50 protein-coding genes and 1 riboswitch (2 of these 51 only partly in view) are annotated in these 56500 nt (G+C 64.5%); of the genes, 31 read left to right on the top strand and 19 right to left on the bottom strand.

The window, feature by feature from the left end; all coding sequences use genetic code 11:
* The 4 genes from ruvX to gshB form a co-directional block, all read right to left on the bottom strand.
* A protein-coding gene (gene ruvX, locus VF716_RS07665; RefSeq protein WP_011914962.1) for a Holliday junction resolvase RuvX crosses the window boundary here: on the bottom strand, window positions 1–393 show its 5' portion. The gene continues 36 nt to the left of window position 1, outside the view; 393 of the gene's 429 nt are visible here — the first part of the coding sequence; the start codon lies at window positions 391–393; its stop codon lies beyond the left edge, outside the window.
* A complete protein-coding gene (locus tag VF716_RS07660; RefSeq protein ID WP_011914961.1) occupies window positions 390–959 on the bottom strand; it encodes a YqgE/AlgH family protein in 570 nt (189 codons plus the stop codon). The genes ruvX and VF716_RS07660 overlap by 4 nt, the downstream gene beginning before the upstream one ends.
* A gap of 65 nt (window positions 960–1024) precedes the next feature.
* Window positions 1025–1918, bottom strand: a complete 894-nt coding sequence (locus VF716_RS07655; protein ID WP_019405529.1) for an energy transducer TonB — start codon at window positions 1916–1918, stop codon at window positions 1025–1027.
* Window positions 1919–2005: 87 nt separating this feature from the next.
* Entirely contained in the window at window positions 2006–2956 is a 951-nt protein-coding gene (gshB, locus tag VF716_RS07650) for a glutathione synthase (RefSeq protein WP_125460073.1), read from the bottom strand.
* A gap of 236 nt (window positions 2957–3192) precedes the next feature.
* Between gshB and pilG the strand changes: the two genes are divergently transcribed.
* The 8 genes from pilG to VF716_RS07610 all read left to right on the top strand — a co-directional run bounded on the left by pilG (window position 3193) and on the right by VF716_RS07610 (window position 16455).
* Window positions 3193–3600, top strand: a complete 408-nt coding sequence (pilG, locus tag VF716_RS07645; protein WP_003282729.1) for a twitching motility response regulator PilG — start codon at window positions 3193–3195, stop codon at window positions 3598–3600.
* Window positions 3601–3644: 44 nt separating this feature from the next.
* The gene (gene pilH / locus VF716_RS07640) at window positions 3645–4010 is read left to right on the top strand and encodes a twitching motility response regulator PilH (RefSeq protein ID WP_003297216.1); all 366 of its coding nucleotides are present in this window, start codon (window positions 3645–3647) and stop codon (window positions 4008–4010) included.
* A gap of 41 nt (window positions 4011–4051) precedes the next feature.
* Window positions 4052–4588 carry a chemotaxis protein CheW gene (locus tag VF716_RS07635; RefSeq protein ID WP_013984316.1) on the top strand — a complete coding sequence of 179 codons (537 nt, stop codon included), beginning with the start codon at window positions 4052–4054 and terminating at the stop codon, window positions 4586–4588.
* Window positions 4589–4666: 78 nt separating this feature from the next.
* A complete protein-coding gene (locus VF716_RS07630) occupies window positions 4667–6715 on the top strand; it encodes a methyl-accepting chemotaxis protein (protein ID WP_011914956.1) in 2049 nt (682 codons plus the stop codon).
* A gap of 60 nt (window positions 6716–6775) precedes the next feature.
* On the top strand, window positions 6776–7642 hold the full coding sequence (locus tag VF716_RS07625) for a CheR family methyltransferase (protein ID WP_440552668.1): 867 nt from the start codon (window positions 6776–6778) through the stop codon (window positions 7640–7642).
* Between the two features lie 11 nt (window positions 7643–7653).
* Window positions 7654–14943 carry an Hpt domain-containing protein gene (locus tag VF716_RS07620; RefSeq protein WP_440552667.1) on the top strand — a complete coding sequence of 2430 codons (7290 nt, stop codon included), beginning with the start codon at window positions 7654–7656 and terminating at the stop codon, window positions 14941–14943.
* Complete coding sequence (locus VF716_RS07615) at window positions 14936–15988, top strand: chemotaxis protein CheB (RefSeq protein ID WP_014597991.1); 1053 nt, start codon at window positions 14936–14938, stop codon at window positions 15986–15988. Before VF716_RS07620 ends, VF716_RS07615 begins: the two co-directional genes overlap by 8 nt.
* Window positions 15985–16455 carry a chemotaxis protein CheW gene (locus VF716_RS07610; protein WP_011914952.1) on the top strand — a complete coding sequence of 157 codons (471 nt, stop codon included), beginning with the start codon at window positions 15985–15987 and terminating at the stop codon, window positions 16453–16455. The genes VF716_RS07615 and VF716_RS07610 overlap by 4 nt, the downstream gene beginning before the upstream one ends.
* Before the next feature lie 13 nt (window positions 16456–16468).
* Here the strand turns inward: VF716_RS07610 and VF716_RS07605 are convergent, their stop codons facing one another.
* Complete coding sequence (locus VF716_RS07605) at window positions 16469–17185, bottom strand: 16S rRNA (uracil(1498)-N(3))-methyltransferase (RefSeq protein ID WP_106442481.1); 717 nt, start codon at window positions 17183–17185, stop codon at window positions 16469–16471.
* Window positions 17186–17271: 86 nt separating this feature from the next.
* Window positions 17272–18678, bottom strand: coding sequence for an adenosylmethionine--8-amino-7-oxononanoate transaminase (locus tag VF716_RS07600; RefSeq protein WP_125865992.1), 1407 nt, complete (start codon window positions 18676–18678; stop codon window positions 17272–17274).
* A 162-nt stretch (window positions 18679–18840) separates the two neighbouring features.
* Here VF716_RS07600 and VF716_RS07595 point away from each other — a divergent pair, with 162 nt between their 5' ends.
* The 5 genes from VF716_RS07595 (at window position 18841) to VF716_RS07575 (ending at window position 25968) form a co-directional block, all read left to right on the top strand.
* Complete coding sequence (locus VF716_RS07595) at window positions 18841–19395, top strand: cytochrome b (RefSeq protein WP_049340292.1); 555 nt, start codon at window positions 18841–18843, stop codon at window positions 19393–19395.
* 23 nt (window positions 19396–19418) lie between these two features.
* Window positions 19419–19994, top strand: a complete 576-nt coding sequence (locus VF716_RS07590; RefSeq protein ID WP_049340294.1) for a YceI family protein — start codon at window positions 19419–19421, stop codon at window positions 19992–19994.
* Window positions 19995–20259: 265 nt separating this feature from the next.
* Window positions 20260–21399, top strand: a complete 1140-nt coding sequence (locus tag VF716_RS07585) for an efflux RND transporter periplasmic adaptor subunit (RefSeq protein WP_049340295.1) — start codon at window positions 20260–20262, stop codon at window positions 21397–21399.
* Between the two features lie 13 nt (window positions 21400–21412).
* Window positions 21413–24550, top strand: coding sequence for an efflux RND transporter permease subunit (locus VF716_RS07580; RefSeq protein ID WP_049340296.1), 3138 nt, complete (start codon window positions 21413–21415; stop codon window positions 24548–24550).
* The gene (locus VF716_RS07575; RefSeq protein WP_440552410.1) at window positions 24547–25968 is read left to right on the top strand and encodes an AdeC/AdeK/OprM family multidrug efflux complex outer membrane factor; all 1422 of its coding nucleotides are present in this window, start codon (window positions 24547–24549) and stop codon (window positions 25966–25968) included. The genes VF716_RS07580 and VF716_RS07575 overlap by 4 nt, the downstream gene beginning before the upstream one ends.
* 91 nt (window positions 25969–26059) lie before the next feature.
* On the opposite strand, the gene VF716_RS07570 is transcribed toward VF716_RS07575, so the two are convergent.
* The 3 genes from VF716_RS07570 to ahcY all read right to left on the bottom strand — a co-directional run bounded on the left by VF716_RS07570 (window position 26060) and on the right by ahcY (window position 30444).
* The gene (locus VF716_RS07570) at window positions 26060–27880 is read right to left on the bottom strand and encodes a DEAD/DEAH box helicase (RefSeq protein WP_256044036.1); all 1821 of its coding nucleotides are present in this window, start codon (window positions 27878–27880) and stop codon (window positions 26060–26062) included.
* 232 nt (window positions 27881–28112) lie between these two features.
* Window positions 28113–28964 (bottom strand): methylenetetrahydrofolate reductase [NAD(P)H], encoded by an 852-nt coding sequence (gene metF, locus VF716_RS07565; RefSeq protein WP_014597984.1) that lies wholly within the window; start codon window positions 28962–28964, stop codon window positions 28113–28115.
* A gap of 73 nt (window positions 28965–29037) precedes the next feature.
* Window positions 29038–30444, bottom strand: coding sequence for an adenosylhomocysteinase (ahcY, locus tag VF716_RS07560; RefSeq protein WP_011914942.1), 1407 nt, complete (start codon window positions 30442–30444; stop codon window positions 29038–29040).
* A 24-nt stretch (window positions 30445–30468) separates the two neighbouring features.
* Window positions 30469–30555: riboswitch (S-adenosyl-L-homocysteine riboswitch) on the bottom strand.
* 166 nt (window positions 30556–30721) lie between these two features.
* On the opposite strand from ahcY, the gene VF716_RS07555 reads away from it, so the two are divergent.
* Both VF716_RS07555 and VF716_RS07550 read left to right on the top strand, forming a co-directional pair.
* Window positions 30722–31159: a hypothetical protein gene (locus tag VF716_RS07555; protein ID WP_013984305.1), complete on the top strand. Its 438-nt coding sequence runs from the start codon at window positions 30722–30724 to the stop codon at window positions 31157–31159.
* Between the two features lie 104 nt (window positions 31160–31263).
* Window positions 31264–31710, top strand: coding sequence for a c-type cytochrome (locus VF716_RS07550; protein ID WP_053527144.1), 447 nt, complete (start codon window positions 31264–31266; stop codon window positions 31708–31710).
* 6 nt (window positions 31711–31716) lie between these two features.
* On the opposite strand, the gene VF716_RS07545 is transcribed toward VF716_RS07550, so the two are convergent.
* From VF716_RS07545 to VF716_RS07535, 3 genes are all read right to left on the bottom strand, one after another.
* Window positions 31717–32097, bottom strand: a complete 381-nt coding sequence (locus VF716_RS07545) for a DUF1090 domain-containing protein (RefSeq protein WP_011914939.1) — start codon at window positions 32095–32097, stop codon at window positions 31717–31719.
* 60 nt (window positions 32098–32157) lie between these two features.
* Window positions 32158–33819, bottom strand: coding sequence for an NAD-dependent DNA ligase LigB (gene ligB, locus VF716_RS07540; RefSeq protein WP_440552406.1), 1662 nt, complete (start codon window positions 33817–33819; stop codon window positions 32158–32160).
* Window positions 33820–33914: 95 nt separating this feature from the next.
* Window positions 33915–35246: a ferredoxin reductase family protein gene (locus tag VF716_RS07535; protein WP_264886777.1), complete on the bottom strand. Its 1332-nt coding sequence runs from the start codon at window positions 35244–35246 to the stop codon at window positions 33915–33917.
* Between the two features lie 175 nt (window positions 35247–35421).
* On the opposite strand from VF716_RS07535, the gene VF716_RS07530 reads away from it, so the two are divergent.
* Window positions 35422–36345, top strand: coding sequence for an ABC transporter ATP-binding protein (locus tag VF716_RS07530; RefSeq protein ID WP_017245410.1), 924 nt, complete (start codon window positions 35422–35424; stop codon window positions 36343–36345).
* A 12-nt stretch (window positions 36346–36357) separates the two neighbouring features.
* Complete coding sequence (locus tag VF716_RS07525; protein ID WP_011914935.1) at window positions 36358–37119, top strand: ABC transporter permease; 762 nt, start codon at window positions 36358–36360, stop codon at window positions 37117–37119.
* A gap of 55 nt (window positions 37120–37174) precedes the next feature.
* Here VF716_RS07525 and VF716_RS07520 read toward each other — a convergent pair whose 3' ends face one another.
* From VF716_RS07520 to VF716_RS07500, 5 genes are all read right to left on the bottom strand, one after another.
* Window positions 37175–37510: a hypothetical protein gene (locus VF716_RS07520; protein WP_011914934.1), complete on the bottom strand. Its 336-nt coding sequence runs from the start codon at window positions 37508–37510 to the stop codon at window positions 37175–37177.
* A 216-nt stretch (window positions 37511–37726) separates the two neighbouring features.
* Window positions 37727–38917, bottom strand: coding sequence for a methionine adenosyltransferase (gene metK / locus VF716_RS07515; RefSeq protein WP_011914933.1), 1191 nt, complete (start codon window positions 38915–38917; stop codon window positions 37727–37729).
* Between the two features lie 14 nt (window positions 38918–38931).
* Complete coding sequence (locus tag VF716_RS07510) at window positions 38932–39933, bottom strand: ArsR/SmtB family transcription factor (protein WP_200632598.1); 1002 nt, start codon at window positions 39931–39933, stop codon at window positions 38932–38934.
* Between the two features lie 82 nt (window positions 39934–40015).
* A complete protein-coding gene (locus VF716_RS07505; RefSeq protein WP_013984298.1) occupies window positions 40016–40618 on the bottom strand; it encodes a LysE family translocator in 603 nt (200 codons plus the stop codon).
* Window positions 40615–41511 carry a TauD/TfdA family dioxygenase gene (locus tag VF716_RS07500; RefSeq protein WP_151320883.1) on the bottom strand — a complete coding sequence of 299 codons (897 nt, stop codon included), beginning with the start codon at window positions 41509–41511 and terminating at the stop codon, window positions 40615–40617. Before VF716_RS07500 ends, VF716_RS07505 begins: the two co-directional genes overlap by 4 nt.
* A 157-nt stretch (window positions 41512–41668) precedes the next feature.
* On the opposite strand from VF716_RS07500, the gene VF716_RS07495 reads away from it, so the two are divergent.
* The 7 genes from VF716_RS07495 to fba all read left to right on the top strand — a co-directional run bounded on the left by VF716_RS07495 (window position 41669) and on the right by fba (window position 48957).
* Window positions 41669–42592 (top strand): LysR substrate-binding domain-containing protein, encoded by a 924-nt coding sequence (locus VF716_RS07495; RefSeq protein ID WP_020305689.1) that lies wholly within the window; start codon window positions 41669–41671, stop codon window positions 42590–42592.
* 96 nt (window positions 42593–42688) lie between these two features.
* Window positions 42689–44686 carry a transketolase gene (gene tkt / locus VF716_RS07490; RefSeq protein ID WP_320893104.1) on the top strand — a complete coding sequence of 666 codons (1998 nt, stop codon included), beginning with the start codon at window positions 42689–42691 and terminating at the stop codon, window positions 44684–44686.
* Between the two features lie 105 nt (window positions 44687–44791).
* Window positions 44792–45838 carry an erythrose-4-phosphate dehydrogenase gene (gene epd / locus VF716_RS07485; protein WP_011914926.1) on the top strand — a complete coding sequence of 349 codons (1047 nt, stop codon included), beginning with the start codon at window positions 44792–44794 and terminating at the stop codon, window positions 45836–45838.
* A 49-nt stretch (window positions 45839–45887) separates the two neighbouring features.
* Window positions 45888–47048: a phosphoglycerate kinase gene (locus tag VF716_RS07480; protein ID WP_125852440.1), complete on the top strand. Its 1161-nt coding sequence runs from the start codon at window positions 45888–45890 to the stop codon at window positions 47046–47048.
* 116 nt (window positions 47049–47164) lie between these two features.
* The gene (locus VF716_RS07475; protein WP_125849541.1) at window positions 47165–47359 is read left to right on the top strand and encodes a hypothetical protein; all 195 of its coding nucleotides are present in this window, start codon (window positions 47165–47167) and stop codon (window positions 47357–47359) included.
* 16 nt (window positions 47360–47375) lie between these two features.
* Window positions 47376–47711, top strand: a complete 336-nt coding sequence (locus VF716_RS07470) for an MliC family protein (RefSeq protein WP_125849543.1) — start codon at window positions 47376–47378, stop codon at window positions 47709–47711.
* A gap of 181 nt (window positions 47712–47892) precedes the next feature.
* Window positions 47893–48957 (top strand): class II fructose-bisphosphate aldolase, encoded by a 1065-nt coding sequence (fba, locus tag VF716_RS07465; protein ID WP_013984291.1) that lies wholly within the window; start codon window positions 47893–47895, stop codon window positions 48955–48957.
* Between the two features lie 61 nt (window positions 48958–49018).
* Here fba and VF716_RS07460 read toward each other — a convergent pair whose 3' ends face one another.
* Window positions 49019–49399, bottom strand: a complete 381-nt coding sequence (locus VF716_RS07460) for a response regulator (RefSeq protein WP_011914922.1) — start codon at window positions 49397–49399, stop codon at window positions 49019–49021.
* Between the two features lie 188 nt (window positions 49400–49587).
* Here VF716_RS07460 and VF716_RS07455 point away from each other — a divergent pair, with 188 nt between their 5' ends.
* The 6 genes from VF716_RS07455 (at window position 49588) to VF716_RS07430 (ending at window position 54467) form a co-directional block, all read left to right on the top strand.
* A complete protein-coding gene (locus VF716_RS07455; protein WP_017245402.1) occupies window positions 49588–50295 on the top strand; it encodes a class I SAM-dependent methyltransferase in 708 nt (235 codons plus the stop codon).
* 171 nt (window positions 50296–50466) lie between these two features.
* Window positions 50467–50745, top strand: coding sequence for a DUF3509 domain-containing protein (locus VF716_RS07450; RefSeq protein WP_013984288.1), 279 nt, complete (start codon window positions 50467–50469; stop codon window positions 50743–50745).
* Between the two features lie 90 nt (window positions 50746–50835).
* Complete coding sequence (locus VF716_RS07445; protein ID WP_011914919.1) at window positions 50836–51309, top strand: hemerythrin domain-containing protein; 474 nt, start codon at window positions 50836–50838, stop codon at window positions 51307–51309.
* Between the two features lie 202 nt (window positions 51310–51511).
* Window positions 51512–53767 carry a putative bifunctional diguanylate cyclase/phosphodiesterase gene (locus VF716_RS07440; protein WP_125865984.1) on the top strand — a complete coding sequence of 752 codons (2256 nt, stop codon included), beginning with the start codon at window positions 51512–51514 and terminating at the stop codon, window positions 53765–53767.
* A 131-nt stretch (window positions 53768–53898) separates the two neighbouring features.
* On the top strand, window positions 53899–54228 hold the full coding sequence (locus VF716_RS07435) for a hypothetical protein (protein WP_011914917.1): 330 nt from the start codon (window positions 53899–53901) through the stop codon (window positions 54226–54228).
* Between the two features lie 56 nt (window positions 54229–54284).
* On the top strand, window positions 54285–54467 hold the full coding sequence (locus VF716_RS07430; RefSeq protein WP_011914916.1) for a hypothetical protein: 183 nt from the start codon (window positions 54285–54287) through the stop codon (window positions 54465–54467).
* Window positions 54468–54487: 20 nt separating this feature from the next.
* On the opposite strand, the gene VF716_RS07425 is transcribed toward VF716_RS07430, so the two are convergent.
* Window positions 54488–55672 (bottom strand): NAD(P)/FAD-dependent oxidoreductase, encoded by a 1185-nt coding sequence (locus VF716_RS07425; RefSeq protein WP_041755825.1) that lies wholly within the window; start codon window positions 55670–55672, stop codon window positions 54488–54490.
* A 134-nt stretch (window positions 55673–55806) separates the two neighbouring features.
* Between VF716_RS07425 and VF716_RS07420 the strand changes: the two genes are divergently transcribed.
* Window positions 55807–56500 carry the 5' portion of a substrate-binding periplasmic protein gene (locus tag VF716_RS07420; protein WP_049341398.1) on the top strand. The gene runs 71 nt beyond the window's last position, so only the first 694 of its 765 coding nucleotides appear in the window; it begins with the start codon at window positions 55807–55809; its stop codon lies off the right edge, out of view.

The following is a 56500-nucleotide window of genomic DNA, read 5'->3' as shown; positions in this document are numbered from 1 at the left end:
TAACAGGGCGGCGGCCAGGGCATCGACCGGCCGTTCGCGATAGCCTCCGTGCTGGCCCTGGCGCAGCCGCTCGCCTTTGGCCTCGAAGGTGGTCAGGCGTTCGTCGTGGGTGTGCACCGGCAGGTTGAAGCGGCCGTTGAGGCGGCGCGCGAATTTCTCTGCGCGAGCGCTCATCTCGCTCGGACTGCCGTCCATGTTCAGCGGCAGGCCGACCACCAGCGCGTCGGGCTGCCATTCGCGCAACAGCGCCTCGATCTGCTGCCAATCGGGTACGCCGTTCTGCGCCTTGAGCACGCACAGCTCGCGGGCCTGGCCGGTCACGACCTGGCCGACGGCGACGCCGATCTGCTTGGTGCCATAGTCGAAGCCGAGCAGCAGCCGCGGCGTGCTCATGCGTGGCCGACCTGGGTGCTGAGCAGGCGCAGGTCGACGCCCAGCGAGGCGGCGGCTGCCTGCAGGCGCTGATCGTGGGGGAGGTCAAATAGGATCTGTGGGTCGGCCGGACAGCTCAGCCAGGTATTGTCGGCCAGCTCCGCTTCCAGCTGGCCGGCTTCCCAGCCGGCGTAGCCCAGCGCCACGAAATGCCGCTGCGGGCCTTGACCGTCGGCAATGGCGAACAGCACATCCTGGGACGTGCTCATGCCGAGCGGGCCGAGCATCAAGGTCGCCTGAAACTGCTGCTCGGCCGAATGCAGGACGAAGCCGCGGTCGGTCTGCACCGGGCCGCCTGCGAAGATAGGCAGGCTCTGACAAAGTGCCGGAATCGGTTCGTCCGGGCGCAGCTGCTCGAGCACATCGGCCAGGCTCAGGCCACTTGGACGGTTGACGATAAGCCCCATGGCGCCTTCCGGGCCGTGCTCGATCAGGTAGATCAGCGTCTGGGCAAAGTTCGGATCGGCCATCTGCGGCATGGCGATCAGAAAGTGATGCTTGAGGTAGCTGGGCGCGGTGCTTTTCATGCGCGTTAGCTTAAGCGTTGCACCGCATTCCGGCTACAGCTGCGACCGTTGGTCCCGCGTGCGTCTCAGCGGCTGGACAGCCGGTCACCGCGTTCGAAGCGCCAGGTGCGGATGATCTCGACCTGATCGTACTTCTGCGCCAGTTCGCCGGTGAAGGGGGCGAACGGCGCGGCCAGGCGAACGATGCGGAGTGCGGCATCATCGAGCACCGGCTGGCCGGACGACTCGATCACGCGCAGTTCCTGCACGGTGCCGTCGCGGTTGATGGTGACGAGCATGCGCAGGCTGCCGTAGATCTGCTGGCGGCGGGCTTCGTCGGGGTAGTTGAGGTTGCCGATGCGCTCGACTTTCTTGCGCCATTCGTCGCGATACCAGGCGCTGATGTCACGCATCGTGGCCGCGCTGTTCTGTCGGCTGACCCGCGGTCGTTTGGCGTAGCGCTCGACGTCCTTCGCCAGTTCGGCCTCAAGGCTGGCGATCTCGGCGCTCAGCTGCGAACTGTCGAATGCCGGGGCGGACTGCGGCTCGGGCTGTGGTTGCGTCTGCTGCTTGACCTCTGCCTTCTGCTGCTGCGGGCTGCGCGTGGTGACGACCGTCTTGGCCGGCTCAGGCCGGGTGCTGGGCGGGGGTGCGGCGGGCGGAGTGACTTTGCGGACTTCGGTGTCCTGAAAGGGTGCCTGCTCGGTGGTCTTCGGCGACGCCTTGTGCTCCAGCGTACCGCTGCCCTGCTGGTTGTCCTGAGCAAGGAAATCCGCGTCCTTGGGCTTTTCCTCGCTCTTGAACGTCGAGAGGGTGATTTCCAGCGTCTTGCTGATCTGCTTCGGTTCGGACAGCGTGAAGCCCAGGCCGAGGATCAGGGCCAGGTGCAGTGCGGCAGCCAGGAAAAGCGTGAAGCCGAGCCGGTCCGCGGGGCGGACTCGGGTCGTTTCAGGCGCAGGATGGCGGATAGCGGCGTTCATCGCGTGTCGGGTCGGCTCGAAGTGCCGCGCAGTCTGCCGGCTTTGAGCTCGCCGTCGCAAGCTCCGAACTCAAAGCTGTTAGCTGGTTCAAGCTTGCAGCTTGGCCGCGATCGCGTCCATGAGGCGTTCGCCGATACGGGTATCGAAGGCATTGTCGATTTCGCGGATGCAGGTCGGGCTGGTGATGTTGATCTCGGTGAGGTAATCGCCGATGACATCCAGGCCGACGAACAGCAGGCCACGTTCACGCAGCTGCGGCCCAACGATAGCCGCGATCTCGCGGTCGCGATCGGACAGCGGTTGCGCCACGCCGCGGCCGCCGGCGGCCAGGTTGCCGCGTGTCTCGCCAGCCGCGGGAATCCGCGCCAGGCAGTAGGGGATCGGCTCGCCATCGATCATCAGGATGCGCTTGTCGCCATCCTTGATCGCCGGAATGTAGCGCTGCGCCATGATCTGCCGGCTGCCATGCTCGGTCAGCATTTCGAGGATCACGGACAGGTTGGGGTCGCCCTCGCGATGACGGAAGATCGAGGCGCCGCCCATTTCGTCCAGGGGTTTGAGAATGATGTCACGGTGCTCGTTGGCAAACTCGCGGAGAATGTCGGAGCGTCGGCTGACCAAGGTCGGCGGTGTGCACTGCGGAAACTGAGTGGCGAAGAACTTCTCGTTGCAGTCGCGCAGGCTCTGTGGACGGTTGACCACTAGCGTTCCCGCCTTTTCCGCCAGTTCCAGCAGATAGGTTGCGTAGACGTACTCGCTGTTGAATGGCGGATCCTTGCGCATGAGGATCACATCGAGGTCGGCAAGGGCCATGTCGACCTCCTCGCCTGTCTCGAACCAGTGCTGCGGGTCGTCGAAGACCTGCAGCGAGCGCATGCGTGCGCGGGCCTGGTTGCCGAGCTGATAAAGGTCTCGCTGCTCCATATAGAAGAGTGTCCAGCTTCGCGCCTGGGCGGCCAGCAGCATGGCAAGCGAGCTGTCCTTCTTGAAGGCGATCTGCGCGATAGGGTCCATGATGATCCCGACGCGAACGGTCATGAGAGTTTCTCCAGCTATGGGCGGCAACGTGCCGCCGGTGGCGCAAAAGGTCGCTGCAGATTGGCCGTGGTTGTGCACTGGGTCAAGGAAAATCCGGATGCTTTTCCGGTTGATAGCGTGGCCAGGAGGAGTGTGCTAAAAAGGTCCGGCGATTGGGTGCAGCCCATCGGTGGCAGGGCCTCCGGCGCACTGACATAACGATAAACTACGACTCACCGAGGCGATGGTAGGGCGAAATGGAACAGCACTCCGAGGGCTTGAAGGTCATGGTGATCGACGATTCGAAAACGATTCGTCGCACTGCTGAAACCCTGCTGAAGAAAGTAGGTTGCGATGTCATCACCGCAGTGGACGGTTTCGATGCCCTCGCCAAGATTGCGGATACTCATCCCCGCATCATCTTTGTCGATATTATGATGCCCAGGCTGGACGGTTATCAGACCTGCGCGTTGATCAAGAACAACAGTTCCTTCAAGTCGACGCCAGTGATCATGCTGTCTTCCAAAGACGGCCTGTTCGACAAGGCGAAGGGGCGCATTGTCGGCTCCGATCAATACCTCACCAAACCGTTCAGCAAAGAAGAGCTGCTCGGTGCAATCAAGGCTCATGTCCCTGATTTCGCGCCGGTGGAGCAAGCGTCCTGAAGTTCGGCATTGTTTGCCGCTGAAGCCTTCCTAATGGAGAAATCATGGCTCGCGTTCTGATTGTTGATGATTCGCCGACCGAAATGTACAAGCTCACCGCCATGCTGGAGAAGCATGGTCATGTGGTGCTCAAGGCCGAGAATGGGGCCGACGGCGTAGCGTTGGCTCGCCAGGAAAAACCGGACGCCGTGCTGATGGATATCGTCATGCCTGGCTTGAACGGCTTCCAGGCTACGCGCCAGCTCACCAAAGATTCTGAAACCAGTCACATTCCAGTGATCATCGTTACCACCAAGGATCAGGAAACCGATAAGGTCTGGGGCAAGCGCCAGGGGGCCAAGGATTACCTGACCAAGCCGGTGGACGAAGCGACACTGCTGAAAACCCTGAATGCCGTTCTGGCAGGCTGATGCCGGGGTAGCCAACACTCGGACAAAGGGACGTGGCCAGCATGCCTGACATGCAAACGCCGTTTCAGCAGTTGCTGGAGCTAGATAAACGATGCCGCAGCTATGCGGCCGGTCTGCCTTCGCAGCAGGAAGCCGTACAAACCTGGGGAGGGATCGGTTTCCGGATGGGCGGGCGACTGTTCGTCGCTCCGATGGGAGAGGTCGGTGAAATCCTGCATGAGCCTCGATATACGTTGCTGCCCGGCGTCAAGAGCTGGGTCAAGGGCGTAGCGAACGTCCGTGGCAGATTGCTGCCGGTAATGGACCTTTGTGGGTATTTCGGACTTGAGCTCTCGCCATTGCGAAAGCAGCGCAGGGTACTGGTCGTTGATCATCAGGAAGTGTTTGCCGGATTGACCGTCGACGAAGTCTTCGGCATGCAGCACTTCCCGGTGGAGACCTTTTCCGAGGAGCTGCCTCCGATCGAGGCATCGATTCAACCGTTCATTCATGGTGTGTTCCAGCGCGAGCAGCCCTGGCTGGTCTTCAGCCCGCACGCTCTGGCAACACATCAGGCGTTTCTAGACGTCGCTTATTGAGTTGTAGGTGGGGTCGACCGAGGTCGGCCTTTTGGTTCTTGGATGGAAGCGCACGGAGGTCCAGGCGGGGGCCGGATAATGATCAAAATGAATGCTAATGCTTTGTTGAGCGGGGTGCGCAGCAATACGCTGATCACCGGTTTGTTTATCGTGCTGATCGTTTCGATCGTATTGCTGTTCGCGAACTTCGCGTACGTGAATACGCAAGCGGATCACGATAACGAGTACATCGCTCACGCTGGAGAGCTGCGCGTACTGTCCCAGCAGATCGCCAAGGACGCCGTGGAAGCGGCAACGGGAACACAGGAGGCTTTTGCTTCCCTGAAACAGGCTCGTAACGACTTCAACCAGCGCTGGGGTTATCTGTCTCAGGGCAACGACAGCATTGGCCTGCCCGCCGTGCCCGAGTCGCTGCGCGCGGAGGTCAATGCCGTAGAGCAGGACTGGAACACGCTGCGTCGCGACACCGACGCCATCCTCTCCAGTGAACAAACCGTTCTCTCGCTGCATCAGGTTGCCAGCACCCTGGCAGAAACCATTCCCCAGCTTCAGGTCGAATACGAGGAAGTCGTCGACATCCTGCTGGAGAGCGGTGCGCCTGCGGCTCAGGTATCGGTAGCGCAGCGTCAGTCGTTGCTGGCGGAGCGTATCCTCGGTTCGGTGAACAAGGTGCTTTCCGGTGACCAGGATTCGGTCCAGGCGGCGGACATGTTCGGTCGTGATGCCAGTCTGTTCGGGCGGGTTCTGAACGCCATGATCGAAGGCAACGTCGCCATGGGCATCACCGCGGTTGCCGACGAAGAGGCACGCGATCGCCTTTCCGAAATTTCCGAGCTGTTCCAGTTCGTATCCGGCTCGGTGGACGAGATTCTCGAGACGTCGCCGGAACTGTTCCAGGTGCGCGAATCGGCGAACAGCATCTTCGAAGTTTCCCAGACCCTGCTGGACAAGACCTCTGCGCTGTCGCAAGGCCTGCAGAATCGCGCCGATGCGCGTTACATCAACACCATCATCGGCTACGTGCTGGGTGCGCTTGCACTGGCAGCGATCATTCTCATCGGCCTGGTGATGGTTCAGGAGGCACGTCGCCGCCTGAGCGAAACCGCCGAGAAGAACGAACGTAACCAGGCAGCGATTCTGCGACTGCTGGACGAGATCGGCGACCTCGCTGACGGTGACCTGACGGTAGCCGCCACCGTAACCGAGGATTTCACCGGTGCGATCGCCGACTCGATCAACTACTCCATCGACCAGCTGCGTGAACTGGTAGCCACCATCAACCAGACTGCCGTGCAGGTATCGGGCGCGGCCCAGGAAACCCAGGCGACGGCCATGCACCTCGCCGAGGCTTCCGAGCATCAGGCGCAGGAGATCGCCGGTGCGTCGGCGGCAATCAACGAGATGGCGGTGTCGATTGACCAGGTATCGGCCAACGCCGCGGAGTCGTCGGCGGTAGCGGAGCGCTCGGTAGCCATCGCCAACAAGGGCAACGAGGTGGTGCACAACACCATCACCGGCATGGACAACATTCGCGAGCAGATCCAGGACACGTCGAAGCGGATCAAGCGTCTCGGCGAATCGTCCCAGGAGATCGGTGACATCGTCAGCCTGATTAACGACATTGCCGACCAGACCAACATCCTCGCGCTCAACGCGGCGATCCAGGCCTCCATGGCGGGTGACGCAGGCCGGGGCTTCGCGGTGGTAGCGGACGAAGTACAGCGTCTGGCGGAGCGTTCGTCGGCGGCGACCAAGCAGATCGAGGCGCTGGTTAAGACCATTCAGACCGACACCAACGAGGCGGTCATCTCGATGGAACAGACCACCGCCGAGGTGGTGCGCGGAGCCCGTCTGGCGCAGGACGCCGGGGTGGCACTGGAAGAGATCGAGAAGGTATCCAAGACCCTGGCGGCGCTGATCCAGAACATTTCCAACGCGGCACGCCAGCAGGCTTCCTCGGCTGGTCACATCTCCAACACCATGAACGTGATCCAGGAGATCACCTCGCAAACGTCGTCGGGTACCACCGCTACTGCCAAGAGCATTGGTAACCTGGCGAAGATGGCCAACGAGATGCGCCATTCCGTTTCCGGTTTTACCCTGCCGGATGCTCAGGATCAGGCCTGACTTGATGGGTGCGGCAGTCATTGATGGCTGCCGCCGATGATCACGAGCGAGGGGCAGGGCATGCAGCCGAGGTTGGACTGGGCATTGGAGCCCCTGGCCGATATGTCGCCGGCGGAATTCCATGATTGGCAGACGCTTCTCGAAGAGCGTTCCGGCATGGTCGTCAGCGAGCAGCGGCGCAGCTTCCTGCAGGCCAACCTGAGTGCACGGATGCGCGAAGTCGGGGCTCCCGACTATGCCACCTACTATCGTCAGGTCACGTCCGGTCCGCGAGGTGCGGTCGAATGGTCGACGCTCATGGATCGGTTGACGGTCCAGGAGACGCGCTTCTTTCGCCATCCCGCTTCCTTCGAGCCGCTGAAGGCTCATCTGGACCAGTGTCTGGAGCAAAGGGCGGGTGATCGGCCACTGACGTTATGGAGCGTGGGTTGTGCAAGTGGCGAGGAAACCTACTCGCTGGCGATGACCGCTGCCGAGGCACAGGCGCATAGCTCGGTCAAGGTGGGTTTCGGGGTTACCGGCACCGACATCAGCCTCAGCGCCCTGGCCAAGTGTCGCGCGGCGGTCTACAGCGCCCGTCGGCTGGAGCAGGTCGAGCCGGCATGGCGTGAGCGCTACTTCCTGTCGTTACCCGATGATCGTTTTCAAGTCGTCCCTGATCTCGCTGCACGCGTTTGCTTTGCAAGGCTCAATGTGCTGGAGCTGGCGAATTCGCCGATCTCCGGCATGGATGTCATTTTTTGCCAGAACCTGTTGATCTACTTCCGCCGCTGGCGTCGTCGCGACATCCTCAATCGCCTGGCCGAGTGCCTGGCCCCAGGGGGGCTGCTGGTGATAGGCGTAGGCGAGGTGGTCGGCTGGCAACATCCGGATCTGCTTCCGGTTGCCAATGATCAGGTTCTGGCTTTTACCCGGAAAAGTTTATGAGCGGAGTCGCTATGGGTGATCGGCACGATTATGTCGCCCTGGAGTGGGTGAAAGGCGAGATTGCCGAAACGCTTAAGCAGGCGCGTCAGGCGCTGGAGGCGTTCGTCGAGAATCCACAGGACTCGACTCGGATGAGCTTTTGCCTGACCTATGTGCATCAGGTACATGGCACTCTGCAGATGGTCGAGTTCTTCGGCGCGGCACTGCTCGCCGAGGAAATGGAGCAGCTCGCGCGTGCGCTGCTCGAAGGCCGCGTGGCCAACCAGGGCGAAGCGCTCGAGGTGATGATGCAGGCCATCCTGCAGCTTCCCGTCTATCTGGATCGCATCCAGAGCGCCCGTCGCGACCTGCCGATGGTCGTCCTGCCGTTGCTCAATGATCTGCGTGCCGCCCGTGGCGAAAAGCTGCTCTCGGAAACCAGCCTTTTCTCGCCCGATCTCTCCGGGCGCACCCCGGCGCTTTCTCGCGAGTCCGTCGAGCGCCTGCGCACCGAGGAGCTGCCGGCATTGCTGCGCAAGCTGCGCCAGATGCTGCAAGTCGCACTGGTGGGCGTGATCCGCAACCAGGATCTTCCGACCAATCTGGGCTATATGGCTCGGGTATTTGCCCGCTTGGAACAGCTTTGCAAGGATGCGCCGCTGGCTGCGCTCTGGCAGATCGCGTCGGGGCTGGTCGAAGGGCTGGCCAGTGGTGGTGTAAGCAACGGTACATCGGTTCGCACCCTGCTGCGGCAGGTGGACAAGCAGCTCAAGCGGCTGGTCGAGGAGGGCGCAGATGGTATCAACCAGGCTGCGCCTGATGAGTTGATCAAGAATCTGCTCTTCTATGTCGCCAAGGCGCCCGGGCAGACGCCGCGCATCCAGACGCTCAAGCAGCACTATCGCCTCGATGAAGCGCTGCCGGACAGCACCGTGGTTGATCAGGAACGCGCCCAGCTGGCTGGCCCGGACCGAGGCGCGATGCGCTCGGTGGTCACGGCACTGTGCGAGGAACTGGTCCGCGTGAAGGACAGTCTTGACCTGTTCGTGCGCAGCGATCGCAAGGTCATTTCCGAGCTTGCGAGCCTCGAAGTGCCGCTCAAGCAGATCGCCGATACCCTGGCGGTGCTCGGCTTCGCGCAGCCGCGCAAGATCATTCTCGACCAGATCGCCCTGGTCCAGTCCGTTGCGCAGGGACGGCAGGCGCCCGACGACGCCGTGCTGATGGATATCGCCGGAGCATTGCTCTATGTCGAGGCCACGCTCGCCGGCATGGTCGGAGGCCCTGCGGAGGAGCGCAGCGAAGCGAATCATCTGCCGACCACCGATGTGGCTCAGATTCACCAGCTGGTTATTCGCGAAGCGCGCAACGGGCTGGAGCAGGCGAAGGATGCGATCATCGAGTTCATCGCCTCGCAATGGAATCACGAGCACCTGGCGCGCGTTCCCGATCTGCTGACCCAGGTCCGTGGCGGCCTGGCCATGATTCCGTTGGAGCGTGCTGCAGCGCTGCTGCAGGCTTGTAACAGCTACATTCAGGACCAGCTGTTGGCCCGCCAGGCTGTGCCTGACTGGCAGAGCCTGGACACCTTGGCGGATGCGATCACCAGCGTCGAGTACTACCTGGAGCGACTGTCGGAAGACTGCGGGACGCAAGGCGACCTGATTCTCGATGTGGCCGAGGAGAGTCTGCAGAACCTGGGTTATTCGCTGGGACAAGAGAAGCCGCAACCGGTAGAGCAGATCGCCGAATCCGAGATGCTGGATCCACTGGACGAGATCGAAGTGCTTCCGGAAGAGCTGGAGGTGAGTCCCGACACGTTTGCCTTTGCCGAGCCCTCTGAAGAACAACAACCGGACGCATCGGAGCCGGCGTTCGTCAGCGAGTCGCAATTGCTGCTCGACGCCGCGGAAGCCGAACCCGAAATCGAGGCGGTGGAATTCGAGCCCGAGTGGACACTAGGGGATTCAACCTCCACGGACGATGAGATCGTCTTCAGTCTGCCGGATGATGAGTCGTCGGCTGCTCCGGCCCTTGCCGAGACGGCGGACGAGGAGCCGAGCCTGGAGGACTGGAGCGTGGCGCAGGTTGCCGAGCTCGACCTTCCCGAAGTGACCCTGCCTGACTTCACGCAGCCCGAAGCAGCTCCCGTTGTCGAACCCGAGCCGGCAATCAGCCTGGAGCAGGTGATGGCCGCGCCGGTTACCGCCATCAATCCGCCGGCGCAGGATGTTCCGCCAAGCCTCCTGCCTCCGCCTGCCGACGAGGAGCCGGTCGATGAAGACCTGCTTGAAGTCTTCATCGAAGAGGCCGCTGAAGTCTTGGAAACCATCGGCGAATACCTGCCGCGCTGGTTCTCCGACGGTGATGACAAGGATGCACTGGGTGAAGTCCGCCGTGCATTCCACACCCTCAAGGGCAGCGGACGGATGGTGCGGGCGCTGATCATCGGCGAACTCGCATGGTCCATCGAGAACCTGCTCAATCGCGTCCTGGATCGCACCATCGTCGCCGGCGATTCGGTCAGGCAGGTGGTGCGTGACGTCGTCGAGCTGATGCCGGCGCTGGTCGAGGAGTTCGCCGCCAAGGCGCAGCGCCAGCGTGACGATGTCGATCGATTGGCCGCCACCGCACATGCGCTGGCCAAGGGGCAGCCGGTAGCGCTGCCTCAGCCCGTCGCTGAGGTTGTCGAGGCCTTTGTGCCTGACGTGGACCCACAGCCCGCACCGATCGCCGAAGCGCCTCAGGCGGTTCTGCCTGAAAACGATGACGATGCGCTGGACCCGCAGTTGCTGGAAATCTTTCGCAACGAGGCAGAGTCGCACCTGACCACGCTCGTCAGCTTTCTCGCAGATTGCGCGCAACGCCTACCCCAACCGGTGACCGATGCATTGCAGCGCGCGCTGCACACCCTCAAGGGCAGTGCGCACATGGCCGGCATCCTGCCCGTTGCGGAAATCGCGACGCCGTTGGAAAAGATGGTCAAGGAATTCAAGACCAACCTGATCCAGATGGACCTGGCGGAAGCCGAGTTGCTGCACGAGGCCGAGTCGCTGCTGCGGCAGGGGCTGGTCAATCTCGACCATGAACCGCTGGCACCGATCGAAGGGGCCCCCGCGTTCCTGGCCAAGGTGCATGCGTTGCATCAGGCGCGACTGGTCGAGGCGGGTGCCCGCCAGCAGAACGATGCAGGCGAGGCGCGCGATCCGAGCATGATTGCGCTGTTTCTCTCCGAAGGCATGGATATTCTGCTGGACGCAGAAGACTTGTTGCGTAGCTGGCGTGAGCATCCGGCCGAGCGCCAGGAGCTGTCCGCCCTGCTGCAGGAGCTGACCACGCTCGGGCAGGGCGCCAAGATGGCCGATCTGCCGCAGATGGAGGCCCTGTGTCAGGTCCTGCTGCGCCTGTATGCCGTCGTCGAAGAGGGCCGGCTCGCCGTCAGCGAGCGCTTCTTCGATGATGTCGAGCGCGGTCATGAAGCGCTGGTCGGGATGATGGACCAGGTGGCGGCAGCGCTGCAGGTCAGCGAGCAGTCTGAACTGCTGGCGCGTCTGGAGGCGTTGCTGGCCGAGGCGATAGACCCGCTGGATCTTGCGCAGTCATTTGCCGAGCCGCAGGTTGCAGCGGCCGAGCCCGCGCCCGTTACACAATTGCAAGCCGAAGCCGAAGCCGAAGCCGAAGCCGAAGCCGAAGCCGAAGCCGAAGCCGAAGCCGAAGCCGAAGCCGAAGCGTGGCCGGCCGATCCTGTGGTGGACGAAGCGCAGGATGACCTCGATCATGAAATGGTCGAGATATTTCTCGATGAAGCGGTCGATCTCATGGAGAGCGCAGGCCAGGCGCTGGATCGCTGGCTTGCCGATCCCGCCAATCAGATGGCCCTCTCGGCGCTGTTGCGCGACCTGCATACCCTCAAGGGTGGCGCCCGAATGGCCTCCATTCGCCCGATCGGTGACCTGGCGCACGAGCTTGAATCGCTCTATGAGGGTCTCTCCGACGGCCGTTACGTCCACTCCGTCGAGTTGGCGACGCTGTTGCAGCGCAGCCACGATCACCTGGCCCTGCAGCTCGAGCAACTGCAACGCCAGCTGCCGATGAGCTGCGCCGATGCTCTGATCGAGTCGATGCGCGCCTTTCGTCAGGGCGCTTTTCCTGCGTTCGAATCCGAGGACGTAGTTGCCGAGGCGCAGCCGGATCAGGGTAATGAATCCCATACGTTCGAGGAGCCACTCGAGGGCGAGGACGCTTTTGACGCTGTGCCGGACCAGCCGGTCATGGAGGTCATCGATCTGCCACTGGCTGACATCGATGAGTCATTCATCAGCGAAGAGGGTGAAGCAGTCAGTCCCCTGGAGGACGTCGAAGCCACCGAGGCCTCGTTCAGCGAAGCGCAGGACGAGATCGAGCTCGAATTGCCTGAAATCGAAGACGCGCCCGCGTCGTTCGAGGTGGCCGCGGATGCCCCGCGAGCCGAAGCGGTCGATCGTCAGCCAGAGCTGGTAGATCGCGACCCCGAGCTGGTGGAGATCTTCCTGGAGGAGGGCTTCGACCTTATCGAAAGCGCGGCCGGCGGGTTGCAGCGCTGGATGGCGGACGTCGACAACAGCTTCGAGCTTGAAGCACTGCAGCGGGATCTGCACACCCTCAAGGGTGGCGCACGGATGGCGGATATCCGCGAGATCGGTGATCTCGCCCATGAACTCGAGTTTCTCTATGAGGGGCTGTGCGCTGGCAGCTACCGAGCCAGTTCCGAGCTGTTCGGCCTCCTGCAGGCCTGCCAGGACCGTCTGGCGGAGATGCTCGAAGCGGTGCGGGCGCACAATCCGATCCCTAGCGGTGATGCGCTGATCGAGACGATTCGCCGATTTCGCAACAACCCCGAGGAACAGCTGAGCATCCCCAGCAGCGTATCGCTGAAGGCTGCTCAGGAGGATGCGCAGCAGTCGGCCGAGGCCGAGATCCTCGATATCTTCGTCGAGGAAGCGGATGACCTGCTGGGAGAGATGGAGTCGGCCCTGGGCCGCTGGGATGCTGGCCGCGAGGACGCGGCTCCCCTGGCTGACATGCTTCGCGTGTTGCACACCCTCAAGGGCGGGGCACGCCTGGCGGGGCAGACTGCCCTGGGCAACATGGCCCATGATTTGGAGCAGCGCCTGAGCGAGGCGCAGCAACAGGGCGCCCCTTGGCCGGACAGCCTGTTCCTCGATGTACAACAGGGTTATGACGCGCTGCTCAAGGACGTCGAGCAGTTGCGCGACAGCCTTGCCAGCGATAGCGCCGAGCCGCTGCATTCGGAGCCACAGCATGCGGAGCTGCAGGAGACCGAGTCGCCGTTGCCGAGCGAGCCGCTGACACTGCCGCAGCCGATCATTGCGGCGAGCAGCCAGCCGGCGCCAAGTGCTGCGCCGGCAAAGGTCCTGCCGTTTATTCGGCGCGCCCAGCAGGCCGCTCAGGAAGCCGCTGCGCGTCGAGCACCACAGGAACTGGTCAAGGTGCCGGCGGAACTGCTGGAAGGGCTTGTCAACCTGGCTGGTGAAACCTCGATCTTCCGGGGTCGAGTGGAGCAGCAAGTCAGCGACGTCGGGTTCACGCTCGGCGAAATGGAAGCGACCATCGAGCGCGTGCGCGATCAGCTGCGCCGGCTGGATACCGAAACCCAGGCGCAGATTCTCAGCCGTTATCAGGCCGAGGCCGAGCGGGCCGGCTATGACGATTTCGATCCGCTGGAGATGGACCGCCATTCGCAGCTGCAGCAGCTGTCCCGTGCGCTGTTCGAGTCGGCCTCCGACTTGCTCGACCTGAAGGAAACCCTCGCTGCGCGTAACCGCGATGCCGAAACCCTGCTGCTGCAGCAAGCACGCGTCAATACCGAGCTTCAGGAAGGCCTCATGCGTACGCGCATGGTGCCCTTCGAGCGGCTGGTGCCGCGTCTGCGTCGTATCGTCCGGCAGGTGGCCGGTGAACTCGGCAAGCAGGTCGAGTTCCTGGTCGGCAACGCCACCGGCGAGATGGACCGCAGCGTGCTCGAGCGAATCGTCGCGCCGCTGGAGCATATGCTGCGCAATGCCGTGGACCACGGTATCGAGTCGGTCGAACGGCGCCGTGCCGCCGGCAAATCCGAGCTGGGCACGATCCGCCTGGATCTGGCGCGTGAAGGCGGCGATATCGTCCTGACGCTGACGGACGACGGTGGCGGCATCAACCTCGAGGCGGTGCGGCGCAAGGCGATCGAACGCGGCCTGATGTCCGCCGACAGCGGTCTGTCCGAACACGAGATCCTGCAATTCATCCTCGAGGCCGGTTTCTCCACCGCCGAGCGCGTCACGCAGATCTCCGGCCGTGGTGTCGGCATGGACGTGGTGCATTCGGAGGTCAAGCAGCTCGGTGGCTCCATGAGCATCGAATCGACGCTGGGCCAGGGCACGCGTTTCCTGATTCGCCTGCCGTTCACGGTGTCGGTCAACCGGGCGCTGATGGTCTACTCGGGCGAGGACCTCTATGCGATTCCGCTGAACACCATCGAAGGTATCGTGCGGGTTTCGCCGTACGAGCTGGAGGCTTACTACCAGCCGGATGCGCCGCGCTTCGAATATGCCGGTCAGGCCTACGAGCTGCGATACCTCGGCGATCTGCTGAACAATGGGCAGAAGCCGAAGCTGGTCGGACAGAGTCTGCCGCTGCCGGTGATTCTGGTGCGCTCCAAGGAGCACAGTGTCGCGGTGCAGGTCGACAGCCTGGCCGGCTCGCGCGAGATCGTGGTGAAGAGCCTCGGCCCGCAGTTCGCCGGCGTCCATGGCATCTCCGGTGCGACCATCCTCGGCGACGGTCGCGTGGTGGTGATTCTCGATCTGCTGGCCACTATTCGTGTCCTGCATGCGCATCAGATCATTCAGCAGCAACAGCCGAGGCTGATCGATCAGCTGCCCGAATCCGTCGAGGTGGAAAGCGAGCGGCCGACGCTGGTCATGGTGGTCGACGACTCGGTCACTGTGCGCAAGGTCACCAGCCGCCTGCTGGAGCGCAACGGCATGAACGTGCTGACCGCCAAGGATGGGGTGGATGCGATCACCCAGCTGCAGGAGCGCAAGCCGGACATCATGCTGCTGGATATCGAGATGCCTCGCATGGACGGCTTCGAGGTCGCCACACTGGTGCGCCATGACGAGCGCCTCAAGGACCTGCCGATCGTCATGATCACTTCGCGTACCGGCGAGAAGCACCGGGATCGCGCGTTGAGCATCGGTGTCAACGAATACCTGGGCAAGCCGTACCAGGAGTCCGTCCTACTCGAGGCCATCCAGCGCCTGGTCCACGCCGATGTCTGAAGTGCTCTCCACCCGTATTGCGGTACTCGCCGATACCTCGCTGCAGCGTCACGTGCTCCAGCAGGCGTTGACCGGAAGTGGCTATCAGGTGGTGCTGAACAACGACCCGGCGCGTCTTGAGCCTGCCGATCTGGATAGCACCGAAGCGGACCTGTGGCTGGTGGATCTGGCTCAGACCGAAGACTCCCCGCTGGTGGATGCCTTGCTGGAACGCGACACCACGCGGGTGCTGTTCGGCGAAGGGCATGCGCCGGAACGCCATTCGGAGTTCTACCCACGCTGGGAGCGCAGCCTGTTCAGCAAGCTCAAGCGCCTGGTGGGCGATCCGTCGCGTGCCGTCGGGCCACGGCTGGACGTGTTGCAGGGCGAAGGGCAGCGTCCGGAGCGACTGACGCTGCCTGCAGTGCTGGCCGATTCCGCGCTGCGTGCCGGAGAACCGGCACATCAGGTCTGGCTGCTGGCAGCCTCGCTGGGCGGGCCGGAGGCGGTGAAGGCCTTTCTGGATGCCTTGCCCGGCGGGTTGCCGGTGGGCTTCGTCTACGCCCAGCATATCGAGGCGAGCTTCGAGTCGGCGCTGTCCCAGGCCGTGGGGCGCCATAGCCAGTGGCAGGTGCGGCAGGTCCGCCCGGGCGAGCCGGTTCGCTGCGGCGAGGTGGTAATCGCCCCGATCAGTGAGGAGCTGGCGTTCGAGGACGATGGTAGCGCGCGCCTGACCGGCCGCTGCTGGCCAGAGCCGTACAGCCCCTCGATCGACCAGATGATGCTGAACCTGGCCCAGCAGTTCGGCGGCCGTTGCGGTGTCATCGCCTTCAGCGGCATGGGTAGCGACGGCAGTGCCGCGGCGGCGTACGTGCTGCGTCAGGGCGGCAAGGTATGGACGCAGCGCGCCGATTCCTGCGCCTGCTCGAGCATGCCGGACAACCTTCGCGAGGGCGGTTACAGCTCCTACAGCGGTGATCCACGAGAACTGGCGCAGGCGCTAGTCAATCATCTGGTGAACCAGGCCGGGGCGCCCACCACGTCTTTTCAACGGGATAATTCATGAGTCAGACGGTCATTTCTCAGGACGCGGAAAGCCTTACCGGGCTGCTGATGCCGCTTGCCGATCGCATGCTGCTGGTACCCAACGTGGCGGTAGCCGAGCTGATTCCCTACCGTGCGCCACAGGCGGTACAGGGCATGCCGGCCTGGTTTCTCGGCCAGGTGCAGTGGCGCGACCTGAGCCTGCCATTGCTGTCATTCGAGGCCGCCTCCAGCGGCGAGCCGCAGCCGGTGGGCAGCGCCGCGCGGGTGGCCGTGCTCAACGCTGTCGGCGGGCGCGATCACGTCAAGTTCATTGCCCTGCTGGTGCAGGGCATTCCGCATTCGATCAAGGTCGATGCGAGCCTGGCGCGGGCGGACGTAGAACTTGCACCGCTGGAGCTGGATGCGGTCAACCTCGGTGATATGCAGGCACGTATTCCCGACCTGGTCGGCCTGGAGCAGAAGCTGGCGGACGCCGGCCTGATCTGACTGCGGTCCGCGGCTAGAAGTCGCCCCACAGCTGCTGCGCCACGCTCAACGCCACAACCGGTGCGGTCTCGGTGCGCAGTACTCGCGGGCCGAGCCGGGCCGGCAGAAACCCCTGGCCGCTGGCCAGCTCGACTTCGCTATCGCTCAGGCCGCCCTCCGGGCCGATCAGAAATGCCAGGCTCTGCGGCTTGGCATGGCTCGCCAGCGGCTCGGCCACCGGGTGCAGCACGAGCTTGAGGTCGGCCTCGACGTCCAGCCAGTCGCGCAGCGTGACCGGCGCATGGATGATCGGCAGTACCGAGCGGCCGCACTGCTCGCAGGCGCTGATGGCGATCTGTCGCCAATGGGCCAGGCGCTTGTCGGCGCGCTCATCGTTGAGGCGGACCTCGCATCGCTCGCTGATCAGCGGGGTGATCTCGCTGACACCCAGCTCGGTAGCCTTCTGGATCGCCCAGTCCATGCGCTCGCCACGGGACAGGCCCTGACCGAGGTGGATTCGCAGCGGTGATTCCGGCATTCCCGTCAGGCGTTCGTGCAGTTCCACGCTGACGCTCTTCTTGCCCACCTCCAGCAGTTCGCCGCGGTACTCGGCACCGCTGCCGTCGAACAATTGCACCGCGCTGCCGGCCGACAGGCGCAGGACTCGCCCGATGTAATGAGCCGATGCCTCGGGTAACGCATGCTGGCCGAGGGAAAGAGGGGCGTCGATGAAGAAGCGGGATAGGCGCATAGGGCAACGGCAGGGCGTGGTGGATGGAACGGCAAGTCTAAAGCATCGGCAGCCCGCTCAGCAGGCCGCCGCACGCTGCGTGGTGTTCAGCCCGGATCGCGGAAGCCCGGATAGAGGCCGCTCGGCATCGCCACCTGGACGGTGTCGCGGGTGGCGATATCGATCCCTTCGCTGGCAACCGCGGCGAGGAAGTCGATCTGCTCTTCGGTGATGCAGTACGGCGGCAGGAAGTACACCACGCTGCCCAGCGGGCGCAGCAGGGCGCCGCGCTCCAGCGCATGCTGGTAGACCTTCAGCCCGCGCCGTTCCTGCCAGGGGTAGGCGGTACGGCTGGGTTTGTCCTGAACCATCTCGATGGCCAGCGCCATGCCGGTCTGGCGCACCTCGGCCACATGTGGATGCTCGGCCAGGTGCGCGGTGGCGCTGGCCATGCGTGCGGCCAGCGCCTTGTTCGCCTCGATGACGTTGTCCGCGGCGAAGATGTCCAGCGTCGCCAGTGCGGCGGCACAGGCCAGCGGATTGCCGGTGTAGGTGTGCGAATGAAGAAAGGCGCGCAGGGTCGAGTAGTCGTCGTAGAACGCCTGATACAGGCGGTCGGTGGTGAGCACCGCGGCCATCGGCAGATAGCCGCCGGTAAGGGCCTTGGACAGGCAGAGGAAGTCCGGCGTGATGCCGGCCTGCTCGCAGGCGAACATGGTGCCGGTGCGCCCGAAGCCGACGGCGATCTCGTCGTGGATGAGGTGCACCTCGTAGCGGTCGCAGGCCTCGCGCAGCAGCTTGAGGTAGATCGGGTGGTACATGCGCATGCCGCCAGCACCCTGGATCAGCGGCTCGACGATGACCGCGGCGATGTCCTGGTGATGTTCGGCCAGGGTCTGCTCCATGTGCGCGAACATCTGCCGCGAGTGTTCTTCCCAGCTGACGCCCTCGGGCCGCAGGTAGCAGTCCGGGCTCGGCACCTTGAACGTGTCCAGCAACAGTGGCTTGTAGGTGTCGGTGAACAGTGCCACGTCGCCCACCGACATGGCGGCCACGGTTTCGCCGTGATAACTGTTGGTCAGCGTGACGAAGCGCTGCTTGCGCTCGCGGCCGCTGTTACGCCAGTAGTGGAAGCTCATCTTCAACGCCACCTCGATGCCGGTGGAGCCGTTGTCGGTGTAGAACACGCGCTCCAGGCCGGCCGGCGTCAAGGCGACCAGGCGCTCCGACAGCTCCACCACCGGCTGATGGCTGAAGCCGGCGAGCATCACGTGCTCGAGCTGGTCGAGCTGGTCCTTGATGCGCTGATTGATGCGCGGATTGGCATGGCCGAACACATTGACCCACCAGGAACTGACCGCGTCCAGGTAGCGCTTGCCGTCGAAGTCCTCCAGCCACACGCCTTCACCGCGGCGGATGGGAATCAGCGGTAGCTGTTCGTGGTCCTTCATCTGGGTGCAGGGGTGCCAGAGTACGGCGAGGTCGCGTTGCATCCAGCTGTCGTTCAGGCTCATGGTGACTCCTTGCGCGGTGAGTTGCGCAGCCTAGCAGAACTGGCGGTTGCGTCTCGATGGGGATACTCATCGGTTTGCTCGATGTTTCAAAACAAAAAATGCGCTCCATTCCGATAGGTAACCGGCTAGGCTTCTAGTCCTCGAAATTGAAGGATGGATTCGATGCGCTGGCGCGACTCTTCCACGCACTACGGGCTGACCAGTATCGCGTTGCACTGGCTGGTGGCCGTGGCGGTATTCGGTCTGTTCGCCCTGGGTTTCTGGATGGTCGGGCTGAACTACTACAGCAGCTGGTACCGCACCGCACCGGACCTGCACAAGAGTATCGGCATCCTGTTGCTGCTGGTCATGCTGCTGCGGGTGCTCTGGCGCTTCGTCAGCCCGGCACCGGCACCGCTGGCCAGCCAGGGCCGCCTGACCCGAACGGCCGCCAGGCTCGGCCATGGATTGCTCTATCTCGGGCTGTTCGTGGTGATGGTCTCGGGTTATCTGCTTTCCACGGCCGACGGCCGGCCGATCGGTGTGTTCGGCCTGTTCGACGTGCCGGCGCTTATCACCTCCATTGCGGACCAGGCCGATCGCGCCGGGCTGGTTCACGAGTATGCCGCCTGGGCATTGGTGATCCTCGCCGTCGTGCATGCCCTCGCCGCGCTCAAGCACCATTTCATCGATCGCGACGCGACGCTGATGCGCATGCTCGGTCGCAGCACCGATTAATCACCCCGATAGGAGAGTCACTGATGCTCAAGAAAACGCTCGCAGCGCTGGTCCTCGGCTCGGCCCTGGTCGGCGGCCAGGCATTCGCCGCCGATTACGCCATCGACAAGCAAGGCCAGCACGCCTTCGTCAACTTCAAGATCAGCCACCTCGGTTACAGCTGGCTGTGGGGCACGTTCAAGGATTTCGATGGCAGCTTCAGCTTCGATGCGGCCAAGCCGGCAGAGAGCAAGGTCAATGTCACGCTGAAGACTGCCAGCGTCGATACCAACCACGCCGAGCGCGACAAGCACCTGCGCAGCGATGACTTCCTCAACGTCGGCAAGCACCCGGTAGCGACCTTCGAGTCGACTTCGGTGAAGTCCACCGGCGACGGCACTGCTGACATCACCGGCAACCTGACGCTCAACGGCGTGACCAAACCGGTGGTGATCGCTGCCAAGTTCATCGGCGAAGGTGATGATCCCTGGGGTGGCTACCGTGCCGGTTTCGAAGGCAGTACGACGCTGACGCTGAAGGACTTCGACATCAAGATGGACCTCGGGCCGGCGTCGCAAACGGTCGATCTGATCATCTCGGTCGAAGGTGTGCGCAAGTAAACGCTCCCCGTGGAACCCGAACGCCGGCATCTTGCCGGCGTTCTGCGTTTGCCTGGATTATGTATCGGCGCGGATTGCGCAGCGGACAAAGCTGTGGCGAACGGGCCTATGAACACACCTTTTGCAATATTTGCAGCAGGTCCGACGAGTCTTTTCAGGTTTACAGACAGTCATGGATGTAAGTATATTTCGGGCCTTTACGCTCTCCGCGTCTGCGGTGTGCTGTTGCCCACTCCCGCCTGCCAGGTCTTCAAGAGGTCTTTCCATGCCAATCAAGTCAGCCAATGCTGCCCTGATGTCCATTCTCGCCATGGCTGTTTTCCTGGCCGGCTGTCAGGAAGAAGCCGCCCCACCGGCCCAGCAGAAGCCCAAGGTGGGTATCGTGACCCTGCAGGCAGAGCCGTTCGCGGTAACCACCGAGCTGCCGGGGCGTACCCGCGCCTACCGCATCGCCGAGGTGCGACCGCAGGTCAACGGCATCATCCAGAAACGCCTGTTTACCGAAGGCAGTGACGTAAAGGCCGGGCAGCAGCTGTATCAGATTGATCCATCGGTATACGAAGCCACGTTGAAGAGCGCCCAGGCGAGCGTGGCGTCCAGCAAGTCGCTGGCCGACCGTTATGCCGAGCTGGTCAAGGACCAGGCCGTCAGCAAGCAGGCGTATGACGAGGCCCGCGCCGCCAGCCTGCAGGCCGAAGCGGAGCTGGAGCGGGCGCGCATCGACCTGCGCTACACCAAGGTGTTGGCACCGATCTCCGGGCGAATCGGCCGCTCCGCAGTGACCGAAGGCGCGCTGGTCAGCAATGGCCAGGAGCAGGAGCTGGCAACCATCCAGCAACTTGACCCGATCTATGTGGACGTGACACAGCCCGCTCGCGATTTGCTTGCGCTGCGCCGTGATCTGGCTGAAGGACGTCTGCAGAAGGCCGGTGAGAACGCTGCCAAGGTGACCCTGATGCTCGAAGACGGTAGCGACTACGGTCATGAAGGCAAGCTCGAGTTCAGCGAAGTGACGGTGGATCCCGGCACTGGCTCGGTGACGCTGCGAGCGGTATTCCCCAACCCTGACAAGGTTCTGCTGCCTGGCATGTTTGTGCATGCCCAACTGGTCGCAGGCATGAAAAGCGAGGCGATCCTGGTGCCGCAGCAAGGCGTGACACGCAACGCCAAGGGTGAACCGACCGCGATGGTGGTCAACGCGGAGAACAAGGTCGAGCTGCGCACGATCAAGACCGAGCGCGCGGTCGGCAATCGCTGGCTGGTCGGCGATGGTTTGCAGCCCGGTGATCGCGTGATCACCGAGGGGTTGCAGTTCATCCAGCCGGGTGTAGAGGTCGAGGTGGCGCCGGCGACCAACGTCGATAACCGGGGGGTGAACGCACAGCCCCAAGGCCAAGAAGGCTGAGGGGTTCCTAGTCATGTCCAACTTCTTTATCGACCGGCCGATCTTCGCCTGGGTGATTGCTCTGGTGATCATGCTCGCCGGCGGCCTGTCCATCCTCAACCTGCCGGTCAACCAGTATCCGAGCATCGCCCCGCCCGCGGTCGGTATCTCGGTGAGCTACCCGGGCGCCTCTGCACAGACCGTGCAGGACACCGTGGTGCAGGTCATCGAACAACAGCTCAACGGTATCGACGGGCTGCGCTACATCAGTTCGTCGAGTAACTCCGACGGCAGCATGGAAATCACCGTGACCTTCGATCAGGGCACCAACCCCGATATCGCTCAGGTCCAAGTGCAGAACAAGCTGCAGCTGGCAACGCCGCTGCTGCCGCAAGAGGTTCAGCAACAGGGCATCCGCGTCACCAAGGCCGTAAGCAACTTCCTCATCATCATCGGTCTGGTATCGACTGACGGCAGTCTGGATCAACGCGACTTGGCCAACTACATCGTCGCCAACATGCAGGACCCGATTTCCCGCACCAAGGGCGTGGGCGATTTTCAGGTGTTCGGTGCCCAGTACGCGATGCGCATCTGGCTCGATCCAGCCAAGCTGAACAACTTCAGCCTGACGCCGGAGGATGTCAGCTCGGCGATCCAGGCGCAGAACGTCCAGGTGTCTTCCGGCCAGTTGGGTGGCTTGCCGGCGCTGCCCGGGCAGCAGCTCAACGCCACGGTGATCGGCAAGACCCGTCTGCAGACTCCGGAGCAGTTCCGCAACATCCTGCTCAAGGTCAACAGCGACGGCTCGCAGGTGCGTCTGGGTGATGTCGCCAAGGTCGAGCTGGGCGGTGAGAACTACTCGGTCAGCGCGCATTTCAACGGCAAGCCGGCTGCCGGCCTGGCGTTGAAACTGGCCACTGGCGCCAACGCGCTGGATACGGTCGATGGTGTACGCAAGACCATCGAGGAGCTCAAGCCGTTCTTCCCGCCGGGCGTCGATGTGGTCTACCCGTACGACACTACGCCGGTCATCTCCGCCTCCATCACCGGTGTCATGCAAACGCTGCTCGAAGCGTTCGTGCTGGTGTTTCTGGTGATGTACCTGTTCCTGCAGAACTTCCGTGCGACGCTGGTTCCGACGCTCGCGGTACCGGTGGTACTGCTGGGCACCTTCGGCGTGCTGGCGGTGTTCGGCTTCAGCATCAACACCCTGACCATGTTCGCCATGATCCTGGCCATCGGCCTGCTGGTCGACGACGCCATCGTGGTGGTGGAAAACGTCGAGCGGGTGATGCGCGAAGAAGGGCTCTCGCCTCTGGAGGCGACGCGCAAGTCCATGGGCCAGATCCAGGGCGCGCTGATCGGCATTGGCGTGGTGCTGTCGGCGGTACTGCTGCCGATGGCCTTCTTCGGAGGCTCGACCGGGGTCATCTATCGGCAGTTTTCCATCACCATCGTTTCGGCGATGGTGCTCTCGGTGCTGATGGCGCTGATCTTCACACCGGCGCTGTGTGCGACGCTGCTCAAGCCGATCGACAAGGATGATCACCACGAGAAAGGCGGATTCTTCGGCTGGTTCAATCGCACCTTCGAGCGCAGCGTCAATGGCTATGAGCGCGGTGTGAAAGCCGTCCTCAGGCGCAAGGCACCGTTCCTTCTGCTCTATGTGCTGATCGTCGGCGTCATGGTCGTCCTGTTCGGCCGAATCCCCAGCGCGTTCCTGCCGGAAGAGGACCAGGGCGTCCTGTTCGCTCAGGTCATGACCCCGTCGGGCTCGACTGCTGAGCGCACCCAGCAGAGCATCGACGCCATGCGCAGCTATCTGCTGGAAGAGGAGGGCGACATCGTTCGTTCCGTCTTTACCGTGACCGGCTTCAGCTTCGCCGGCCGCGGTCAGAGCTCGGGTATCGCCTTCATCAGCCTGAAGCCTTGGAGCGAGCGGACCAACGAGGAGGACGGCGTATTCGCCCTGGCTCAGCGTGCGCAGCAACATTTCGCCAGTTTCCGTGACGCTCAGGTATTCGCCTTTGCGCCGCCGGCGGTGATGGAGCTGGGTAACGCCACCGGTTTCAACCTGTTCCTGCAGGACCGCGCCGGCGTTGGCCAGGAAGTGCTGCAGCAGGCCCGCGACAAGTTCATGCAGCTGGCCAGCCAGAGTCCGGTGCTGACCCGGGTGCGGCCCAATACCCTGCGCGACGAACCGCAGTATCAGGTGCTTATCGACGATGAAAAGGCGCGGGCACTGGGCGTTTCGCTGGCGGAGATCAACAGCACCCTGTCGATCGCCTGGGGTGGCCGTTACGTCAATGACTTCATCGACCGCGGTCGAGTCAAGAAGGTGTATCTGCAGGGCGTCTCCAGTGCCCGTATGAGCCCCGAAGATCTGCAGAAGTGGTACGTGCGCAACGACGCTGGGGAAATGGTGCCCTTCAGCGCCTTCGCGACCGGTGAGTGGACATACGGCTCACCCAAGCTTTCCCGCTACAACGGGGTCAGCGCGATCGAAATGCTCGGCGAGCCGGCCCCCGGCTACAGCTCGGGTGATGCGATGGCCGAGGTCGAGCGCATTGCCGCTCAGCTGCCGCCTGGGGTGGGTTACTCCTGGACTGGACAGTCCTACGAGGAACGTCTGGCGGGCTCGCAGACCCTTGCGTTGTATGCCCTGTCGCTACTGGTGGTTTTCCTCTGTTTGGCGGCGTTGTACGAGAGCTGGTCGATACCGTTCTCGGTCATGCTGGTCGTACCGCTGGGCATCGTCGGCGCGCTTGCCTTTACGCTGCTGCGCGGCCTTTCCAACGAGGTGTTCTTCCAGGTGGGCCTGGTCACTACCATTGGTCTGTCGGCGCGTAACGCGATCCTTATCGTGGAGTTCGCCAAGGCGCTGCACGAGCAGGGCATGAGCCATGTCGATGCGGCATTGCAGGCATGTCGCATGCGTCTGCGGCCGATCATCATGACGTCGCTGGCGTTCATTCTCGGGGTGGTGCCGCTGGCGCTTGCTTCCGGGGCTGGCGCGGGCAGTAAGCACGCCATCGGTACTGGCGTGATCGGCGGGATGATCTCCGCTGCGGTGCTGGCGATTTTCTGGATTCCGTTGTTCTACGTGATGATCTGCACAATCTTCGACCGCACGAAGCCCGCCAACGAAGGTGTGAAGGAGGACTCGCTGTGAACAAGTCTCTGTTGAGTCTGGCGCTCATGACGGCGCTCACCGGCTGCTCGCTGATACCCGATTACCAGCGCCCGGATGCGCCGGTTGCCGGCGACTGGCCGCAAGGCGAGGCTTATCAGCAGAGCGCGGCACAGGCGTCCGAGCAGACGCTTGGCTGGCGTGAGTTCTTCCGCGACCCGGCGCTGCAGCAACTGATCGAAGTGGCGCTTGAGAACAACCGTGACCTGCGTGTTGCGGCGCTCAACGTTGATGCCTACCGGGCGCTTTATCGTATCCAGCGCGCAGATTTGCTGCCGGCAGTGAGCGCCGATGGCGCCGGCACGCGTAGCCGCACGCCGGGAGACCTGAGCATGAGCGGTGAGCCTGCGATCAGCAGCCAGTACAGCGCGACCTTTGGTGTTTCCTGGGAGCTCGATCTGTTCGGCCGGCTGCGCAGTCTCCGCGACCAGGCGCTGGAGGAGTTCTTCGCCAGCGAGGCCGCGCAGCGCAGTACCCAGATCAGCCTTATTGCCAGCGTCGCCAACGCCTGGTTGACGCTGCAGGCCGATCAGGCACTGCTGCAGGTCACACGCGATACGCTAAAAACCTATGAAGAGAGCTTTGGTCTGACCCAGCGCAGTTTCGACGTCGGCGTCGCTTCGGCACTGGAGCTGCGTCAGGCGCGCAGCGCGGTGGACAGTGCGCGGGTGAGTATCGAGCAGTACACCCGCCTGGTGGCGCAGGACCGCAATGCCCTGACCCTGCTACTGGGCCAGAGCCTGCCGGCCGGTCTGCCGAGCGGCGAAGGTCTCGAGCGCACCCAGCTGGCGACGTTGCCGGTCGGGTTGCCCTCGGACCTGCTGCAGCAACGCCCGGATATTCTCCAGGCGGAGTACCAGCTGCGTGCGGTCAATGCCAGCATCGGCGCCGCGCGTGCGGCCTTCTTTCCGCGCATCAGCCTGTCCGGCGCGGCGGGGACCGCCAGCAGCGAGCTGTCCGGTCTGTTCGACGGCGGTTCCGGCTACTGGAGCTTCTCGCCGAGCATCAGCGTGCCGATCTTCAACGCCGGCCAGCTTCGGGCCAACCTGGACTACGCGCAGATCAGCAAGAACATCCAGGTGGCACAATACGAGCAGGTCATCCAGACGGCGTTCCGCGAGGTCGCCGACGGGCTCGCCGCCCAGGCCACTTATGTGCGCCAGGTGCAGGCCCAGCGTGATCTGCTGCAGACCAGCGAGGATTATTACAACCTCGCCGAGCGTCGCTATCGCACCGGTGTCGACAGCTACCTGACCGTGCTCGACGCGCAGCGCCAGCTGTTCAGCGTGCAGCAGCAGCTGATCAGCGACCGTCTGGCGCAGCTGACCAGCGAGGTGAACCTGTTCAAGGCGCTGGGTGGTGGCTGGCAGGAGACCGTGCAGGCCACCCCGGAGGGCTGAGGATCATGGCGACGCAGCCCTGAAGAGGTCGTCGCCGTGCTGCAGATGCGAAAACGCCGCCCAGCGGGCGGCGTTTTCGTTCCGGCGCGGGTCAGGCTTCGCGGTTGCGCGTCAGCAGGGCCGGTTTCTCGCCACGCGGGCGGGACGGCAACTGCTCGAGCTGCTCCAGGCTGGGCAGACGATCGATCTTCGATTCCTTGTGAATGATCACCGGCTGCTTCTCGCGCGGCTTGGCCATTTCCTGACGCGTGACGACCGGCTCATCGATGCGGCGACCCTCGTTCTTGCGCCGCGGCTGACCATTGCGTGGCTGGCCGTTGCGCGCCGCCTGGCCCTGGCCAGCGGCGGGACGCTTGCCCTTGCTTCCCGCTGCGCCGCCACCGCCGTTGCGGGCAGCTCCAGCTGCACGCGGTGCGGAGCCCGGCTGGGCCTGACCGCCGCCGGTACGGCGTCCGCGGTTCTGCTTGTTCTGATAGGGGCTGACGTAATCGACGCGATTGCCGAAATTGTCCACTTCGTCATCGAGGAACTCGTCCGGCGCACGATCCGGCGGCAGTTGCGGCGGCCGGGCAACGCCCTGAGCTTCGCTGGCCACGCCATCGCGGGCCGGCTTGCGCGTCTTGCTCTTGCTGCGGCGATTGCGCTCCTTCTGCTCGGCACCCTTTTCCGCCGGCTTGTCGCGCTCGCCACGTGCCTTGCGCTCGCCACGCTGCGGGCGCGGTTGGCGGGGCTCACGGACTTCCGGCTTCTCTGCCTCGATGCTGCTGGCGTCGAAGCCCTGCAGATCGCCATCGGGAATGCGCTGCTTGGTCATGCGTTCGATGCCCTTGAGCAGCTTCTCCTCGTCCGGCGCTACCAGCGAAATGGCTTCACCACTGCGTCCGGCACGGCCGGTGCGGCCGATGCGGTGCACATAGTCTTCCTCGACGTTGGGCAGCTCGAAGTTGACCACATGCGGCAGCTGGTCGATGTCCAGGCCGCGGGCGGCGATATCGGTGGCCACCAGGATGCGCACCTGGTTGGCCTTGAAGTCGGCCAGGGCCTTGGTGCGGGCATTCTGGCTCTTGTTGCCATGGATCGCGGCAGCCGGCAGGCCGTGTTTCTCCAGGTACTCGGCCAGGCGATTGGCACCGTGCTTGGTACGGGTAAAGACCAGCACCTGCTCCCAGGCACCCTGGGTGATCAGGTGGGCGAGCAGGGCCCGCTTGTGGCTTGAGGCGACGCGGAACACGCGCTGCTCGATGCGCTCGACGGTGGTGTTCGGCGGGGTGACCTCGATGCGCTCCGGGTTTTGCAGCAGCTTGGCGGCGAGGTCGGTGATGTCCTTGGAGAAGGTGGCCGAGAACAGCAGGTTCTGGCGCTTGGCCGGCAGCTTGGCCAGGACCTTCTTGACGTCATGGATGAAGCCCATGTCGAGCATGCGGTCGGCTTCGTCGAGGACGAGGATTTCCACGTGCGACAGGTCGATGGCCTTCTGGTTGGCCAGGTCGAGCAGGCGACCGGGGCAGGCGACCAGCACGTCGATACCCTTGGCCACGGCCTGGATCTGCGGATTCATGCCGACGCCGCCGAAGATCACCGCGCTTTTCAGCGGCAGATCGCGGGCGTAGACCTTGAAGCTGTCGTGAACCTGGGCGGCGAGCTCGCGGGTGGGTGTCAGCACCAGCACGCGCGGCTGTTTCGGGCCGTAGCGGTGTTCACGATCCGGGTGACCACCCGGAAACAGCAGTTCGAGTACCGGCAGGGCGAAGCCGCCTGTCTTGCCGGTTCCGGTCTGGGCGGCGACCATCAGGTCACGGCCTTGCAACACGGCGGGAATGGCCCGCTGTTGCACGGGAGTAGGCTGGGTGTAACCGGCGGCCTCGACGGCACCGGCCAAAGCCTCGGAGAGACCGAGGGAAGCAAAGGACATGAGTAATCCTGTCTTGTTAGGGGCGAGGCCCTGGGATGGTCATGCCTGGCTCGAATCGCGACTGGCGTGCGATCCCGTTCGGTCCTGCCGCATTTCAAGATGCTGGCATCCGAGCGTAAGCCTGGCGGAAGCGCGGAGTATAACAGAGGCTGTTAACGCCGCATTGCTCTGACAGTGTCGCAGGTCACGGGTTCATTAGCCAGCTCCGTATTTCCCCGGAGCTGGCCGGAACTCAGCGCGACAGCCCGAGGTTGTTCCAGATCGCCAGGCTCGGTTCGGCCTGGTTCAGCGTGTAGAAGTGCAGGCCCGGCGCACCGCCGGCCAGCAGCTTCTGGCACATTTCGGTGATCACCTGCTCGCCGAAGGCCTGGATGCTCTGCATGTCGTCGCCATAGGCTTCGAGCTGCTTGCGCACCCAGCGTGGGATCTCCGCGCCACAGGCATCGGAGAAGCGGGCCAGCTTGCTGTAATTGGTGATCGGCATGATGCCCGGCACCACCGGCGTCTGAACCCCGAGCTTGCGCACGCGCTCGACGAAGTAGAAGTAGCAGTCGGCATTGAAGAAGTACTGGGTAATCGCACTGTCGGCGCCGGCCTTGGCTTTGCGCACGAAGTTCGCCAGGTCGTCCTCGAAGTTGCGCGCCTGGGGATGCATTTCCGGGTAGGCGGCGATCTCGATATGGAAGTGGTCACCGGTCTCGGCGCGGATGAACTCCACCAGTTCGTTGGCGTAGCGCAGCTCGCCGCTGGCCATGCCCATACCCGACGGCAGGTCGCCGCGCAGGGCGACGATGCGCTGGATGCCGGCACTCTTGTAGAGGTTCAGCAGCTCGCGCAGCTCGGCCTTGGTGTCGCCAACGCAAGACAGGTGCGGGGCGGTGGGGATCTTCACCTCACCGTCGAGTTGCAGCACGGTGTTGAGCGTGCGGTCGCGCGTCGAGCCACCGGCACCGTAGGTGCAGGAGAAGAAATCGGGCTGGTAGCCCGCCAGCTGGCGCGCCACGTTCAGCAGTTTTTCATGCCCGGCTTCGGTCTTGGTGGGGAAGAACTCGAAGCTGATGGAAGGGCGGTTCGAAGAGGTCATACAGAAATTCCTTGAGCTGCAAGCCGCAGGCCGCGAGCGCACCTGGCGCCTCGCAGCCTGTGACGTGACCTGCTTAGTAGCGGTAGCTGTCCGGCTTGAACGGACCTTCGACGGCAACGCCGATGTACTCGGCCTGCTTGGCGGTCAGCTGGGTGACCACGCCACCGAAGCCCTTGACCATCTCCAGCGCCACTTCTTCGTCGAGCTTCTTCGGCAGCACCATGACGGTGACGTTCTGGGTCTTCTCGGCCACCGGCAGGTCGGCGAACTTCTCGTTATAGAGGTGGATCTGCGCCAGCACCTGGTTGGCGAAGGAGCCGTCCATGATCCGGCTCGGGTGGCCGGTGGCGTTGCCCAGGTTCACCAGGCGGCCTTCGGCCAAGAGAATCAGGTAGTCATCGTTGGTCGGGTCGACGGTCTTGCCGGTGCGGTGGATCTTGTGCACCTGCGGCTTGACCTCTTCCCAGCCCCAGTTCTGGCGCATGAAGGCGGTGTCGATCTCGTTGTCGAAGTGACCGATGTTGCACACCACGGCGCGCTTCTTCAGCGCCTTGAGCATGCCGGCGTCGCACACATTGACGTTACCGGTCGTGGTGACGATCAGGTCGATCTTGCCCAGCAGCGCGGCGTCGACGCTGGCTTCGGTGCCGTCGTTGATGCCGTTCTTGTAGGGGGAAACCAGCTCGAAGCCGTCCATGCAGGCCTGCATGGCGCAGATCGGGTCGACCTCGGAGACCTTGACGATCATGCCTTCCTGGCGCAGCGACTGTGCCGAGCCCTTGCCTACGTCGCCGTAGCCGATGACCAGCGCCTGCTTGCCGGAGAGCAGGTGATCGGTGGCGCGCTTGATGGCGTCGTTCAGGCTGTGGCGGCAGCCGTACTTGTTGTCGTTCTTGCTCTTGGTGACCGAGTCGTTGACGTTGATCGCCGGCACTTTCAGGGTGCCGCCCTTGAGCATGTCGAGCAGGCGGTGCACACCGGTGGTGGTTTCCTCGGTGATGCCGTGCACGCGCTCGAGCACCTGCGGATACTTGTCGTGCAGGATCTGGGTCAGGTCACCGCCGTCGTCCAGCACCATGTTGGCGTCCCACGGCTGGCCGTCCTTGAGGATGGTCTGCTCGATGCACCACTCGTATTCTTCCTCGGTTTCGCCCTTCCAGGCGAATACCGGGATGCCGGCAGCGGCAATGGCGGCAGCGGCCTGGTCCTGGGTGGAGAAGATGTTGCAGGAGGACCAGCGTACCTCGGCGCCGAGGGCGATCAGCGTCTCGATCAGCACCGCGGTCTGGATGGTCATGTGGATACAGCCCAGGATCTTCGCGCCCTTGAGCGGTTGCTCGGCGGCGTACTTGCGGCGCAGGCCCATCAAGGCGGGCATTTCCGATTCGGCGATGATGATCTCGCGGCGGCCCCAGGCGGCCAGGGAAATGTCGGCGACCTTGAAGTCGGTGAAACCGGCAGGCGTCATGACAGCACTCATCGAAGAGTTCTCCATTCGTATGGTTGCGAATGGGCGCCGTTGATGCGTTCGAGGAAACGCCCCATCCGAGCCTGACAGGTTCTGGAACCTGCTGCAGCGCCCCTCGGGTGGGTGGCGGGCACGATCGAAGCGGAGTCGATCGGGTGAAACCCGGCGATTATAGCCGCGCCGTCCGGCAATCCCAAGCCCGCTGCTCGGCGAACTCCACGGATGACCGGACGGTCGAAGTTGAAGGTTCGGTGACCCTTGCCGGGCGAAACCGTTTCAGGAGACCGCCATGAACCCCATGCTTCGCCTTGCGCCCTTCCTGCTGGTGGGTGCGATCAGCCTGCCGGCCGCAGCGCAGTCCTGCTATGTCCACAGCGAAACCTCCGGTGCGGTACCGGCGCCGGTGGTGACCGAACAGTGCTTCGAGTTCCACGGCGTGGACAAGGACGACGCCATCAACTGGGTCTGTCAGGACAACGAGGCGGTGAAGAACTCCCGCCGCGAGATCCGTGACAGCTGTCCGGACGGGCACTTCGGCATCTGTACCGCGCCGATGACCCCGGAAACCCTCGCCAACGAGCGCGCCACCGGTTCCCAGGCGAAGAACGGTACCTTGCCGACCCAGATCAGCGAGGACGCAACCATCGTCACGTATCACTATCACGCCAGTGATCGCGCCCAGGCCAAGATCGACTGCGAAAGTGCCGGCGGCAGCTGGTCGCAATAAAGGCGGTGCGCAATCTTTGCTGACGAAGTCCAAGCCCGACTGATTTGTTCAACCGCCCACGGGCGGGGATAATCCCGCGCTTCGTATCCGTGAGTGGCCGAACCATGACGTTGAGATTGCTGTGCCTTCCCCTGTTCGCCGCGCTGCTGCTGGCAGGCTGTGATCGTGTCGACCCTGACTCGCCGCTGGGCAAGCGCAAGGCGATCTATCAGGCGATGCTCGATACCAAGGAAGACCTCGGCGGCATGCTGCGCGGGCGCATCCCATTCGACGGCACGGCGTTCACCAGCGGCGCCGCCAAGCTCGACGAGCTGTCGCGCCAACCCTGGCAGCACTATCCGGAGGTCAAGGAAAAGCAGAGCGACGCGCGTGACGATGTCTGGCAGCGCCAGGAGCGCTTCCAGGAACTGGCCCGCGCGCTGGAGGCCGACACGGCTGCGCTGGTGGAGGTGACGACCGCGGGTCCGGTGACCGCTGAGCGTGTCGTCCCGGCCTTCCAGCGTGTCGAGGATGCCTGCGAGGCCTGCCACAAGGAGTTCCGCGCCTACTGAGGCGGCTCAGCGGCGCAGGGTTTCCAGTTTTTCCCGGGATTTGGCCAGCTGATCGCGGCGCAGCTCGATCAGCTGCGCATTGCCGGTGCCCAGTGCTTCACGGAGCAGGGTTTCGCGACGCTCCACCTGGCGGTTGACGTGCTCGTATTCCACCTGGCGCGGGTGCAGCGCGACCAGGCCCTGGCACTGCTTGGTCAGGGTCTGCAGCTCGGCATTGAGCTGGGTCTGCTGCAGCTTGTCGCCTTGCAGGCGTGCCTGCTGCAGCTGCTCGCGCAGCGCCTGGCGCTGTGCATGGCACTGAGGGTCTGCCTGCGGGGCGGCGGCGAGCAGCGGGCTGACGACAGCGCAGGCGGTCAGCAGGGCAATGGGCAGATGTCGCAAAGACATGCCACGCCTCCATAGTTGTTATCCAGCTTCTATCGACCGCAGGGTTCGGGCGAAAGTCCCTCAGGTGCCCGGAACCCCGACGGCGCGTAGTCGTTCGCGCAGCGCGGGCAGCTCCGCCGCGCGGAAGAACGCCTGCAGCTGTTTCGCCCGCGCCGGACCGACTCCCGCTTCGGCTTGCCACTGCGCCAGGTCGCGTGCGGCGAGCGCGTCCCAGTCCGCTTCGGGCGGCAGCTGCTTGGCCGGCAGGCCCAGCGCCTTCAACCATTGCGCCAGCGGCCTCTGCCGAGCTCGGGCGAAGCTCGCGGCGAGCTTGTTGGCGCGGGCCTTGCCAATGCCGGGCACCTGCTCGAGTGCGGCGGCATCCAATTCCAGCCAGGCGAGCAGGTCGGGTAGCAGGCCGGCCTCCAGCAATGCCTGCCAGCTGCCGGCGCCGACGCCCTCGAGCGCCAAGCCTTGCCTGCCGCCCAGCCAGACCAGACGGGCGAGAAACTGCTGTTCGCAGCCGGGCGCTGGCCGCCAGCAGCTGTCGGGGTGATAGCGCCGCGGATCGGGCGCGGCGACCGGAGCCCGCTCGGTGTGGCGCCAGACCACGCTGTCCAGCTGCGGAATGCTATGCCCGGCCAGCGCAACCGCGACCCGGTCACCGGGGCGCACGTCCAGCGCCTGCCAACGATCCAGCGAACCGAGGCTCAGCATGCGCACGCGTCGATCATCCAGCTGGACCGGAGCGAGCTGCAGCAGCGGTGTGATCCGCCCGGTGCGGCCGATGCGAAATTCGACGTCGCGCACCTCGGTCAGCGCCTTGCGCAGCGGGTACTTCCAGGCTGCGGCCCAGTGGGGCTCGGCCTGCCAGCGCTCGGCCGGCGGACGTTGCTCCTGGCGCAGCACCACGCCATCGGTGGCGAACGGCAACGCTTGGCGATACCAGTGCTCGCGCCAGTGGCGGGCGTGTTCCAGTGTCTCCACGGGCTGGCTGAACGCCTGCGTATCGGGGAAGCCGAGTGCCGCCAGCTGCCCGAGTCGGGCGTTCATGCTGTCCGGGCCGTTCGGCCAGTCCCAGACGAACAGGCCGATCCGCGCGGCAGTGTTCCTGTCCAGGCCGTTGCTGGCCATGGCGCCGGCCACGCGCCCGCGAGCCCCCGCGCTGCCATGCGATGCCTGGACATGCCGGTCCAGTCGCCAGTAGAGCTCGCCCTGCAGGATGACCTCGTCGGGTACCGCCAGGCGCGCAGGGATCGCCGCCAGTCTGCGGGCATTGGCTGTCCAGTCATGTCCGGTAAGGCCATCGCCACGGCTGATGGCCTGCTGCAGGGCGCCGTGACGATAGACCAGGGTGACCGCAACACCGTCGATCTTGGGCTGAATCCACAGGTCGCGACGCCGCGCGATCCAGGTCGCAACCGCCTGCTCGTCGGCGAGCTTGACCAGGCCGGTCTGTCTGACCGGATGGCGCAGCGGACCGCCGGCATCCTGCAGCGGATCAGGTGCCGCGCCGGTGCCGACGAAGCAGCGCCGCCAGCCGTCCAGCTGCGCCCGGCTCTGGTCATAGATCTCGTCGTCCACCAGCGACTGACCGCGCCGGTGATAGGCATCGTCCCACTGGGCGAGCTGCGCCTGCAGCTGGTGGATTTCCTGGCGTGCCCGCGCGTCGTCCCAGTTCGGACAGGTGGCGAGGCAGGCAGGGGCGAACAGGCACAGCGATAGCGCGATCAGGCGTGGCATGGCGAGCATCCTTGCTCTGGTGACGGGGGCGCGGCCCGCCGACGCCGGCGGACCGATGCCGGATTGTCGCCTGCCAGGCGCAAGCCGACCGTGCGTCAGCGCATGTTGAACAGTTCCTGATGGAAATCCCGCGCCGGCAGGCCGCGCCGCTGCAGGTCACGGCTGAGGTCCTGACCGAAACCGGCAGGGCCGCAGAACCAGACGTCACTGTCCTGCCACTGCGGCGCCAGCTGGCGCAGGCGTTCGGGCGTCAGCCGCCCGCCTTCGCTGGCGACCAGCACATGCAGGCGCACCCGGGCGCGCTCGGCCAGCTCGCGGATGCGCTCGATGAAGCCCTGGTCGGGCGCGCTGGTGCAGTAGAAGAAGTCGACGTTGTCCCCGTTACCGCTGTCGGCTAGCGCCTGCAGGCGGCCGATGAACGGCGCGATACCGATGCCGCCGGCGACCCAGATCTGCCGCGGCTTGCGGCTGTGGAAATCGAAGCAGCCATAGGGACCTTCCACCTTCACCGGGTCGCCCACCTTGAGTGTCTGGGGCAGGGTGCGGGTGTAGTCGCCGAGGCCCTTGATGGAGAAGGCCAGCCGGCCGTCGTTGCACCAGGCCGAGGAGAGGCTGAAGGGGTGCGGCCCTTCCTTGTCGTCGAAGGTGACGAAGGCGAACTGCCCGGCCTTGTGTCCCGGCCAGGCGCCATCGAGCTTGATGTCGACACGCAGCACGCGGTTGTCGCGGTGATGGGTCAGGCTTTCGATGCGGCCTACCACCTGATGCTTGCGGCCGATGCGGCGCAGCAGCGAGATGCAGGCGGCCAGCGAGCCGGCGGCCATGAGCACAGCCAGCACCAGGCCCAGCGGCGACGTCCAGTAATCCGGCGGCGTCAGCACTACCGCGTGCACCACCAGCGCCAGGTAGACCAGTGCCAGCCAGCGGTGGGTGCGGAAGAACCAGCGGTAGGGGAAGCGCTTGACCAGTGCCAGCACGATGAGGATGACCGCGGCATAGAAGGCCCATTCGCCGATGGTCTCCGCGATGCCGCGAAAGCGTTGCAGCAGGGCGAAGATGCCTTCGTGAACCTGGCCCTCGCCGGCGCGCCGAGCCGGTCGCTCCAGCCAGCCGAAACCCACCAGCCATTTCGGAATCTGGCCCCAGCCCCAGTGGAAGATGGCGATCACCAGGGCGCTGATGCCCAGCCACTTGTGCAGCCGATAGGTCTTGTCCAGGCCGTCGAAGAAGCGTTCGAAGCGCCGTGGCCGCGCCGCCAGTATCATCGCCACGCTCATCGCGGCGATGCCGAGCACACCGCTGTAGTGCACCATCACCTTGCGCAGCGGCCAGATCTGGTAATGCGCCATGACGAAGCTGTCGACCAGCAGCCAGAGCAGCGTCAGTCCGACGAACAGCGCGACGTAGGTGAGTTTTATCTGTCTCATCTTGGGCAAGCCTCCCAGCTGACATCCCTATTTCGAGCTTCCTTGAGCATCCCCCTGCTGCCATGCCGCTGCCATGACCGTGGTCAGTAGCGAAGCGGTCGGCCGAAATCGGCGACACGGGAGGACGCGCTTTTTATCTACAATTCGCCCCTCAATTCCTCGAAGAGACGAGCCCGTGTACCCAGTGATCGCCATCGAGCAGCTCACCAAGACCTACGCGTCCGGACATCCCGCGCTCAAACGCATCGACCTCGAGATCCGCAAGGGCGAGATCTTCGCCCTGCTCGGACCCAACGGCGCCGGCAAGACCACGCTGATCAGCATCATCTGCGGCATCGTCAACCCCGGCGGCGGCCGCGTAGTGGTCGACGGCCACGACATCGTCCAGGACTACCGCGCCGCCCGCTCGAAGATCGGCCTGGTGCCGCAGGAGCTGTTCAACGAGGGGTTCGAAAGCGTCTGGGCGACGGTGCGTTTTTCGCGCGGGCTGTTTGGCAAGGCGCCGGACGATTCGTTCCTCGAGAAACTGTTGCGCGATTTGTCCCTGTGGGACAAGCGCAATGCCCGGATTCTGGAACTCTCCGGTGGCATGAAGCGCCGCGTGATGATCGCCAAGGCACTGTCCCACGAGCCATCGATCCTGTTCCTCGACGAGCCCACCGCTGGCGTCGATGTCGAGCTGCGCCGGGACATGTGGGAGATGGTCCGCGGCCTGCGCGAACGGGGCGTGACCATCATCCTCACCACCCACTACATCGAGGAGGCCGAAGAGATGGCCGACCGCATCGGGGTGATCAGCAAGGGCGAGATCATCCTCGTCGAGGACAAGCATGTGCTGATGCACAAGCTCGGCAAGAAGCAGCTGACCCTGCACCTGCAGCGCCCGTTGACGGCGATCCCGGAAGAGCTGGCCGGCTATCCGCTGGAGCTGACCGATGCCGGCAACCAGCTGGTGTTCACCTTCGATGCCCAGCACGAGGACACCGGCATCGCCGAGCTGCTCAAGCGCCTGGCCGCCCACGGCATCGACTTCAAGGACCTGCAGTCGAGCCAGAGCTCGCTGGAGGAAATCTTCGTCAACCTCGTTCACGGTCGCTGAAGGAACAACTGCATGAATGTTTACGCGATCCGCGCGATCTACCTGTTCGAACTGGCGCGCACCTGGCGCACCCTGCTGCAGAGCATCGCCACCCCGGTGATCTCCACCTCGCTGTACTTCGTGGTGTTCGGCTCGGCCATTGGCGCGCGCATGGAGGCCATGCACGGCATCCCCTACGGCGCCTTCATCATTCCCGGCCTGATCATGATGGCGCTGCTTTCCGAGAGCATCTCCAACGCCTCGTTCGGCATCTACATGCCGCGCTACTCGGGGACCATCTACGAGGTGCTGTCGGCGCCGGTGTCCTATGTCGAGATCGTCATCGGCTACGTTGGCGCAGCAGCGACCAAATCGCTGATTCTCGGCGTGATCATCCTGCTGACGGCGCGCCTGTTCGTCGATTATGAGATCCAGCATCCGCTGATGATGGCGCTGTTCCTGGTGCTGACGGCGGTTACTTTCTGCCTGTTCGGGTTCATCATCGGCATCTGGGCCGACGGCTGGGAGAAGCTGCAGATCGTCCCGGCGCTGATCGTCACGCCTTTGGCCTTTCTCGGCGGGAGCTTCTACTCCATCGAGATGCTGCCGCCGCTGTGGCAGAAGATCACGCTGTTCAACCCGGTGGTGTACCTGATCAGCGGCTTCCGCTGGAGCTTCTACGGCGTCTCGGACATCAGTGTCGGCATCAGCCTGGCGATGATCCTCGGCTTTCTCGCCGCCTGCCTGCTGGCGGTGTGGTGGATCTTCAAGACCGGCTATCGGTTGAAGAACTGAGCCGCACACGAAAACGCCCGCAGATGCGGGCGTTTTCAATTACAGCACTTGAAGCTTACTTGCCGAACATCTTGCCGAGGCCGAGCACGGCATCCTTGGCCTGGGTCACGGCCTGGACCTTCTCGTCGATCGCCGCGCCCTGTTCGGTGGCGTTGGCATTGGCCGCCAGTTCTTCGCCGTTCAGTTGTGCACAGCCACCCTCCACCTGAGCGATGGCGTTGCTGAGCTTCTCGTTGCCGAGCATCTGGCCGAGCAGCTTGCCGGTTTCCAGGTTGCCTTGCTGGGCGTTCAGCTGTTGTTCGCATTTGGCCTGCACATCGCTGGTAGCCGCCTGCAGCGAGGCGCTCGAGAGGGCGAGCAGGGCGCAGCCGAAGAGGTGGGAAATACGCATGGATAAGCTCCTTGTAATGTCGATCACGACAGGTGATCGATCGAGTCCGTTCGAAAAGGGCGGCGATGATAGCGTTTTGCTTCTGGTGCGCAAAGGCGCTGGCATGCAGGTTTCGTGACCTGGTGCGGATTGCGTGACGCTGGATGTATCCGGTCCAGAAAGCAGAAAACCCCGCACGGCTCAGGCCGGCGGGGTTTTCCGTTGACCGGAGGCTGCTTACAGCCCGGCGGCGGCGCGCAGGGCGTCGGCCTTGTCGGTCTTCTCCCAGGTGAAGGCGGTGAAGGTGTCGGCACCCACCGTCATCTCATAGGGGGTGCGGCCGAAGTGGCCGTAGGCGGCGGTGGCGCGATACATCGGGTGCAGCAGGTCGAGCATGCGGGTGATCGCGTAGGGGCGCAGATCGAAGTGCTCGCGCACCAGGGCGATGATCTTGTCATCGCCGAGCTTGCCGGTGCCGAAGGTGTTCAGCGAGATGGACGTCGGCTGCGCCACGCCGATGGCATAGGACACCTGGATCTCGCAGCGATCGGCGAGACCGGCGGCAACGATGTTCTTGGCGACGTAGCGTCCGGCGTAGGCAGCGCTGCGGTCGACCTTGGACGGGTCCTTGCCGGAGAAGGCGCCGCCGCCGTGACGGGCCATGCCGCCGTAGGTGTCGACGATGATCTTGCGTCCGGTCAGGCCGCAGTCGCCTACCGGGCCGCCGATGACGAACTGGCCGGTCGGGTTGATGTGGTATTGGGTGTCCTTGTGCAGCAGCTCGGCCGGCAGGCTGTGCTTGATGATCAGCTCCATCACCGCTTCGCGCAGATCGCTCTGCTTGACGTCGGGGTTGTGCTGGGTCGACAGCACCACGGCGTCGATGCCGACCACCTGGCCGTTCTCGTAGCGGCAGGTGACCTGGCTCTTGGCGTCCGGACGCAGCCACGGCAGCAGGCCGTTCTTGCGCGCCTCGGCCTGGCGCTCGACCAGGGCGTGGGAGAAACGGATCGGCGCCGGCATCAGTACGTCGGTCTCGTTGCTGGCATAGCCGAACATCAGGCCCTGGTCGCCGGCACCCTGGTCTTCCGGCTTGGTGCGGTCGACGCCCTGGGCGATGTCCACCGACTGCTTGCCGATGATGTTGATGATGCCGCAGGTGGCGCCGTCGAAACCGACTTCCGAGCTGTTGTAGCCGATGTCGACGATGACGTCGCGGACCAGCTGCTCCAGATCGACCCAGGCGCTGGTGGTCACTTCACCGGCGACGATGGCTACACCGGTCTTGACCAGGGTTTCGCAGGCCACGCGGGCGTGCTTGTCCTCGGCGATGATGGCGTCGAGCACCGCATCGGAGATCTGATCGGCGATCTTGTCCGGATGCCCTTCGGACACGGACTCGGAGGTGAAAATCGAGTATTCGCTCATCTATCGGTTTCCTATTACCGGTGGGTGAGTCGGTCGTCAGGAGCGGGCCGGGAAAAGTGCCGGGCCTGGATCTGAAAACCGTTCTTCAAGCCAATGTAGAGGCTCTCGCCGGGCGTGAGCCCCGCGGCATCGGCCCAACGGGCCAGATCGTCCTGTTCGAAGCCCAACCAGAGATCGCCGCAGGCCTCCCTGGCCCAACTCTGGTTGTGGCTGCACAGCTCGGTGATCAGCAGGCTGCCGCCCGCCTTTACCAGCCGCGCCAGTTGTTTCATTGCCTCACCCGGCGCGGCCAGATGATGCAGGACCATGTTCAGTACCACGCAGTCGGCCGCCGGGCAGTCATCGTGCAAGGCGTCGGTCAGCCTGAGTTCGACGTTGCCGAGCCCGGTCTGTTCGCAATGGGCGCGGGCCAGGTCGAGCATCGCCGGGCTATTGTCCAGCGCCACCACCCGGGCGAAGCGCCGGGCCAGTTCCGGCAGGAAGCTGCCGTCGCCGGGGCCGACTTCCAGCGCCGTGGCTTCGGCGTCGAAGTTCAGCGCGTCGAGCAGGGCCACCACGCTGTCGCGGTACTGTGGCAGGCCGGCGATCAGGTCCTGGCGGGCCTGGAAACTGTCGGCCATGCGCGCGAAGAAATCCTCGCTGGCGGCGCTGCGCTGGGCGTGTACGGCGGCGATGCGGGCGTCGATCTCGCGTGGCAGTTCCAGCCGGTCCGCTTCCTCCAGCAATGCCGCGTGCAGCCGGCCGCCAGGGCTGTCGAGCTGCGCCAGGCTGCGTCGGTAGAACACCGCGTTGCCTTCGCGCCGGGTGGCCAGCAGGCCGGCCTGGGTGAGCACCTTGAGATGATGGCTCATCCCCGACTGGCCGATGGCAAAGATCTGCGCCAGCTCGAGCACGCCGAAGGAGTCGCTGGCCAGCACGCGCAGCACGTTCAGGCGCAGCGCATCGCCACCGGCCTTGCACAGGGCGGCGAGCTGGTCGCTGGCGTCGTAACGGATCTGGGGAAAGCGCAGGCTCATAGGCCGCGCAGTCTAGTCGGTCACTTTTCGTACAGCAAGGGCAGTATCAAAAAGTTTTGATATTGCCCTTGCGGGTGCAGGGTTACTGCAGCAGGCGGGACAGCCCCAGGGTGCAGGACACCAGGCCCAGGCCGATGAGGAAGTAGTTGGGCAGGATATCCAGCAACCGCTGAACCAGCCCCTCGCCGGCCAGGCGGCGCGACAGCAGGCTGTAGGCGAGCAGGATGCTCAGATCGATCACCAGCCAGATCACGATCAGGACCGTGGCCTGCGGAGCGAACGGCTGCGCCGGCAGGATGAAGCCGGGCAGGAAGGCGAGGAAGAACAGGATGTCCTTTGGATTGGACAGGCCCACCGCCATGGCCCGCCAGAAATAGTGCGCCTCGCTGCGGCGCGGCGTGGTGGTTTCGCCGCCGCCGCCGCAGAGGCCGTCGCAGCCCAGCCAGATCAGGTAGAGCCCGCCGAGGATCTGCCCGGCCTCGAGCACCAGCGGGTCGAGGTCCAGTGCGAGGTAGATCATCACCAGCGCGGCGATCATCAGGATCTGCGCAGACACGGCGCCGCCGAGGATGGTCCACAGCGGCCAGCGGCGGCGGGCGTCGGCCACCACCAGGGCGACCACCGGTCCGGGGGAGGCGATCAGCAGTGCGACCGCGGCGGCGAAGGCGAGGTAGGTGGCGTTCATAGTTCGGTCACCAGGCCGAATACGCGGCTGCGTTTGCCCAGTCGCTCGGCGTAGAAGTTGGGATTGGTGATGGCGAAGGCGCGCTGGATCCAGCGGTCGCTGCCATCGAAGCGCGCGCTGAAGGGGCTGCGCGCGTGGGCGGTGCGGCGGTTGTCGATGATCAGCATGTCGCCGCGGTTCAGGCGCACGGGCTCGACCACTTCCCAGGCGATGTTGCGCAGCTTGTCCATCAGCTGCTGGGCGCGGCTGCTGAAAGCCAGCATGAACTGCGGGTCGAAGCGAAAGAAGGGCGCGTCCGGATCGCCATAGAGGATGGTCTGGTGGCGGTTGATGTCGATGCGCTGGTTCTTGCCGGTGGGGCCGTAGTCGGACAGGAAGTTGTACGGCTCGGTGAGGAAGAAGGCCTGCTCTTCGAAGGTCAGACGCTCGAGGATGCGCTCGATGGAGGCGATGTAGGTCACCGCTTCGGCGGCGGGGTCCTGGCGCAGGCAGAGCAGCACCAGATAGTCCCGTACCACGGCGTGGAAGGCGTTTTCGGTGTGCAGATCCAGTTCGGTGTCGAAGCTGTCGGAGTTCGCCGCTCGGGACTGCGTCTGCAGCGGGAAGAAGTTGTTGACGATGCAGCCATCGGACTCCTGCAGGTAGCCGATCGGCTCGCCCAGCAGCGCCGTCGCCTGCAGCAACAGGCGTTCGCTGCTCTCGTCGGGCTTGTTCAGCTGTTCGCGGCTGGGCGGGGTGGGCGGGATATCGCCGACCGGCAGGTTTTCCAGTGTCAGGTAGCCGCGCTTGTTGCCGAACAGCCTGAAATTGAGGATCTCGCCAATCTGCTCATGCTGCAGCGCGCCCTTGGTCACGGCGCGGGCCAGAAGCGTCTCGTAATGATCGTTGTGCATGACATCCTTCCCTGACTTTTGTATGTGCTGGCGTGATGGGTGTTTTGGCGGGGTTGGCCTGCGACCCTTAGCTGGCGCAGTATTGGGAGGTGCATGAGGATTGAAAAATGGAAAAAACAGCCGCTAAGGATGAGTTTTAGTCATGCCGGAATCCGTTATGGCAGTACCGCGCATGCCGCCTCTGTATGCGCTGCGTGCGTTCGAGGTGGCGGCGCGCTTCGGCTCGTTCACCCAGGCGGCGCAGAGCCTGTTCATCACCCAGAGTGCGGTGAGCCGGCACGTGAAGACCCTGGAGGAGCATCTGGATTGCCAGCTGTTCGAGCGACATGGCTCGCGGCTGGTGCTGACCGATGCCGGTCGCCTGCTGGCGCAGGAGCTGAAGATCGGTTTCCGTACCATCGAGAACGCCTGCGTCGCGGTGACGCGCCAGCGCGGCGCGCTTCGCCTCAAGGCGCCTTCGACGCTGACCATGCGCTGGCTGCTCGGCGCGCTGAACGCCTTTCAGCTGGCGCATCCGCAGAATCGTGTGCAGCTCACCAGCGCCTGGATGGATCTGGACGCGGTGGATTTCCACAGCGAGCCGTTCGACTGCGCGATCCTGTTGGGCAATGGCGGTTTTCCGGCCGACTGGCGCCGGGTCAAGCTGTTCGACGAATGGCTGGTGCCGGTCTGCGCGCCGGAACTGCTCGGCGCGGCGCCCTGGAGCACCGAGCAGCTGGCGGCGGCCGAGCTGATTCACCCGTCGCGTGACTGCCGTGACTGGCGGCGCTGGCTGCAGCGCACCGGGCGGGCGGACGAGGTCGCCTGGCAGCAGGGCAAGCTGTTCGACACCCTGGAGCTGGGCATCTCCGCCGCTGCCCAGGGGCATGGCGTGTCGATCGGTGATCTGGCGCTGGTCGGTGCCGAGCTGCAGCGCGGCAGTCTGGTGCTGCCGTTCGGGCAGGCGGTGAAATCCGGCGACAGCTACTACCTGGTCTGGCCTGCCGGCGACAACGAGTCTTCCACCTTGACGCGCATGCGCGACTATCTGCTCGAGCACCTGCCGGATGTCACCGGGCAGGGCATCGAGCTGTTGGATTGACGGCGCTTGCCAGGGCATTCAGTCATTGCCCCGGCCACCCTCGGTAGGGGAAAATGGCCGCCTTTTTCCAGGTACACCCCCGCAGGAGATTCAGCGATGCCCAGCCGTCGTGAGCGAGCCAATGCCATCCGCGCACTCAGCATGGATGCCGTGCAGAAAGCCAACAGCGGCCATCCCGGTGCCCCCATGGGCATGGCGGACATCGCCGAAGTGCTCTGGCGCGACCACCTGAAGCACAGCCCGACCAACCCGCAGTGGGCCGACCGCGACCGCTTCGTGCTGTCCAACGGCCATGGCTCGATGCTGATCTACTCGCTGCTGCACCTGACCGGCTACGACCTGTCCATCGATGACCTGAAGAACTTCCGCCAGCTGCACAGCAAGACCCCGGGCCACCCGGAGTTCGGCTACACCGCCGGCGTCGAGACCACCACCGGCCCGCTGGGTCAGGGTCTGGCCAACGCCGTCGGCTTCGCCCTGGCGGAGAAGGTCATGGCGGCGCAGTTCAACCGCTCCGGCCACAACATCGTCGATCACAACACCTACGTGTTCCTCGGCGACGGCTGCATGATGGAAGGCATCAGCCACGAAGTCTGCTCGCTGGCCGGCACGCTGGGCCTGAACAAGCTGATCGCCTTCTACGATGACAATGGCATCTCCATCGATGGCGAGGTGCACGGCTGGTTCACCGATGACACCCCGCGCCGCTTCGAGGCCTATGGCTGGCAGGTGATCCGTAACGTCGACGGTCACGACGCCGACGAGATTCAGATGGCCATCGAGACCGCGCGCAAAAGCGACCGCCCGACCCTGATCTGCTGCAAGACCATCATTGGCTTCGGCTCGCCGAACAAGCAGGGCAAGGAAGAATCCCACGGCGCTGCCCTGGGTGAGGCCGAAATCGCCCTGACCCGCGAGGCGCTGGGCTGGAAGCACGGCCCCTTCGAAATCCCGGCCGAGATCTACGCCGAGTGGGACGCCAAGCAGAAGGGCGCCGACGCCGAGAACGAGTGGAACAAGCGCTTCGCCGCCTACGAGGCCGAATTCCCGGCGCTGGCTGCCGAGTTCAAGCGGCGCATGGCCGGCGAGCTGCCGGCGGACTTCGCCGAAAAGGCCAGCGAGTTCATCCGTGAAGTCGCCACCAAGGGCGAAACCATCGCCAGCCGCAAGGCCAGTCAGAACTGCCTGAACGCCTTCGGCCCGCTGCTGCCGGAGCTGCTCGGCGGCTCGGCGGACCTGGCCGGCTCCAACCTGACCCTGTGGAAGGGCTGCAAGCCGGTGGTGGCCGAGGATGCCTCGGGCAACTACATGTATTACGGCGTGCGCGAGTTCGGCATGGCCGCGATCATGAACGGTGTCGCCCTGCACGGCGGCCTGATTCCCTACGGCGCGACCTTCCTGATGTTCATGGAATACGCACGCAACGCCGTGCGCATGTCGGCGCTGATGAAGCAGCGGGTGATCTACGTGTTCACCCACGACTCCATCGGCCTCGGCGAAGACGGCCCGACCCACCAGCCGGTCGAGCAGCTGGTCGCCCTGCGCACCACGCCGAACCTGGATACCTGGCGTCCGGCCGACACGGTCGAGTCCGCGGTGGCCTGGAAGCATGCGGTCGAGCGCAAGGACGGTCCGAGCGCGCTGATCTTCTCGCGGCAGAACCTGCCGTTCCATGTGCGTGACAACGAAACCGAAGCGGCCATCGCCCGCGGTGGCTACATCCTGAAGAACTGCGCCGGCGAGCCCGAGCTGATCCTGATCGCCACCGGTTCGGAAGTCAGCCTGGCGGTGCAGGCCGCCGACAAGCTGGCCGAGCAGGGCCGCAAGGTGCGCGTCGTCTCCATGCCCTGCACCAGCGTGTTCGACGCCCAGGATGCGGCCTACAAGCAACTGGTGCTGCCGGTGGAAGTCGGTGCGCGCATCGCCATCGAGGCGGCCCATGCGGACTACTGGTACAAGTATGTCGGCCTCGACGGCCGCATCATCGGCATGACCACCTACGGCGAGTCGGCCCCGGCCGGCCAGCTGTTCGAGGAGTTCGGCTTCACCGTCGACAACATCCTCGCGGTCGCCGAAGAGCTGCTGGAGGACTGATCGCGACGATGGGTGGATGGCTGCGGTCATCCATCCCATCAAGCCCCATCCGCGTAGGGTGGAGAGCCAACTGCCGCTTTCCACCTGCAGGACCGACGAGAACCCATGGCCAACGCCCGTCCCTATCGCGTCGCTCTCAACGGCTACGGCCGCATCGGCCGTTGCGTGCTGCGTGCATTCTATGAGCGCGGCGCCGCCTTCGATTTTCAGTTCGTTGCCCTCAACGACCTGGCCGACATGGCCAGCCTGGAATACCTCACCCGCTTCGACTCCACTCACGGTCGCTTTCCAGGCGACGTGGGCGTGGAGGGCGACTGCCTGCACCTGAACGGCGACTGCGTGAAGGTGCTGCGTGCATCGACGCCGGAAGCCATCGACTGGCGGGCACTCGACGTCGATCTGGTGCTGGAATGTTCCGGCGCCTACACCAGCCGTGCCGATGGCGAGCGCTTCCTCGCGGCGGGTGTGCCGCGGGTACTGTTTTCCCAGCCGATGGCCAGTGCGGCGGATGTCGACGCCACCGTGGTGATGGGCATCAATCAGGGGCAGCTGAGCGGCACCGAGCGGCTGGTGTCCAACGCCTCCTGCACCACCAACTGCGGCGTGCCGCTGCTCAAGCTGCTCAATGACGCGGTGGGCATCGAGTTCGCCTCCATCACGACCATTCACTCGGCGATGAACGACCAGCCGGTGATCGACGCCTACCACCATGACGACCTGCGCCGCACCCGCTCGGCCTTCCAGTCGGTGATTCCGGTATCCACGGGGCTCGCCCGGGGTATCGAACGCCTGCTGCCGGAACTCTCCGGGCGGATTCAGGCCAAAGCCGTGCGGGTGCCGACGGTGAACGTCTCCTGCCTGGACATCACGCTGCAGACGGCGCGCGATACCGATGCGCAGACCATCAACAAGGTGCTGCGCGAGGCCGCCGAAAGCGGCCCGTTGCAGGGGTTGCTGGCCTACACGGAGTTGCCGCATGCCAGTTGCGACTTCAACCACGACCCACATTCGGCGATCGTCGACGGCAGCCTGACCCGTGCCTCCGGCCCGCGCCTGGTGAATCTGCTGGCCTGGTTCGACAACGAATGGGGGTTCGCCAACCGCATGCTCGACGTCACCGACCATTACCTGCGCGTGGCTCATCGCCCGTAGTGGCACGCGCTTGGAACATCGCTGCTTCTCGACCTTAAGGAAGACCAACATGACCGTTTTGAAGATGACCGATCTCGACCTCCAGGGTAAGCGCGTGCTGATCCGCGAGGACCTCAACGTGCCGGTGAAGGATGGTGCGGTGAAGAGCGATGCACGCATCCTGGCCTCGTTGCCGACCATCAAGCTGGCGCTGGAAAAAGGCGCCGCGGTGCTGGTCTGCTCGCACCTGGGCCGTCCGGAAGAGGGCGTCTACAGCGAGGAAGACAGCCTCAAGCCGGTCGCTGATTACCTGTCCAAGGCCCTCGGCCGTGAGGTGCCGCTGATCAAGGACTACCTCGACGGCGTCGAGGTCCAGCCGGGCGAGCTGGTGCTGCTGGAGAACGTGCGCTTCAACAAGGGCGAGAAGAAGAACACCGACGAGCTGGCGCAGAAATACGCCGCGCTGTGCGACGTCTTCGTCATGGACGCCTTCGGCACCGCGCATCGCGCCCAGGGCTCGACTCATGGCGTGGCCAAGTTCGCCAAGGTCGCCTGCGCCGGCCCGCTGCTGGCTGCCGAGCTGGAAGCACTGGGCAAGGCCCTGGACAAGCCGGCGCGGCCGATGGTGGCCATCGTCGCCGGGTCCAAGGTGTCGACCAAGCTCGACGTGCTGACCTCGCTGGCCGACATTTGCGACCAGCTGATCGTCGGCGGCGGCATCGCCAACACCTTCCTCGCCGCGGCCGGTTACAAGGTCGGCAAGTCGCTGCATGAAGCCGATCTGCTCGACACCGCCAAGGCCATCGCGGCCAAGGTTGCCGTGCCGCTGCCAGTGGATGTGGTGGTCGCCAAGGAGTTCGCCGAAAGCGCCGAGGCCACGGTCAAGGCCATCGGCGATGTCGCCGATGACGACATGATCCTGGATATCGGGCCGAAGACCGCGGCCATGTTCGGCGAGATGCTCAAGGCCTCGCAGACCATCCTGTGGAACGGACCGGTCGGTGTGTTCGAATTCGATCAGTTCGGCAACGGCACCAAGGTGCTGGCCCAGGCCATCGCCCAGAGCCCGGCGTTCTCCATCGCCGGCGGTGGCGACACCCTGGCGGCGATCGACAAGTACGGCGTGGCCGAACAGATCTCCTACATCTCCACCGGTGGTGGCGCCTTCCTCGAGTTCGTCGAGGGCAAGGTGCTGCCGGCGGTCGAGGTACTGGAGCAACGCGCCAGCTGATGGCCGGGCGGGCTGCCGGCGGCGCCCTCGGCGCTGGCCGCCCGCTGATGCAGACGGCAACCCCGGCGGCTCGCCGTGGTCTCTGTTCTTATCGGAACAAGGAAAGGGGATTCGCCATGCGTTACGTCGCTGTTGCCGTTTGTTGCCTGGGCCTGGCCGGTTGCGCCGGCAGTTCGCCGCACACCGCCTGCCAGGTGCTCGACCCTCCGCCGGTGCTTGGCCCGACCGCCGAACACGACCAGCGCGTTGAGATGCAGGCCACCGGCGATCCGACCGTCGCCCAGGGTGGTCTGCAGGACTGCCCCGACTGACTCCCAAGGAGATGGAATGAACAAAGGCTTGCCCATGCTGCTCGCCGCGCTGCTGCTCGGCGGCTGCGGCCACTGGCAGTCCGGCCCGGACGCGCCGTTCGTGCGCTGGAAGTGCCAGAGCCAGCAGCACATCGCCTGGCGCTATGCCGATGATCAGCGCAACGCCATCGACCTGAGGATCGGCAACAGCGAGCAGGTTCATACGTTGCGCAAGGAACCTGCAACGCATGGCACTTTCTATAGCGATGGCGTAGTTGCCTTCCATGACAAGGGCAACGAGGCGCTGGTGTATCGCGTCGCCGATGACAAGGTGCTGGCCCACGGCTGCAGCGCGTCGCTCATCAGTATCTAGCGGACCATCGGTTACTGCGGCCTCGCGATGCGAGGCTACGTTTTTTAAAGCGCTGGCGGGACGCTGGCATTTGTCGCTCCCGCCTCTACAATGCCGCGCCCAGCGTGCGGCGCTTGAACAGCGTCGGCCACTGCGGCAGGCTCTACACGATCAAACGACCCAGACCGGGAGAAAGGAAAACATGGCACTCATCAGCATGCGCCAGATGCTCGACCACGCCGCCGAGTTCGGCTACGGCGTGCCGGCCTTCAACGTCAACAACCTCGAGCAGATGCGCGCCATCATGGAAGCGGCCGACAAGACCGATTCCCCGGTGATCGTCCAGGCTTCCGCCGGTGCGCGCAAATACGCCGGTGCGCCGTTCCTGCGTCATCTGATCCTGGCGGCGATCGAAGAATTCCCGCACATCCCGGTGTGCATGCACCAGGACCACGGCACCAGCCCGGACGTCTGCCAGCGTTCGATCCAGCTCGGCTTCTCCTCGGTGATGATGGACGGCTCGCTGCGCGAAGACGGCAAGACCCCCGCCGATTACGAGTACAACGTGCGCGTGACGCAGCAGACCGTCGCCTTCGCCCATGCCTGCGGCGTCTCCGTGGAAGGCGAGCTGGGTTGCCTGGGCAGCCTTGAAACCGGCATGGCCGGCGAGGAAGACGGCGTCGGCGCCGAGGGCGTGCTCGATCACAGCCAGCTGCTGACCGATCCGGAAGAAGCCGCCGACTTCGTCGCCAAGACCAAGGTCGACGCCCTGGCGATCGCCATCGGCACCAGCCACGGCGCCTACAAGTTCACCAAGCCGCCGACCGGCGACACGCTGTCGATCCAGCGCATCAAGGAAATCCACGCGCGCATCCCGGATACCCACCTGGTGATGCACGGTTCCTCCTCGGTGCCGCAGGAGTGGTTGAAGATCATCAACGAGTACGGCGGCGAGATCGGCGAAACCTACGGCGTGCCGGTCGAGGAGATCGTCGAGGGCATCAAGTACGGCGTACGCAAGGTCAACATCGACACCGACCTGCGTCTGGCCTCCACCGGCGCGATCCGCGAGTTCATGGCGAAGAACCCCAGCGAGTTCGACCCGCGCAAGTACCTGGCCAAGACCGTCGCCGCCATGCGCGACATCTGCATCGCCCGCTACGAAGCCTTCGGCACCGCCGGCAATGCCAGCAAGATCAAGCCGATCTCGCTGGAAGGCATGTTCCAGCGCTACGCCAACGGCGAGCTGGATCCGAAGATCAATTGATCGATCGGACATGAAAAAGCCCGCGTTTGCGGGCTTTTTCGTTTCTGCGCTGCATGTGTGCTCAGCTGGCGAGCAGTTCCTGGATCTGGCAGCGCAAGGTGTCCAGCGCGAAGGGCTTGGCCAGCACCGGTGCCGAGCGGGCGATGGGGCTGCCGGATTCGTAGATCTCGATGGGATAGCCGCTGATGAAGATCACCTTCAGCTCCGGCCGCAGCTTGAGCGCGGGCTCGGCGATCATCACTCCGGAGACATTGCCCGGCAGGCGGAAGTCGGTGACCAGCAGATCCAGATGCGGTTTGGTCGCCAGGATCTCGAAAGCCTTAGGCGCACTGTCCGCTTCCAGCACCTGATAGCCCTCGCTGGCCAGATAGTCCGAGAGCAGGCTGAGGATATGCGGCTCGTCTTCGACGAGCAGAACGATTTTTGGCAGTGCGTGGTTCATGATGGATCTCGATGTTGCGTTACGTGCTGCATATCCAGCCCGCCGTCATGGGGCCGGACAGGATTTCGACAGGTTGCACGCTGCAAGTTTCAGTCCTGCGGCCGGACGGTCGTCGTTTTCCGTCCACTGCTGTGCAGTAACGCACGGTTTTGTCGCCGCTATCCTCGCCGCTTCCAGCGCGCGACTCAATGCCGACCTTCGCCGGGGCCATGGGCTGGCAGCTGGCGCGCATGCACGCTAGGGTGGGCGATGCCCTGCAGGAGATGAATGCCATGAGCGATCCGGACCGCGCGGCACAGCGCACCCTCGACTATTACCGCCTCAACGCCGAGGCTTTTCGCGACGGCACCCGCGACCACGACGTCAGTCAGAACATCGATGCCCTTCTGCGTCACATTCAGGCGCCGGCGCCGCTGCGTATTCTCGATCTCGGCTGTGGGCCCGGACGCGATCTCAAGGCGTTGACCGCACGAGGGCACGTCGCGGTGGGCCTCGACGGCACCGAGGCATTCGTCGAGATGGCGCGAGCGGACAGCGGCTGCGAGGTCTGGCAGCAGGACCTGTTGCAGCTGCAGCTGCCGACGGAGAGCTTCGACGGCATCTTCGCTAACGCCGTGCTGTTCCATGTTCCGAGCGCGGAGCTGCCCGGCGTGCTGGCCCGTCTGCACGAGGCGCTGAAGGCGGGCGGCGTGCTGTTCTGCTCCAATCCCCGCGGTCAGGACGAGGAGGGCTGGAGCGGTGACCGCTACGGTGTCTGGTATAGCTGGCCAAGCTGGCGGGCGCGGTTGCTGGCCGCGGGCTTCGTCGAACTGGAGCACTACTATCGTCCTGCCGGGCTGCCTCGGGCCCAGCAACCCTGGCTCGCCAGTGTCTGGCGCAAGGCTTCTCGCGGCTGACGCAGGCCGCAGAATGCAACCTGCGTCACGCTTTGTATTGCGTTTTGCACGGTCTAATTCCTGACTGCATTGAGTTAAGTATTTGTTATTAAAGGAAAATTAATTGTTTTGCGGGTTGGCACGAACGCTGCTCCTTTAATGTTCGCTGGAACTTTCTTGGAGTACAGAACAATGACCGCTGCACAACAATTTCTTACTGCCGCATTCCCTGAGTTCGAAGTGCTTACCGAGCCCCGTCCCGACGGCGGCCTGCTGCTGACCCTGCGCAACGACGACCGCACGCTGGTAAAGCGCGCCCTGTCGAAAGGCCAGACTCAGACGCGGATTCAGCTGGAATGGGTCGTCAGCTCGGTTCGCCGTGATCTGGCACTGGAAGCCGGCATGTCGCCTTCCATCGCCCATCTGCAGAGCCAGAGCCGTACCGCACTGCCGACCTACGAGTACGCCTGAGCCCTACGGCTGCGGCCCATGCCGCAGCCGTAGCAAACCGGGCCGCCAGAGCCCGGTCATCAAGCCCGTGAAGCCGAAGAGGACAGCCACATGAACGCCATCGACCTGCTGATCGAGGATCATGAGCGCGTAAAGGACCTGCTGACGCGCCTGACCGAATCCACCGAGCGCGCCGTGAAGACGCGCACCGAGCTGCTCAGCAAGCTGGAAATGGAAGTGACCATTCATACCCAGCTGGAAGAGCAGATTCTCTACCCCGCCTACAAGGAAGCCGGCGGCAAGGAAGAGCTGAAGATGTATCACGAGGCCAAGGAAGAGCACCGAGCCGTGGATTCGCTGGTGCTGCCGGATCTGAAGGCCACCGATCCGGGCAGCGTCCAGTTCTCCGGACGGGCCAAGGTCTGCAAGGAGCTGCTGGAGCACCACATCGAGGAAGAGGAATCGGAAATGTTCCCGCAGGCGCGCGAATTGTTCGACGCCAAGCGCCTCGAGGAAATGGGTGCGCAGATGATCGAGCTGCGCAATCGTCTGAAGAAGGAGTTCACTGCCAAGCAGGCAGCCTGAACCTCGCCTACCGGCCACCGGGGCTCCCTGCCCCGGTCCGCTCTGCTTCCGCCCCGCGGCACCTGCATCTTTGCTGACGTGCATCAATAGTGCGACCAGGCGTCGCTGCGACCCTTGATGGCTTTCTAGTATCAACTTCCGTTGCTCAGGCCTGGATGATGTTCTCAGGCGCATGGGTGCGGCAGGGAAGCAAGGGGCGTGGATGGAAGACGAGCTGAAGGCGTTGCTGCAACGAGTGGGACTGGGCCTCGAACAGATCCTGACCCGCAAGCGCTTCCTGCAGTGGCAGACCGGCGACGCGTTGCGCCTGAACCGCGCCGCGGCCGAGCTGGACGCGGCTCATCGCGCCTTCATCGACAAGCTCTACGAACACCTCGCCGACTTCGGCCAGCCAGCCACCCTGCACAGTGACTGCGCCGGGCTGATGCGGCTCAAGCAGCGCCAGCAGGAATACTACCGGCGCCTGTGGAACGGTCCCTACGAGCGCGACTACGTGCGTGACCGCCTGCTGGTGGGGCTGGTGCATCAGCGGGTCGGCGTCGACCTGGAATGGTACCTCGGTGCCTATCGCTTCTACCTGTCGGAGATGCTGCGCACGCTGCTCGGCGACAACGAGCAGCACAGGCTGTACGACAGCCTGCTGAAGATCGTCTTCTTCGACATGATCCTCGCCATCGACACCTACAGCGCCGCTCAGCGGCACGCCCTGGAGGACAGCGAGGCGCGGCTGACGCGCGCGCTGCGCGGCTCGGAGGACGGCATCTGGGAATGGAACGTGGAGCACGACCAGCTGCACCTGTCCGAGCGCTGGACCGCCATGCTGGGCATGCCTGCGCAGCCGAGCTATACCAGCCGCAGCTGGTTCGAGCGGGTACATCCGGACGACCTGCCTGGGCTGCGCGAGGCGATCGCCGATCACCTGAACGGGCGAACGCCGTCGCTGGCCCATGAATACCGCGTGCGCATCGAGGGCGGTGACTACCTGTGGGTGCTGGTGCGCGGCGTCGCCGAGCGCTGCGAGCAGGGAACCCTGCGCATGGCCGGCTCGCAGACCGACATCAGCGCACGCAAGGCCGCCGAGGAATGCCTGCGCCATGCGGCACGCCACGATGCCCTGACCGGCCTGGCCAACCGTCTGCACCTGGACGAACTGCTCAAGGAGGTGCAGCAGCGACCCCACGGGCGGGCCGCGGCCTTGCTCTTCGTCGATCTGGACCGCTTCAAGCTGATCAACGACAGCCTCGGCCACGGCGCTGGCGACCAGGTGCTGGTGGAAGTGGCGCAGCGGTTGCTGAGATGTCTGCGGCCGGGTGACCACCTGGCCCGTTTCGGCGGCGACGAATTCGTCGCCCTGCTTGGCGATCTGGCCTGCGAAGCCGATGCCGAGCGCGTCGCCCAGCGCATGCTGGTGGCCCTGCGCCAACCGCTGCAGCTGGGCGAGCGCACCCTGTCGGTCAGCGCCAGCATCGGTATCGCGCCGCTGCAGCGTGATGGTCAGGCGCTGAATGCGCTGCAGGCGGCCGACCTGGCCCTGTATCGCGCCAAGAGTGCGGGCAAGGACCAGTTCGCCCTGTTCTGCGACGGCCTGCATTCCAAGGCGGCCCGTCAGCTGGAGCTGGAGAGCGCGCTGGCCCAGGCGCTGACGCGGCGGGAATTCGCCCTGCATTATCAGCCGATCTGCCGCGTCGAGCAGGGCCGACCCTATGTCGTCGGCGTCGAGGCGCTGCTGCGCTGGCGCTTCAACGACAAGCCAGTGGCGCCGCACGAGTTCATTCCGGTGCTGGAGGAGTCGCGCGAGATCGTTCGCGTCGGCGAGTGGGTGCTGCGCGAGGCCTGCTGCCAGGTCCGTCGCTGGCAGCAGGCCGGTCAGACGCAACTGTACTGCGCGGTCAACCTGTCGATACGTCAGCTGCAGCAGCCCGGTTTCACCGATCTGCTGGCGCGCGTGCTGCGGGAGACCGGGCTGCGACCGGACAGCCTGCTGCTGGAGATCACCGAGACGCTGCTGATGCAGGATAGCGAGGCGACCATGAGCAGCCTGCACGAGATCGCGGCGCTCGGCGTGCGCCTGGCCCTGGATGATTTCGGCACCGGCTACTGTTCGCTCGGCTACCTCAAACGCTATCCGCTGCACGTGCTCAAGGTCGATCGCAGCTTCATCGCCGCAGCGCCGGATGATCCCGACTCGGTGGCCATCAGTCGCGCCGTCATCGGGCTCGGCCAGAGCCTCGGCCTGGCGGTCGTCGCCGAAGGCGTGGAGCGTCCCGAACAGGTGGCCTTTCTCGGCGCCGAGGGTTGTCAGCTGGTGCAGGGTTACTGGTTCAGTCCTCCGCGCTCGGCGGCAGAACTGCAGCGGATGTTCGATCGCGAGCATCGTTTCGACGAGCTCTGGGCATTGCATCCGGTCACGCCCGGGACGACGCTGAACGACCCGCTCCCGGCCTGTCTGCCTGGCTGACCGGCATCTGCGCGCCGCCAGGAATGAGACGGCTGGGGCACTCTTGCGCCTTAACAAGGTCAACCTTCTGTGAATCTGACGATTCAAGAATTCTCCGGCCACCCGCCGGATCACTCTGAAGGAGGTTAACCATGCGTCTTACCTATCTGCTGCCCCCCGTACTCGGACTTCTGCTGGTCGGTTGCGGCCCGGACGAAGACCGCGACCGCGAGCCGACCCCGCCGCCGGCCACCACCGAGCAGCCGGCCGCACCCTCCACTGACACCACCACGCCGCCTGCAGGCACTGGAACCGGCACCGGTACCGGCGCTGCACCGAGCACCGGAACGGGCACTGGCACCGGTACTTCGGGCGACATGGCCACTCCGCCTGCCGACAATGGCAGCGGCATGGGCACCGAGTCCGGCTCCGGTACCGCGCCGAGCACTGGCACTGGAACCGGCACCGGCACTTCGCAGTAAGCGCGGCCCGGCACCCTGGGCCGCGGGCTCAGGGTGTCATGCGCAGGAGAAAAGCGATGAAGTCGAGTTTTATCTTGGCTGGTGCACTGGCTGCCCTGGCGCTGGTGGGTTGCTCGCCGGACGACGAGGAGTCTGCGCTGGATAACAACAGCCGCAACCAGCAGGAATACCAGAACACCGCTACCGATCCCGCCGGCCCGCGGGAAATCTCGCCGCCGTCCAACCGGACCAACGAGTAGCGGTTCCGGCGCTGCGCCGGCTAGACGAACTGTCCGGCCGCGTAGCCCGACGCCCAGGCCCATTGGAAGTTGAAGCCGCCCAGATGGCCGGTGACGTCGAGCACCTCGCCGACGAAGTACAGCCCTGGCGCCTTCTGCGACTCCATGGTCTTGGACGACACTTCGCGCGTATCCACACCGCCCAGCGTGACCTCCGCCGTCCGGTAACCCTCGGTTCCGGCGGGTACCACCTGCCAGTCCGCCAGCTTGTTCGCGATCGCTTCCAGCTCGCTGGGCCCGTACTGCTTCAGCGGCCGTGAGCTGAACCACTGCTCGCACAGAAGGCCGGCCATCTTGCGCGTGAAAACCTCACCCAGCAGCGTCTTGAGCTCGATGTTGGGGCGTTCCTGTCGCTGCGCCGTCAGCCATTCCACCAGATCCAGGTGCGGCAGCAGGTCGATATGCACCACGTCGCCCGGGTGCCAGTAGGATGAGATCTGCAGGATCGCCGGGCCGGACAGCCCGCGATGGGTGAAGAGGATGTTCTCGCGGAAGCTCTGCCCGTTGCAGCTGACCAGGCAATCCTCCACCGAGGTGCCGGACAGTTCGCTGCACAGGGTCTTGAGCTGCGGTTCGGTAATGGTGAATGGCACCAGGCCCGCGCGGGTCGGCAGCACGTTGTGGCCGAACTGGCGGGCGATCTGATAGCCGAAGCCGCTGGCGCCCAGGGTCGGGATCGACAGCCCGCCAGTGGCGATCACCAGCGACTGGCAGCGCACCGCGCCGATGCCGGTCTGCAGCGCATACCCCTGATCGAGCCGCTCGATCGCCGTCACGGCGGTGTCCAGGCGCAGATCGACTCCGGCCCGCCCGCACTCGTCCAGCAGCATCTCCAGGATGTCGCTGGATTTGTTATCGCAGAACAGCTGGCCGAGCTTCTTCTCGTGATAGGGCACGCCGTGGCGGCTGACCATCTCGATGAAGTCCCATTGGGTGTAGCGCGCCAGGGCAGACTTGCAGAAGTGCGGGTTGCTGGAAAGGAAGTTGGCCGGCTCGGTATAGAGGTTGGTGAAGTTGCAGCGCCCGCCGCCGGACATGAGGATCTTCTTGCCCGCCTTGTTGGCGTGGTCGAGCAGCAGCACCTGGCGGCCGCGCGCGGCGGCGGTGAATGCACACATCAGGCCGGCGGCACCGGCGCCGATTACCACCACGTCAGTCTGCACCAATGCATACCTCGTTCGAAAACGCGCGATGGTACTCCGCTCGCGGTTTCGCTGCAGCCAGGCATCCGACGAGGCGCCGACGTCAATCGACCTGCATTGTGTTCTGATGGGCTGATAGCGCTTTGCCAGAGGGGCGGGTGGACGTGATGGCCATGCGACGATTGTTCGGACTGATGCTGCTGTTGGCGAGCGCTTCGCTGCCCGCCGAAGTGCTTCGGCTGGCCGGCAACATCTGGCCGCCCTATACGGACAAGAGCCTGCCCGGCGAGGGGCTGTCCGTCGAGCTGATCCGCACCGCGCTGGAGCGCGGGGGCTACCGGGTCGAGTACATCGAGGTGCCCTGGGAGCGCGCTCTGTTCGGCCTGCGCAACGGCAGCTACGACATGGTCAATGGCTGGCCGACGCTCAAGCGCGTCGACTACACGCTGAGCTCTCGCCCGTTTCTGGTCAACCGGATGCGCTGGGTCCAGCGACGCGGAAGCGACTTTCGCTATGACGGCCTCGATAGCCTGATCGGCCACCCGATTGCCTTGAGCCGGGGCTACATGTACAGCGACGAACTGGACGACAACGCACGGTTGCAGAAGGGCTACGCTGCGAGTTTCGTCCAGGCGGCGGCGATGGTGCTCGCCGGACGTGTCGACCTGACGCTGGAGGATGAGCGCACCGTACTGTTCCATCTCGAGCGCGAGCTGGGCCATGAGCGGGATGAGCTTTCCTTCGTCCCCGGTGAGTTCAGGCGGGCCGGGCTGTCCTTGGTGGTGCGCAGCGACCACCCGCAGGCGACCGACATCGTGGCGACCTTCGAGCGCGAGATCGCCGCGATGCTCG

The sequence above is a fragment of the Stutzerimonas sp. Brlt_14 genome, assembly GCF_051948915.1.
Lineage (GTDB): Bacteria > Pseudomonadota > Gammaproteobacteria > Pseudomonadales > Pseudomonadaceae > Stutzerimonas > Stutzerimonas stutzeri.
The sequence above is the reverse complement of the archived record's forward strand: the minus strand, read 5'-3'. Positions and strand labels throughout refer to the sequence as shown.

Excerpts from the sequence above, each read along its gene's own strand:
- VF716_RS07660 (WP_011914961.1), bottom strand. The coding sequence starts at position 959 with ATGAAAAGCACCGCGCCCAGCTACCTCAAGCATCACTTTCTGATCGCC.
- VF716_RS07655 (WP_019405529.1), bottom strand. The coding sequence starts at position 1,918 with ATGAACGCCGCTATCCGCCATCCTGCGCCTGAAACGACCCGAGTCCGC.
- gshB (WP_125460073.1), bottom strand. The coding sequence starts at position 2,956 with ATGACCGTTCGCGTCGGGATCATCATGGACCCTATCGCGCAGATCGCC.
- pilG (WP_003282729.1), top strand. The coding sequence starts at position 3,193 with ATGGAACAGCACTCCGAGGGCTTGAAGGTCATGGTGATCGACGATTCG.
- pilH (WP_003297216.1), top strand. The coding sequence starts at position 3,645 with ATGGCTCGCGTTCTGATTGTTGATGATTCGCCGACCGAAATGTACAAG.
- VF716_RS07635 (WP_013984316.1), top strand. The coding sequence starts at position 4,052 with ATGCCTGACATGCAAACGCCGTTTCAGCAGTTGCTGGAGCTAGATAAA.
- VF716_RS07630 (WP_011914956.1), top strand. The coding sequence starts at position 4,667 with ATGATCAAAATGAATGCTAATGCTTTGTTGAGCGGGGTGCGCAGCAAT.
- VF716_RS07625 (WP_440552668.1), top strand. The coding sequence starts at position 6,776 with ATGCAGCCGAGGTTGGACTGGGCATTGGAGCCCCTGGCCGATATGTCG.
- VF716_RS07620 (WP_440552667.1), top strand. The coding sequence starts at position 7,654 with ATGGGTGATCGGCACGATTATGTCGCCCTGGAGTGGGTGAAAGGCGAG.
- VF716_RS07615 (WP_014597991.1), top strand. The coding sequence starts at position 14,936 with ATGTCTGAAGTGCTCTCCACCCGTATTGCGGTACTCGCCGATACCTCG.
- VF716_RS07610 (WP_011914952.1), top strand. The coding sequence starts at position 15,985 with ATGAGTCAGACGGTCATTTCTCAGGACGCGGAAAGCCTTACCGGGCTG.
- VF716_RS07605 (WP_106442481.1), bottom strand. The coding sequence starts at position 17,185 with ATGCGCCTATCCCGCTTCTTCATCGACGCCCCTCTTTCCCTCGGCCAG.
- VF716_RS07600 (WP_125865992.1), bottom strand. The coding sequence starts at position 18,678 with ATGAGCCTGAACGACAGCTGGATGCAACGCGACCTCGCCGTACTCTGG.
- VF716_RS07595 (WP_049340292.1), top strand. The coding sequence starts at position 18,841 with ATGCGCTGGCGCGACTCTTCCACGCACTACGGGCTGACCAGTATCGCG.
- VF716_RS07590 (WP_049340294.1), top strand. The coding sequence starts at position 19,419 with ATGCTCAAGAAAACGCTCGCAGCGCTGGTCCTCGGCTCGGCCCTGGTC.
- VF716_RS07585 (WP_049340295.1), top strand. The coding sequence starts at position 20,260 with ATGCCAATCAAGTCAGCCAATGCTGCCCTGATGTCCATTCTCGCCATG.
- VF716_RS07580 (WP_049340296.1), top strand. The coding sequence starts at position 21,413 with ATGTCCAACTTCTTTATCGACCGGCCGATCTTCGCCTGGGTGATTGCT.
- VF716_RS07570 (WP_256044036.1), bottom strand. The coding sequence starts at position 27,880 with ATGTCCTTTGCTTCCCTCGGTCTCTCCGAGGCTTTGGCCGGTGCCGTC.
- metF (WP_014597984.1), bottom strand. The coding sequence starts at position 28,964 with ATGACCTCTTCGAACCGCCCTTCCATCAGCTTCGAGTTCTTCCCCACC.
- ahcY (WP_011914942.1), bottom strand. The coding sequence starts at position 30,444 with ATGAGTGCTGTCATGACGCCTGCCGGTTTCACCGACTTCAAGGTCGCC.
- VF716_RS07555 (WP_013984305.1), top strand. The coding sequence starts at position 30,722 with ATGAACCCCATGCTTCGCCTTGCGCCCTTCCTGCTGGTGGGTGCGATC.
- VF716_RS07550 (WP_053527144.1), top strand. The coding sequence starts at position 31,264 with ATGACGTTGAGATTGCTGTGCCTTCCCCTGTTCGCCGCGCTGCTGCTG.
- VF716_RS07545 (WP_011914939.1), bottom strand. The coding sequence starts at position 32,097 with ATGTCTTTGCGACATCTGCCCATTGCCCTGCTGACCGCCTGCGCTGTC.
- ligB (WP_440552406.1), bottom strand. The coding sequence starts at position 33,819 with ATGCCACGCCTGATCGCGCTATCGCTGTGCCTGTTCGCCCCTGCCTGC.
- VF716_RS07535 (WP_264886777.1), bottom strand. The coding sequence starts at position 35,246 with ATGAGACAGATAAAACTCACCTACGTCGCGCTGTTCGTCGGACTGACG.
- VF716_RS07525 (WP_011914935.1), top strand. The coding sequence starts at position 36,358 with ATGAATGTTTACGCGATCCGCGCGATCTACCTGTTCGAACTGGCGCGC.
- VF716_RS07520 (WP_011914934.1), bottom strand. The coding sequence starts at position 37,510 with ATGCGTATTTCCCACCTCTTCGGCTGCGCCCTGCTCGCCCTCTCGAGC.
- metK (WP_011914933.1), bottom strand. The coding sequence starts at position 38,917 with ATGAGCGAATACTCGATTTTCACCTCCGAGTCCGTGTCCGAAGGGCAT.
- VF716_RS07510 (WP_200632598.1), bottom strand. The coding sequence starts at position 39,933 with ATGAGCCTGCGCTTTCCCCAGATCCGTTACGACGCCAGCGACCAGCTC.
- VF716_RS07505 (WP_013984298.1), bottom strand. The coding sequence starts at position 40,618 with ATGAACGCCACCTACCTCGCCTTCGCCGCCGCGGTCGCACTGCTGATC.
- VF716_RS07500 (WP_151320883.1), bottom strand. The coding sequence starts at position 41,511 with ATGCACAACGATCATTACGAGACGCTTCTGGCCCGCGCCGTGACCAAG.
- VF716_RS07495 (WP_020305689.1), top strand. The coding sequence starts at position 41,669 with ATGGCAGTACCGCGCATGCCGCCTCTGTATGCGCTGCGTGCGTTCGAG.
- tkt (WP_320893104.1), top strand. The coding sequence starts at position 42,689 with ATGCCCAGCCGTCGTGAGCGAGCCAATGCCATCCGCGCACTCAGCATG.
- epd (WP_011914926.1), top strand. The coding sequence starts at position 44,792 with ATGGCCAACGCCCGTCCCTATCGCGTCGCTCTCAACGGCTACGGCCGC.
- VF716_RS07480 (WP_125852440.1), top strand. The coding sequence starts at position 45,888 with ATGACCGTTTTGAAGATGACCGATCTCGACCTCCAGGGTAAGCGCGTG.
- VF716_RS07475 (WP_125849541.1), top strand. The coding sequence starts at position 47,165 with ATGCGTTACGTCGCTGTTGCCGTTTGTTGCCTGGGCCTGGCCGGTTGC.
- VF716_RS07470 (WP_125849543.1), top strand. The coding sequence starts at position 47,376 with ATGAACAAAGGCTTGCCCATGCTGCTCGCCGCGCTGCTGCTCGGCGGC.
- fba (WP_013984291.1), top strand. The coding sequence starts at position 47,893 with ATGGCACTCATCAGCATGCGCCAGATGCTCGACCACGCCGCCGAGTTC.
- VF716_RS07460 (WP_011914922.1), bottom strand. The coding sequence starts at position 49,399 with ATGAACCACGCACTGCCAAAAATCGTTCTGCTCGTCGAAGACGAGCCG.
- VF716_RS07455 (WP_017245402.1), top strand. The coding sequence starts at position 49,588 with ATGCCGACCTTCGCCGGGGCCATGGGCTGGCAGCTGGCGCGCATGCAC.
- VF716_RS07450 (WP_013984288.1), top strand. The coding sequence starts at position 50,467 with ATGACCGCTGCACAACAATTTCTTACTGCCGCATTCCCTGAGTTCGAA.
- VF716_RS07445 (WP_011914919.1), top strand. The coding sequence starts at position 50,836 with ATGAACGCCATCGACCTGCTGATCGAGGATCATGAGCGCGTAAAGGAC.
- VF716_RS07440 (WP_125865984.1), top strand. The coding sequence starts at position 51,512 with ATGGAAGACGAGCTGAAGGCGTTGCTGCAACGAGTGGGACTGGGCCTC.
- VF716_RS07435 (WP_011914917.1), top strand. The coding sequence starts at position 53,899 with ATGCGTCTTACCTATCTGCTGCCCCCCGTACTCGGACTTCTGCTGGTC.
- VF716_RS07430 (WP_011914916.1), top strand. The coding sequence starts at position 54,285 with ATGAAGTCGAGTTTTATCTTGGCTGGTGCACTGGCTGCCCTGGCGCTG.